Below are 57,671 nucleotides of genomic sequence, written 5' to 3'. Positions count from 1 at the left end.
GCGTATTCAGGCTTAAAGAAAAAGGCATGCCAGACGTGCATACAAGAGAAATCGGCGATCAATTAGTCAAGGTTGACGTGGAAATACCCAGAAATTTAAATCAGGAACAAAGAAAGGCAATGGAAGAATTCGCCCGCGTTTCACCGGAAGGCACCGGCAAAGACAGTTTTACAGATAGGATACGAAAGACTTTTAGATAGGAGTAATTAATGCCTACTTATGAATATGAATGCTTGTCTTGCGCGCATCGTTTTGAGGTTGTCCAGAAGATGACTGAAGCGCCACTCAAGTCTTGCCCTAAATGCAAGAAAAAACTGCGCCGGCTTATCGGAAGCGGTTCAGGGATTATTTTTAAAGGGTCAGGTTTTTATGCCACAGATTACAAAAAGAGCCCTTCCAAGGCGCCTGTCCCGGAAACCTGTCCAAAAAGTAAAGATGGATGCGCTTCTTGTAAGCATCACCAGTAAAATATATGGCAAAAATAAAACCCTTTAGCGCTTTAGTCTATAACCAGAATAAGGTAGCAGATTTATCTCGGGTTACTTGCCCTCCGTATGACGTTATTTCCCAGAAACAGCAGGAATTTTACCATAAACAAAGCCCCTATAATTTAATCCATTTGCTTTTAGGCAAGGATATCCCGGATGATGATAAATACGCGCGCGCGGGAAGGATGTTTCAGGATTGGATAAAGCAGGATATCCTGACCAAAGATGCCAAACCCGCAATATATTTTTATAGCCAGGAATATAATATTCTAGGAGAAAAGAAGACCCGTTTTGGTTTTATCTCGCTTTTAGAGTTAGAGGATAAATCATCCCCCGTATTCAAGCATGAATATACCCGTTGCGAGCCCAAAGAAGACCGCTTTAAATTACTTTCTAAGGTGCATGCCAATTTAAGCCCGATTTTTGCCATATTCCCCGACAAGAAACGAGTTATCCGCCAGGTGTTTTCGTCTTATATAAAGAATTTGCCGTGCTCTATGCAGGTTGTTGACCCTGACAGCGTTAAGCATAAGATCTGGAGAGTGGACGAACCGGAATTATTAAAGAGCATACAATCTAAGATGCAGGACGAAGAAATATTTATTGCCGACGGGCACCATCGTTATGAAGTGGCCTGCCTTTATCGGGAGCACATGCGCAAGAAATTGGGTTCTTTGGACGGGGCCGAAGGGTTTAATTACCTGATGACTTATTTTACTAATACCGACGCGCGGGGGTTAAGTATTCTTCCTATTCATCGCTTTGTCCATCTGCCATCGGGGTTTAACTTTGAGTCCTTTAAAGAGCTTTTAAGAGAAAATTTTGATGTAGAAGAGGTTAAGGATTCTGCGCGTTTTACCTTTCTTATGCAGAAGGCCGCTATGAACGAGCAGGTCATCGGCATGTATATAGACAAGAAATTCTGGCTGTTGAGATTGAAAAATATTAAGATTTTAGATAAGGTAATTGCGGATAAGCCCAAAGAATATAGAAGGCTGGGGGTATGCATATTTAATTACCTTGTTTTAAATAAGGCCTTAGGCATGGATATAGAGGATAAAAGTAAAATAATCTTTCATCACGATGCGCAGGAATTGATGCGCAAGCTTGATAAAGAGCCAGGGGGAATAGTTTTTATTTTAAACCCTGCGAAGATGGAAGAGATCATCAATGTTGCCTTAAGAGGCGAAAGGATGCCTTCAAAATCAACCTATTTTTATCCAAAAGTACTTTCAGGTTTGGTGATCAATAAGTTTTAGGGTTATGAGGTAAATATGGCGCTATTTGGAAAACCAAAGTACACAATTGTGCGAGTGAAGAAGAAAGAGATCCCTGAGGGTCTTTGGACCAAGTGCGAAGAGTGTTCCCAGCCGCTTTACAATAAGACCTTAGAAGAAAATCTTAAAGTCTGCCCCAAATGTAATTTTCATTTTGTTTTAGGCGCTTATGAAAGAGTGAATCTTTTAATCGATAAGCCCACCTTTGAGGAATACGATAAAGATATGCTATCATCTGACCCTTTGGATTTTAAGGGGCCAAAGACATACAAGGAAAAACTCAAGCAGGATCAGGATGCAACCGGATTAAAAGATGCTGCTGTCACAGGGGAAGGGCTTTTGGATAATAGGAAAGTTGTTATCGCGGCAACAGATTCGCGTTTTATTATGGGCTCAATGGGCTCTGTGGTGGGAGAGAAAATAACCCGGGCTATAGAAAGCGCGACCAAAAAGAAGCTTCCAGTTATTATCGTTTCTGGTTCAGGCGGCGGGGCGAGGATGTATGAGGGGATGTTCAGCCTCATGCAGATGGCAAAAACATCGGCTGCTCTTTCCTATCACCATAAAGCCAAATTATTGTTTATATCTGTTTTGACCAACCCTACTATGGCAGGAGTTATGGCTTCTTTTGCCGCCTTGGGGGATATTACGGTTGCTGAACCAAAGGCTTTGATCGGATTTACCGGCCCCAGGGTCATTGAGCAGACTATTCGCCAGAAACTTCCCCCAGGATTTCAACGTTCAGAATTTCTTTTAGAGCACGGCATGATTGATATGATTGTCAACCGTAAGGATATGAAACAGTCATTAAGCCGTCTGCTTGAATATTTTTGTTAATAATGAGGATGAAATGGCGCAGGTAAGCTTAAATAATATATCCAAAATCTATCCCAACGGCACCAGGGCCGTTGAGCGGATAAACTTAAGTATAGAGAATAAAGAGTTTATGATTATAGTGGGGCCTTCCGGCTGCGGCAAATCCACTACCTTAAGGATGATCGCCGGCCTGGAAGAAATAAGCGAAGGCAGTATTTATATCGGCGATAAAATGGTCAACGATGTGCCGGCAAAAGACCGGGATATCGCTATGGTTTTTCAGAATTACGCCCTTTATCCTCATATGACTGTTTTTGAGAATATGGCGTTTGGGCTGAAGTTAAGGCATTATCCCAAGCAGGAGATTATCCAGCGCGTAAATGATGCCGCGCAGATATTGGGCTTAAAACATCTTTTGGGCCGTAAGCCGCGCGAGCTTTCAGGCGGAGAGCGTCAACGTGTAGCTGTAGGCAGGGCGATTGTCAGAAAGCCGCTTGTTTTTCTTTTTGATGAACCCTTAAGCAACCTTGACGCGAAGCTTCGCGTTAATATGCGCACCGAAATACATAAATTGCATATTCGTTTACAGACTACGATTATTTACGTTACCCATGATCAGATTGAGGCCATGACTATGGGGGATAGGATCGCGGTTATGAAAGAAGGAGTGATCCAGCAGGTGGCTGATCCGATCACCATTTATGACCAGCCGAAAAATAAGTTCGTGGCAGGTTTTATCGGCTCCCCGCCAATGAATTTCATCAACGGAAAGATTATTAAGAAAGATGGAAAATTTTATTTTGACGAGGGGATTATTAAAGTCAAGATAGTGGAAGATATGTATAGTAGGATTATTGCTTACAGCGGAAAAGAGGTTGTGTTAGGAATAAGATCCGAAGATATCTATGACAAGCTTTTTGTTTCAGAGGCGCCTGCGGAGAATATTGTTAGGGTTACTTGTGAGGTAGTTGAGCCTATGGGCTCGGAAGTGTATTTGCACCTTAATACCGGAAAGCATACCTTTATCGCCCGGGTCGCCTCCCACAATCGGCCGCGGGTAAATCAGGACATAGATGTTGTTTTTGACATGAGCAAGGTGCATTTTTTTGCCAAAGACACCGAAGAGGCTATAGCCTAATCTTTTCTTGATTCTTTGCTAATCTTAGTGTTAAAATAAATCGTGCCCAAGAATAATAGCGCAGGTTTCTATAATTACCTTTTGCCGTTTGCCTATATCGGAATTCCGCTTGTTCTTTTCTCTCCGCTTAACAGCTCCTCTTTAAAAATCATATTTTTGTTTTACTTTATTATCGGCTTGATAGGCTATCTTTCCTTTATGGCCTACTTAAGCAATAAAGATAACTTTAAGCTTGCCATAAGCCGCAGCGAAGAAAAAATCAACCTTATTACCGCGCAAAACCGCCATTATCAGGCAATACGTTCTTCTCTAAAAGAAAAAATAGGCCGTTACAACCAGCTTAAAGAGATAGTGCAGGATATCAACCAGAGCCTGGATTTGGAAACCACTGCTAACTGTTTGACGGAAATCGCCTTTCATTTAATAGGAAATAGCAGGGGCAGCTGCATACTGTATCTTATAGATCAGAAGACGCAGAATCTGGCTATTTTCAAAACCAAGAAAGAAGACCGGCATCTGGTGATCAAGCAGAAACAGGGTGACATCTTTGATATTTGGGTATTAAGGCATATGACGCCTCTTTTGATTGGAGACGTTAAAAGTGATTTTCGTTTTGATGTTGAGGCGATAGAAAGCGAGAGGACAAGGGGTATATCTTCAGTTATCATCGCGCCGCTTATCGCCAATAACAGGTTTATAGGCGCGTTAAGGTTAGAAAGCTCCCAGCAGTCCTGTTTTTCACAAGATGATTTAAGATTTCTGGTTACTCTATCAGAGTTGGGGGCGGTAGCCTTAGAAAATAGCGAGTTGTTTGAGCATACTGAAGAGCTGGCTTTGCGTGATGGTTTAACGCAGCTTTACACCAAAGGGCATTTCTTGCAGTGTTTAAAAGAGGAATATGCCCGCTGTTTGGCTAAAAAACATGCCCTTTCGGTTATAATGCTTGATATAGATTATTTTAAGTCTTATAACGATAAATTTGGCCATACTGCCGGCGATATAGTTTTAAGAGAGCTGTCCAGATGCATTTTAGGGGTCTTAAAGGGCCATGACGCAGTGGCAAGCCGTTTTGGCGGAGAAGAGTTTTGTATTTTTATCCCTACTATGTCAAAACCGGAAGTTAAGCAGATAGCTGAGAAAATGCGCAAAGAAGTTGAGCAGATACAGATTGAGCTGCGCCGCAAAAAAACCAGTGTTACTGTTTCAATAGGGGCTGCGTGTTTTCCTGATGACGCTTCTAACGAAGAAGAGTTGATGTTGAAGGCGGACATGATGCTGTATAAGGCCAAAGATAAAGGCAGAAACAGGGTGGTTTGTTTATGAAAATAGCCGTACTTATATCGCTTATTTTATATTGTTTTTTCTATTTGAGGTTTTGGTTCAGGGAAAGATTATTCAAATTTTCTCTAAGCTCTAAGCAGATGCAGCAGCATTATCATGATCTATACGCTCAAAATAAAGAGCTTGAAGCGCAGGTCGCCTTGATAGAGAGGGATGCCTCTGATACCATGGAACTTTATACCATCACCAAAGAAATCAGTAAATATCTTGATGAGGATAAGCTTTTTATGGTCTTTCGCGAAGAGATTGAGCGCCACATAGATTTTCAGGACTGCAGGTTTGTCCGGCAGACGGCTAATCTAAAAGATGTCCTGGGGTATGAAGTTATCCCTTTTATCCTGCAAAAAGGCTCGCCTGCCGCAGGATATTTGCTGATCAAGGGTTTGTCTGAAAAAGACCGCGAGAAGTTTGATATATTAACGCATCAGTTCATGCTTGTTTTAAAACGCGCGTTTTTATACCTTAAGGTGCAGGAGTTGTCTATTGTTGATAGCCTAACCGGTATTTTTAACCGGCGTTATTATCTGGAAAGGTTTGCTCAAGAGTTGGAACGTTCATTAAGGTTTGGTTTGACATTCGCAATACTGATGATCGATGTGGACCACTTCAAGAATTGCAATGACCGTTACGGGCATTTGGTTGGGGATCAGATATTGCGGCATATCTGCAATTCCATAAAGGAGAACAGCCGTCAGGTTGATCTTTTGGGCCGTTTTGGCGGAGAGGAATTTATCCTGCTTCTTCCCCAAACCAAGATGGAAGAAGCCATCTTTGTGGCTGAACGTATAAGGCAGGCAATTGAACAGGGCATGGTTAAGGCCTATGATGAGACGCTAAAAGCCACCATAAGCATTGGTTTGTCTTTCTTCCCGGATCACGGCCGGACGCAGGAGGAACTAATTGATAAGGCGGATCAGGCGCTTTACAAAGCCAAACAGTCTGGGCGTAACCGAATATATGTTTGTCAGGGTTAATCAGCTATCAGCTATCAGTCATCAGCTAAAAGAAAAATAATAAATACTAAACAGGGTATTTCCTTATTGTATTTTTGTTTTTGCTGAAAGCTGAAGGCTGATGGCTGAAAGCTGATATATTGCTTGAAAAGCCCGCTGCTTTAGTATAGAATACTTTTCATTATCGCCATATATATACCGGAGGGACAAATTGAAGATCTTTATTGATACAGCTAACATTGAGGAAATAAAGCAGGCGCAAGAGCTGGGAGTTATTGACGGGGTTACTACTAATCCTACTCTTGTTGCCCGGGAGAATCGTCCGGCAATGCAGATTCTAAAAGAAATATGCGCCTGTGTTTCCGGGCCGGTAAGCGCTGAAGTTGTTGGCCTGACTACTGAAGAAATGCTCAAAGAAGCGCGCGTGCTGGCTAAGATCGCCCCGAACATCGTGGTAAAAATACCTCTTATCAAAGACGGCTTAAAGGCGGTCAAGATCTTGTCCGCAGAATCTATTAAGACCAATGTTACTTTATGTTTCTCTCCATCGCAGGCGCTTTTAACCGCTAAATGCAACGCTACCTATATATCGCCTTTTATCGGCAGGCTTGATGATATAAGTTTGGAAGGCATGGATCTGATCCGCGACATAAAACAGATTTATTCCAATTATGGGTTTAAAACGCAGATTATCGTTGCCTCAGTGCGCAATCCCATGCATGTGGTAAACGCCGCCAAAGAAGGGGCGGATATCGCAACTATCCCTTTTGCGGTAATTGAACAGTTGATCAAGCATCCGCTTACTGATATTGGAGTCAAACGTTTTCTGGAAGATTATAAAAAAATCCCCAAAAGTTAAACTCGTGAATAAAAAATATCTATTTCGCGCTTTCTTTATAAACTTATATTTTATAACTGCTTTTATTGGTTTTTCTTTCGCGCAAGAAGACATCCTGCCCTTGAAGCCTTCCGGAGTTAATATCAACGCCGATACCGTAGAATATTCTACTGACAATAGAAATGTTTTGGCCGTTGGCAATGTTAGGATTGTTTATAAAGGGACAAAGCTGTTTTGCCAGAAAATAAGCGTGGATACTCAAACCCGTGATGCTGTTGCCGAGGGTAAAGTGCGCTTAGAAGACGCGCAAGGTGTCATAGAAGCGCAAAAGATGACTTATAATCTTGATAGCGGCATCGGGGTTATCTATGATGCTGATTTTCGCGCCAATCCTTATTTTGGCAGGAGCCAGAAGATCAACCGCTTAAGCAGTGTCCAGATGCGCGCTTTGCGCACGTATCTGACTACCTGTAATTTTGACCATCCGCATTACCGTATCGCGGCAAAGAAAATGGATTTTCTTGTAGGTGAACGGGTTGAGACCAAGGATAATCTGTTTTTTTTCGGGCAAAAGGCGCAAATACCGATTTTATATCTGCCCAGTTTAACCCAGAGTTTAAAGGACCCGCTTATGCATGTGCAGGTCTCGCCGGGGATCAGGAAAAATTGGGGAGCTTATTTGTTGACCGCGTGGCGGCATGACTTAACTGCTAATGTTACGGGAAATCTTCTTTTGGATTACCGCCAGAAACTGGGGGTTGCCCCGGGGTACCTGGTTAATTTTGATTCTTTGGATTTTGGCAAGGGCGATTTTAAAGTTTACTATACGCATGAACGCGATAATTCAAATAGCATATCCGCAGCAGATTCTAATTCTTCCCATGAATTCGAGCGTTACCTTATACGTTACCGGCATAAGTGGGATATCACTGACCGCACAAGTATGTTCGCGCAGTATTTCAAAGAAAAAGATACGAAGCGTAAATTATACGGCGATAAGTATGATTTTCTGAAAGACTATTTTTACCGTGAATATGAAAAAGACGCGCAGCCGTCTACTTATTTTTCCCTGCGCCATGTGATGGATAATTCTTCACTGGATTTATTAGTGCAAAAAAGAATAAACGGCTGGTATTCAGATTTGGAAAAGCTGCCGGAGTTAAAATACACTAAAGTGAATACTCCCATATTCGCGGATAGCCCTGTATATTTTGAAAACTTAAGTTCCCTTGCTAACTATAACAAAAAAGTCCCTGATGCTAGCGTAACAGGCGGTTTCGCTTATTTGGATATGGCCAGATTTGATACCTACAACCAGATATCCGTTCCTTTTAGATTTTCCATTTTTAAGCTTGCCCCTTTTGTGGGCGAGCGGATTACCTATTATGATAAGGATGTTAATGGCTCTTCGGTTTCTCCGCGCTCTATATTTTATACCGGAACAGATATGAGCACTAAATTCTACCGGCTTTTTAACGTTAAGACTAATTTTTTGAAATTAGATATCAACGGTTTAAGGCATATTATTTCTCCCACAGTTTCTTATAATTTTAATTTTAAGCCTACTGTTAGCCAAAGCCGCCTTAAGCAGATAGATGAAATAGACGCCCTGAAGTTGAACAACAGCGCTTCTTTGGAGCTGTCTAATAAGCTGCAGACCAAGCGCGCCGGCAAAAGCGTGGATATAGCCGATTTGCGGGTAAGAAATACCTATACTTTCAGGTCTTCTAGCAATAAAGAAGGCGGGACATTGGGCGATTTTCTATTTGATCTGGATCTCTTGCCTTATTCTTGGGTTTCATTAAGCAATGAAACCACCCTGGCACGGGACCAGCATAAGCTTACCGATATAAACACAGATTTAAGTTTTAATTTTGCCCCGGAGCGAAGCATTGGAATCGGCCAGAGGTACCATAGAAAAGACAGCAAGGATTTAACTTTTAGCACGCAATGGAGGCTTACTCCTAAATGGAAATTCAGTGTTTATGAGCGTTTTGAATTCAGCAATACCGCCGCCACCGGCAGAGGATTGCGGGAGCAGGAGTATTCTATTATCAGGGATTTACATTGCTGGGAGACAGAGCTTATTTATAATACAACAAAAGGCAACGGCCAAAGTATCTGGATTGCTTTTAGGCTTAAGGCTTTTCCGGAAATGCAGTTTAATCTTGACCAGAGTTATCACCAGCCCAAAACAGGTTCCCAGTCATTAAACAATTAATTCGCTAGAGAAGGCAAGGTATGAATATAACAATTATTGGTTCAGGCTATGTAGGGTTAGTTACCGGAGCGTGTTTCGCGGAATTAGGCAATTGTGTGATTTGCGCGGATAATAACGCGCATAAGATAGCTTTGCTTAAAAAGGGCAAGATTCCTATTTATGAGCCGGGGTTAGAAGAGCTTATTTTGGCCAATGCGCGTAAAAAACGTTTAGTATTTACCTCTAACATAAAAGACGCGGTTAGGCGCTCCGAAGTTATATTTCTTGCGGTAGGCACGCCTTCTTTAGAAAATGGCGAAGCGGACCTAACCGGCATTGAAGATGTGGCCAGAAATATCGCGCGCAATATGGATGGTTATAAATTAGTAGTTGAAAAGTCAACTGTCCCTGTGGAAACTGGGCAGTGGGTAAAACACACTATTCAAACTTATGTTCGCAAAAAGATAAAATTTGACGTAGCTTCTAACCCGGAGTTTCTAAAAGAGGGGCAGGCGATCCATGATTTTATGCATCCGGATAGGATCGTTATCGGCGTAGAATCAAAGAAAGCGGAAAACATTTTATCTGGCCTTTATAAGCCGTTAAACGCCCCGATCGTAGTTACGGATATAAAGTCCGCGGAATTGATAAAGCACGCTTCCAATTCATTTTTAGCTGCCAAGATTTCTTTTATTAATGCTATTTCGCGTATCTGCGATAAAGTAGGCGCAGATGTTACTGAAGTTGCTTTAGGCATGGGCCTTGATAAAAGAATCGGCCAGGCATTTCTTAACGCCGGTATCGGCTACGGTGGGTCATGTTTTCCTAAGGACCTTGACGCTTTTTTAAGGATATCGGAAAAGCTGGGATATGATTTTGCTCTTTTAAGAGAGGTAAAGAATATCAATATAACTCAAAAAGATTTCTTTTTGGATAAAATAAAGCAGAAACTATGGATTGTCAAAGATAAAAATATCGGGGTTTTAGGCTTATCATTTAAACCGAATACTGATGACATCCGTAATTCTCCGGCAGTAGATATTATTAAGATGCTTCTTTTGGAAGGGGCCAAGATCAAAGTATATGATCCGTGCGTGGGAAGAAAACATTTGAGTAAACAATTAAAAGGCGTGGTTTTTGTTGATGATATTTATTCTGTAGCCAAGGCAAGCGACTGCCTGATCTTAGCTACTGAATGGCCGGAATTTAAAGAGCTTGATTTCAAGAGAATAAGAAAAATAATGAAAAGGCCGCTTATTGTGGATGGGCGCAATATCTATGATCCCCAGATAATCAAGCAGAATGGGTTTTCATATATAGGCATAGGAAGAGGAAAGCATGTTTGATTCATTTTCCAAGAGATTAAGTTTAAAAGAAGCGAAAATCGCGGTGGTGGGGCTTGGTTATGTGGGGCTTCCTTTGGCAATTGAATTTGCCAAGAATGGATTTTTTGTTTCTGGCGTTGAGCTTGATAAGGACCGCTTAGCCGGGATCAAAGAAAAAAGGTCCTATATTACGGATGTTACCACAGAGGAATTAAAAAGCGTCATAGGCACCGGGCGTTTTCATGGTTATGATAATTTCTCCGCAGTTAAGGATGCGGATGTAATACTTATCTGTGTCCCAACGCCCTTAAAAAATAAATATACCCCGGATATTTCTTATATCAAAAGCGCGGTTGGCCAGATTTCAAAGAATATTAAGAAGGGGGCTTTAGTTATTCTGGAAAGTACCACTTATCCCGGGACAACGCAAGAGGTGATTTTGCCTATTTTTAATAAGCAGGCTCTTGTGCATGATAGGGATTTCTTCCTTTGTTTTTCTCCTGAAAGAATAGACCCGGGTAACATTAAATACCCGCTTCCCAAGATCCCTAAGGTCATAGGCGGCTTAAGCGATACCGCAACTAAAATGGGCCAGCTTGTTTACTCCAATATTATTGAGCAGGTTGTTCCGGTTTCTTCCGCGCGCGTGGCAGAGACCGTAAAGCTTTTAGAAAATACTTTTCGCCTGATCAATATCGGCTTAATTGATGAAATCGCCATGATGGCGCATAAGATGAAGATGGATATCTGGGAGATTGTGGAGGCGGCGTCCACCAAGCCTTTTGGATTTATGCCTTTTTATCCGGGGCCGGGGGTGGGCGGACATTGTATTGGGAAGGATCCGTTATATTTGTATTGGAAAGCTAAGCACCACGGTTTTAGCTCGCGGTTCATTAAATTAGCGTCGGATGTAACCTCTAATATGCCTGATTATGTGGTTAGCCGCGCGGGGCATAGTTTAAAGGTTAAAGGTGTTAATATTGGGAAGGCGAATATTTTAGTTGTAGGCGTTACTTATAAAAAAGATATAAAGGACCTGCGTAAGTCTCCGTCCTTGGATATTATAGATAGCCTTAAGAAACATAAAGCCAAAGTTTCTTATTATGATCCCCTGATCCCGTATTTAAAAGTCAATAATATTGACCTTAAGTCTATAGAATTAACCAAGAGTAATTTATCTAGTTTTGATTGCGTTATCATTGGCACTGATCATTCCAATGTTGATTATAAATTCTTGCTGGAAAACAGCCGTTTTATTTTTGACGCGCGAAATGTGTATAAGGGCGTGAAGAGTGATAAGGTAGAGAGGCTATAGAAAGTAAAAAGTCAAAAGTAAAAAGGCAAAAGTAAAAATTACAAGGTAAAAGTAGGAAATAACCAATAACCAAATGTTAAATAACCAAATAATAACCAAAAACCAAACACCAAAAACCAAACTTGTTTGGTAAATTGGTAATTGATTATTGGGATTTGTTTGGTGTTTGAGATTTGGTGTTTGGTTATTTGATAATAAAAGGATATTTTCTAAATGTTTTTTAATAAGAAAGTACTGGTTACTGGTGGCGCCGGGTTTATCGGCTCGCACATTGTTGATGCGCTTGTAAAAAATAATTGCCAAGTGCGGGTTTTGGATAATTTCTCAAGCGGCAAGCTTGATAATTTGTCCGGGGTATCCGGTAAAGTTAAGATAATAAAAGGCGATATTTGCGATAGAGATACCTGCCGCAAGGCTGTTTCAGGGGTAGATGTGGTTTTTCATCAGGCGGCTTTGAGAAGCGTGCCTAAGTCCATGAAGAATCCTGATGTGTATAATAAGGTAAATATAGGCGGGATTCTTAATATGTTAGAGGCTTCACGGGAAAACAACGTGAAAGCGTTTGTTTTTGCCTCTTCAAGCTCTGTGTATGGCGATGTCAGCAAGTTTCCAGAGAAGGAATCTTTTTTCCCCGGGCCTATTTCGCCTTATGCATTAAGTAAGCTTGCAGGGGAATATTATTGCAAGATTTTTAGTTTGCATTATGGGGTGCCGGCGGTATCTTTACGCTATTTTAATGTTTTTGGGCCCCGGCAGTCGCTTGATGATGAATACGCGGTAGTAGTGCCAAAATTCATTGACTGTCTTTTGCGTGATAACGCTATGCCAATTTATGGCACCGGCAGGCAATCGCGGGATTTTACTTTTGTGGCCAATGCGGTCCAAGCTAATTTATTGGCCGCAAGTTGCGCCTTAAAGGGGAAAGTTAAATCCGGAGTTTTTAATGTGGCAGGGGGCAGGGATTATTCTGTTTTAGAGTTAGCCAGTATTCTTAATAAAATACTTGGCAAAAAGATAAAACCTGTATTTTTGCCCAAACGCCAAGGCGATGTTTTTCGCACTAAAGCAGATTTGACATTGAGCAAGAAGTTACTGGGTTTTAAGCCGCAAGTCAATTTCACGGAGGGGTTAAAAATAACGGTAGAATATTTTCAGCTATCAGCCGTCAGCCTTCAGCCGTCAGCTAAAAACAAAGACAATAATAAAAATGGAAATACAAAAGTTTAAAAAGCTACAAGTATGGTCTAAGGCAATGGATTTTATTGAACGGGTGTATTTAAAAACCAGTAAATTCCCGCAATCAGAATGTTATGGTTTGACTTCTCAAGTTAGAAGAGCGGCCGTGTCAATAGCGCTTAATATAGCTGAAGGCAGTGGTTCAGGTTCTGATTTAGAGTTTAAAAGGTTTCTTAATATTGCTTTACGTTCTTCTTATGAGAAGTTCACAATGCGATGAGCTTTCGGCAATGCTTTATGGTTTCATAAAGAGATTAAAGCTTTGCTGAAAGCTGATAGCTGAAAGCTGATAGCTGAAAATGCGTTATTCTAAAGTTCTTGTTACTGGCGGAGCGGGGTTTATCGGCTCGCATTTATGCGACCGTTTGCTTAAAGACGGTTGGCAGGTTATTTGTATGGATAATTTAATTACCGGTTCCTTGGATAATATAGAGGGGATTATCAAAAATAAACATTTTTGTTTTGTAAAACATGATGTTAGTAAGTACATATCTATAAAGGAAAAGGTGGATTTTGTCCTGCATTTTGCTTCTTGCGCATCTCCCGATGATTATCTAAAACACCCCATACAGACCTTAAAGGCCGGAGCTTTAGGCACGCATAATGCTTTAGGCGTGGCGATGAAAAACAAAGCCGGATTCTTATTGGCATCTACTTCTGAAGTTTACGGGGATCCATTAGTCCATCCTCAACCGGAAAGTTACTGGGGAAATGTAAATAGCGTGGGCATCCGCGGATGCTATGATGAGGCAAAACGTTTTGCCGAAGCAATGACTATGGCTTACCACAGAACGCACAAAGTAGATACAAGGATAATTCGTATTTTCAATACCTACGGCGAATTTATGAGAATTAATGATGGCAGGGTGGTCCCGAATTTTATTTATCAGGCGTTGAATAATAAACCTTTGACTGTGTATGGAAAGGGCGCGCAAACCCGCAGTTTCTGTTATGTTTCGGATTTGGTGGATGGGATTGTCCGCCTAATGGGGAAAAAGTTCCATGACCCGGTTAATTTAGGCAATCCCGGAGAGTTTACTATTATGGAATTGGCGGATTTGGTCCTTAAGATTACCAATTCTAAAAGCAAGATTATCTATAAGCCGCTTCCCCAAGATGACCCCAAACAAAGAAAACCCGATATCTCCCGCGCCAGGCGCCTGCTTGGTTGGCAGCCAAAAATCAAACTCCAAGAAGGCTTGGAAACAACCATCCACTGGTTTCAGTCTAATCCCTGATTTTATCTATTATTTCTTGCGCTGGCATGTGTCCCGGAGCAAGCTCAAGCGCTTTAAGGCAGCATTCTTTAGCTTTTTTAGTATTGCCTTCTTGGTAATAAAGCCTGCCCATATCCGCATATATTACTGCGTATTCAGGCTTTATTGCAATAAACTTTTCGTAAGCAGCAATTGCCTTATCCGGTATTCCTAATTTGTCATATGCTTGTCCCAGATTGTAATAAGCAAAAGTTAAATAGGGATTATAGTTTATGGCAATTTCTAGGGCGTTTATAGCTTCTTTGTATTGTTTATTTTCGATTAATGCCGCCGCCATATTGTTGTAGGCTTCGTTATATTTAGGATCAATAGCTATGGCTTTTTGGTAGGCAGCAATAGCTGCATTTATATCGCCTGTCTTATACAATACAAGGCCTAAGCCGTTATAGGCTTGTTTATAATTAGGTAAAATCTTTATTGCAGTATCCAATTCTAATATTGCTTCATTTGTTTTTCCATATAGAAAATATTGTTCGGCAAGATTTAGATGTGCCCTGGGGCTATTGGGTACTTTGGAAACAGTATCTATCCACAAATTTAAATCATTTTTCCAAACGATATTTCTTTCCCATGTTAAGCGGCCCATACTTATTATCCAGCAGTAAAACAAACAGGTTACCAGAGGCCTCTTTGGAAAATAAGAGAAAACAACTGCCATTAGGATGCAAAATCCAAGTGATGGGATATAGAGGAAACGCTCTGCAAAGATATTTCCCTGGGGGAAAATATTACTTACCGGCAGGATGGTTAATGCAAACCATGCGATGGCAAATGATAACAGCGCCTGTTTCTTACGCAAAAAAATAATTACGAATATGCAAAGTAAAATAATAAGCATTCCCGAGATAACATAGATATTCCAAATAGAGTTATTGGCTTTAAATAAATAATCTGCAGTCATGTTGTATGGGATAAAAAGAAGCCCTATGTAACGGGCGATAATCGCAGGTACAGTAAGAAATCTCCAATAGGGGGTATTCCCGGGGATAAAATTTGAAGACACTAGATTCCCATCGTTTGGTTTTATGCCAAAAAGATGAACGCGAAACATTAAATATGCTGCGAGTATCAAGAAGAAGATAAAATACGCTACAATGTTTTGTTTTTTGTTGTTTTCTTTCGGGATAAAAACATCCTTTATGAGAATAAGAAACGGTGTTATCACAGCCATTTCTTTGGTTAATAGCCCGGCAACAAAAGAAACAGCTCCAGTCACAAGTAATATTTTACGGCTGTTTCTTTGGTATAGAATATAACAGAGGAAAGTAAGAAGCATGAAAATAAAAGTCTGCAGGTCCACAATTGCAGCTATAAAAGAAACAGATTCTGTGTGAATTGGATGGACAGCAAAAATAAGGCTTGCGGTAAAAGATATTATTTCGTCGGATGTTAACAAAAGTAAGATTTTGAAAATTAACAAGGTTATTAGGCAATGTAAAAGGATGTTGATTAGGTGGTACCCAAAGGGATTTTTGCCCCAGAGAACGTATTGACTCATAAGATTGGCGGCAAAAAGCGGCCGGTAGTAAGCGGTGTCTAGTTTGTTAATGCCTACGTGCCAAAAATCATGCGTAAAGAAATCTTTTAAGTATTTAAAAGATTGCATGTATGGGTTTTGCACAAGTTGTACTTCGTCATCCCAGACAAAGTTGGCATTTAAAGTGTTTAGATATGGTAAAACAGCGCAGAGTATAATAATAAATATTAATGCTTTTTTTCGCATAAAATAATCCTTGCTAAGGTAATAATCCAGATTATTAAGAATAGAGCAGAAATAGATATTCCGATTCTAAAAGACAATGGTTTATATGTAAAAATGACCGTATGTTCTCCTTTTGGGAGGAAAACCGCGCGCAAAATGTAATCTACTGGGAATACTTTAGCGGGAATACCGTTTACTTGAGCTTGCCAGTTTGGGTTATAGTTGTCGCATAAAACAAGAATTCCCGGTTCATGGAGGCTTGCCTTTATAATGATTTTATCCGCATCGTAAGAAACAATTTCTGGAAGCGTTTCAGGGGAGAGGCTTTCCTTTAGCGTATTCATTTCGGGAATAGTTTTTTCTATGATCACCGTTTCTCTAAAATTAAACCCGGTAGTATTAAGCGCGTTTAAGATCTCTTCTGTAGTATCTTTGACAATTGCTTTATGCGCGATAAATGCCTTAGGTAGTTTATAATTTGTCTCAAATATGTTTAACGGACCCGATGAGTAAGTTTTAGTCAATCCTTTTAAATCCGGTTTAGAGCTTATGATGTATTTAAGGTTGACAAGAGCAAAAAGAGGTGGAAACTTTTGGATATTGTCTAGAGCAAGAGGTGAATCTAAATCCTGATTTTGAGTAAAATTAATAAAGCGGTTATAGTGCTTGGGAAGAAGAGTGTAATATCCCCCCATGCTGGGTATATTGCTAAGCATGCCGGAATTAAGATTTATTCCGTCTAGAACTAATATCCGGTTCTGTCCGGTATTCTTCTTTAAGAAATTAAACGCTTCTTGTGGAGCGCGTAAATCTCGGTAAGAGAAAACTTTGTAATATTTAGAGGAAAAAGCTAACAGATCAACAAGAATAAGAATACTAAAAAGGGTTTTTGTAAAGTATCTTGGTACGCTTTTGCGTAAGAGAAGAATTATCGCACTCAACGATAGTATACTTAATATAACGCTTCGGGTTAGACTTTCCTGAAAAATGTCTCTGCCCCAGATAAAATTGAAAAAGCAGTGGATGTTATCGCTAAAGGCGCTGGAGAGTTTCTCGTAAGTATTTAATATTCTCCACATCTCATGCCATGATGTGTATTTTAAACTTATGACAAGGAAAAAAGAAATAATCGCAACCATGGCGATAAAGATAATATAAAGCTTAGTTTTTACTTTGTGTACCGAATCTTCAGGTGTCTCAAGAAGTTTTTTACATCCAATGGATGCTAAAGTGGATAATGAGAACGCGGTTAAACAAAGGAATCTTCCTTGTGAGCGGAATATGTTTACACCTAAAAGGTATTTAAATATCTTGGAGTAAAAAGGCAAATACGGCCCCATGGCTAATATCAGGGATACAATAGAGATAATACCCATAATTCGGGCATGCCTATCTTTATTAGCAAAGGCAAAGAAAGTAAGAAAAAGAGGAAGCATACCTATATATATAGAGCTTTCCCATGGATTCCATTTGCCCCAGTATATTTCTTGGGGCCAGCCAAAGAACCCCGGAGAAAACAGGCCGGCGATATTCTCTGGAGGCATACTGAAAGAAAAATTCCACAAGTTGTTATCTATTCGCAGGGAGTCAGTTGATTGCTCTTTAAGAAGAAATATTTTAAAAGCAGCAATTCCTATTCCAAACGCAAGTGGTATGAGAAATACTCTTAAGAGCGCATTAAGTTTTCCGGACGTTTTTTCTTTAATAAGCAGGTTGATTGTGTAGATAAAAATTCCAAAAGCGGTTATAAAGCTAAATTGTATATGTCCTCCAATAATACTTATTGCCCATACCAATGTCAACAGTAAATAATAAATAGCTTTTCTATTTGTGATTGATTTCTCGGTTAATAAAAATAAACAGGGTAACCATGCTAAATTGATAAGTACTGATAAGTGGCCAGCAAAGATGCGGGTAATGAAAATAGAGGAAAGTGAGAAAATAAGCGCCCCAATAAAAGCAGAGAAGTCTTCCTTTGTGATTTTCTTAAGGAAGAAAAACATAAATAAGGCCCCAAGAAATAAATGGGCCATTATTAACAGGTTTATGGCTGTGGGGATATTTAAAAAAAGATGTACTATATTAAGTGGGTAGAAGGCGCAGTCTACAGCAGCTGGGATGCCAGAAAATAAATAGGGGTTCCATTGCGTGATAATGCCTTTTAAGAGGTAGCTAAATTGCAGGCTGCGTAAGGGGATCTCTAATTCAGCTACATCATGATTAGCTATGCCAATAACAAAATCAGGTTTCCCAGAGAGAATAACGGCAAAAGGTGCAATTGTAATTATGAAAATACTTAGCAGATAAAAGAGAGTTGCTCGGTTTTTCATTCCGGTTAGTTTAGCATATCGCGATAAATATGTAAACCTATTTCAGATTATTGCGTATAAAGTAGACGCTCTTGACAGGTTTATTTATAAATGTAATAATAACTACATATTAAAAAGGAGGGATAGTGAGATTTCGCGGTTTTACCTTAGTAGAGATTATGGTTGTGGTTGCTATCATTGCCTTATTAGCTACGATTTCCATACCTTCTTTATTAAGGACCAGGCTTATGGCTAATGAATCTAAGGCTATTTCTGGTTTAAGATCAATCGCTACGGGTGCGGAATCCTACAGAGCAGCGCAGGTTTCTCCTTCATATCCTGCGGCATTGACTGATTTAATAGGAAGCGTTCCTCCCTTTGTTACCGGTTTTACAAGCGCTACTAAATCCGGTTATGTTTTTGATGTTGCTTGTGGGAGTGATCCGGTAAATACATTTAGCGCTACTGCTAGACCGGATGCCTATGGGATAACCGGCATCAGGTATTTTTGTATTGATCATACCGGAATTATGAGAGGCGCTACCGCTAGCGTTTTTACAGCTGGGACAACTTGCACAAATACTGCTAAGCAATTAGGCCAGTAAGGAACATTAAAAGATTTCTTTGAAAATGGCCTTTTTTTGTGCTATATTTTAAATAAGAGGTTTAGCATCCTTATTGAAAAGGGCAAACTAACAGTAATGTTAGGGCGCAAAGCGACAGCTCCGATGTCCACAGTCGGAGGGCTGCGTTGCCAAAAAAGTGCTTAAATATTTAAATAATTTTGCGCCCTAAAATCAAGTGTTTAGGGCGTTTTTATTTATCCCGACGCCCTAGCCGAATTAGGTGAATGTTAGGGGTCGGGATTCCGCCATAAGATTTGAATAGGAAGGGCTTCATATTTTTTACTTGACAAAAAGAAAGGGGGTGAGATAATTATTTTAAGGTGGACAACGGGCGCTAAGGGTAATTGGCTCTTAAGGTTACAATAAGAGAAATCATTATAGTAAAGAATAGTAACCGGAAAGAGGGGATTACCTTCCAAAGAGCGCGAAACAAAAAGGTTGTTAATTATACCTTAGGAAGGGGGATTTCACATGAACAGAAAAGGTTTTACGCTTGTGGAAATCATGATTGTTGTCGCTATCATAGCCTTATTGGCAACAATCGCTATACCGGGTTTGTTAAGAACTAGGTTAACTGCTAATGAATCAAACGCTATTGCTGGTTTAAGGGCAGTGGCGACAGCCGCAGAGACCTATCGTACAGCACAGGTTTCTCCTGTATATCCGCCAAACCTTGCTGCTTTGACAGGGGCAAACCCAGCTTTTATTACTGGTTTTGTCGGCACAACTAAGAACGGATATGTGTATGCTGTTACAGCAGGAACGGATGCTATCAATACTTTTACTGCGACTGCTGATCCGAGTACTCCGGGTACAACTGGTAACAGGTATTTCTGTATTGATCACACCGGGATTATGAGAGGTTCTACTGCTGGTGCTGTGGCTACGACTGGAGATGTATGTTCCACCGCTGCTGCACAGGTAGGGCAATAGCAATTAGTTTGTTCAGGTAATACGAAATAGGCGAAGATACATAAAGTGTCTTCGCCTTATTTCTAAGAAAGGTATAATGGTGGATAATAAGAAAGCGCAAAGTTTAGTGGCAATAATGATAGTTGTGGCAGTAATTGCTCTTTTCTTGCGTATTTTTATCGGGCAGTTTTTGGAGTCGATGCTGACTCAGAATGAATCAGAGGCTTTATCATCTTTAAAATTAGTGTCCGCGGCGCTGGAGAATTATGCCAAAGACCATTTAGGCGCCTATCCAGAGTCTTTGGATATGCTTTTAAAGGCACAACCGCCATATTTAGATAAAGATTATTCGGCGCAGGGCGCGCTTAGGGGGTATCTGTTGGAATGCCCGCGCACAGATCCTACAGGCTATAGTTGTGTTAGTGCTCCGGCACGCTGTAATTTTACCGGTAGAAAAAAATACGCAGTTACTACGGCAGGAGTTTTTAGTCAGGAAAATTGTTTTAAGGCTGGGAAATAAAGAGGGCGTATGCGCTTGAAGAATAAAAATGGATTTACTTTAATTGAGACTATGCTAAGCGGATTTTTGCTGGCCTTTGTTTTAAGCGGCATGCTTTTACTTTATGTCAATTTTATGACTTTGGGGGATTTAATCCGGCAGATCACTTTGGCAAGTAACGCTGCTCAAGCCCAGTTGGAAAGCTTAAAGAATATGGATTTTAATAATGTTGTTACTGACACGGATGGTTTTAGTGTTGCGGGTTTTCCAGCTGGTACCGCGCGTGGAGCCGTAGAGGTTGTTGCCACAGAATACGCGGATTTAAAAGAAGTAAGAATTACCGTATCTTTTGTTTCAAAGGGCGGAAGAATCATTGGAGAAGATACTAATCTTGACGGACAGTGGCAGTCCAGCGAAGATACTAATGGCAACGGGTTTTTAGATTCTCCGGTTGAGATAATTACTTTTGTGTCCAGGTAGCACAAGGAGAGAAATGAACAAGAAGAGTTTTACTTTGGTTGAGTTAGTGATTTCTTTAGCGGTATTTCTGGTTTTATTTACTGCGGTTCTTGCGTTGTTGACGAATTCCAATAATAGTTGGAAACGCCAGCAGGGGAATTTAACTTCTCAAGCTCAAGCGCGCAAACTCACCAATGAGGTTGGCCGTATTTTACGCCAAGCTAACGCTCAATGGCTGATAGGGGGCGTTACTTATTCTGCTGTAATTAGCGATTCTAACCAAAGGATTGATTTTTACGCCCCTGTTTTTAATGGTTCAGGCGCAATAACCCAGTTGAATAAAATTACTTTTAAGCTTGACCCCACGGATACTACCAGGTTGTTAAAAAAGGAAGGCAGTAACCCTGCGGTAATCGTGGCTAATGGCGTTTCCAGCATAAGTTTTAACGGCGGCTGCGCAAATTGCACTTCATATACTTGTACTACGGTTGATGTAACTTGTCCTGTGGTAAAGTTAAGCGTAACTACTCATAACCAGAATGATTTTTCTTTAGATTCCGAAGTTACTTTACGCAATCGCAATTCTAATCTTGATTCAAGTGTAAGCGTATCTGAACCTCCAGCGGGAGAGTTTTAGAAAGTGAGGGGTGGCTGATGAATAACAATAGAGGAATGGTTTTAGCTGTTTCTTTGATGGTTATGGCGGTGCTTCTTATTGTCGTAGGAGCTTATTTTAGCGGTGTTTTTACTGAGAAACGCTCCGCGGACAGGAATTTATATACTATTCAGGCGTTAAGCCTTGCCGAGGCTGGAGCAAATCATGCCGTAAGCGAATTGCGCCGGCGCATCCGAATTGATATAAACTCCCGCATAGCAAAAGTTACTACTTCGTCAACCTTTAGCGCTTATGCCACAAACCCTTTAGGGGTTTTATCCGCTTTCGCCTATCCTAATGCCGGGACGCCTTTCTCGGTGAATTCCGGGGTTGCGACTTTAACTATCGCGAATTCTTCTTTGGACGGCATTATTCAAGGAAATTATTCCGCGGTTATTTCAGTCCAGGCTAATGGCGCGCCTACTATTAACGCTACTCTGGATATATTTGAATTTCCTTATAAATATTCTGTTATTTCGCAAGGCAATATTACAAATACTAATCCGTCAGTTACCAGGCAGGTTATGCTTTCGGAAGGAGAATTTAAGATAACCATCCGCCGCGATAACTTCGCTAAATTCGCGCTTTTTACTTCGCATCACTCTACTCCTTCAGGCACAACTGTCTGGTTTACCGCGGATACAAATTTCAACGGGCCTGTTTCTACTAATGACCGTTTTAGTTTTGCCAATGATCCCAGCGCTACCTTCTCGGAATTAGTTACCCAACACCAGACTAAGGCGCAGTTTTATAATCTGGGAAACCCCGTATCAAAAGACGCGGATTATAATTCGGTTATGGTTGCCGGCGTGGATGTCATGCGGGATAAGCCTATTTTTAATGCAGGATTTACGCGGGGATTCGGGATAATTAATCTATCGCCTTCAATTACTCAAACCCAACTTAAGACTCAAGCCTTAGGCGGAATGCCTGATAATACTAACGGGATATTTGTCCCCAATAACGGCACAGCGGTTACCGGAGGAATTTATGTGCGGGGCAACCAGGGGCAAAGCAATGACAATCCTACAATTGTTATGTCGGTTGGAGCGGCCGGCCCGGTTTATACTATTACCCGTTCCGGCACCACTAAGGTAATTACTTTGAATTATACGGCCAATACCACAACCGTTGTTGACGGCAGTAATACTAAAGTTTATACCGGAATACCCGATGGGGTAAGCCATGAGGGCGTGCTCATCTATGTGAATGATGATATCGCCAGCCTTGCCGGGGTAGTAGAGGGCAATACCAAGGTTACTGTTTCAAGCGAGCGTGACATCAACATTACCAATAATATTACTTACCAGAATTATAATACTACTCCTACTTTAAATGCTACCGGGTATAACAATGTTTTAGGGATACTTTCCTGGGGAGGGGATGTGATTATCGCCAAGACTGCGCCTAATAATTTAGTGATGCACGGGGTAGTCATGGCGCATAATGGGATATTTACGGTTGATGATTATAATAAGGGCTCTCCCCGCGGCAATGTTACCTTATTAGGCGGCACAATTACGGATTTCTATGGGGCATTCGGCACCTTTAGCCAGGGTTCAGGCCAGTTGACTGGCTATGGCAGGAATTTTATCTATGACGCGCGCATGTTGAACGGCACAACCCCGCCCTATTTTCCGTATATGACCAATTTCGCGGTTTTTGATGATGGGAAATTGGATAGCCGGTTAACATGGCACGACATGGGGATTTAAAAGTAAAAAGTCAAAAGTCAAAATTAAAGAATACGCTAGAAAATTGTTGTAGCAAATCCTTTAAAATATAGTATAATATTATATCAAATACTTTAGGAGGAAGTTTGAAGAAGCAGATTATAATATTTGCGGCTGGAATTGTGGTTATATATTTAGTAACGGTAGCGATAATAGGTTGGTTTAATCAAGGCCCCCAGAAATCCTCCCCAGTTTCTAATAAAAATGTAACTGTTATTGAGCAAACGCAAAATAGTGTCCCTGCCAATAGGCAGCGGATTATCTATAAAGATAAAAAGAAAGATGCGGATTCCCAGGCCGTTGTTCAAGAACCTCCTGTTATGGGGCCGCTGGTTAATTAAGCACCTAATTCTTTATGGCAGAACTTAATGTCTTGGATTTAAAAAAAATTTTTATCAAGCCCCGAATATCTATTGGTTTGGACTCGGGAACCAGTTTCGTTAAGCTGGTAAAGTTTTCTTTCAAGAATAATCTGTTAGAGCTATGCGGTTTTGATAATGTTCCCGTAAGAGCAGACCCACAGGAAACCCTAAAACCCATTTTTCATTTTTTTAATGATACAAAATTCGTTAATCTTTCTCTTTGCGGCTCATCTACTACGGTGCGCTATGTAACCCTGCCCAAAATGACCGAAGATGAATTGCGTAAATCCATAAAATTTGAAGCCCAGAAGTATATACCGTTTCCGGCGCAAGAGGTAAATCTTGACGCGGCGATACTGAAAAATGATACTGCCAATAACAATATGTTTGTGGCGGTGGCGGCTTCCAAGAAAGATTATACAAGCCAGCGCGTAAAATTAGCCACCGAGAATAATTTAATCCCAAGCTTTATGGACCACGATGCTTTGGCCGTAGTAAACGCTTTTATTTTTAATGAGGTTAAAGCAGAAAAAAGCAATCTTCCTAAGACTGTGGCCCTTTTAAACATCGGGGCGTCTTATTCTACCTTAAGCATACTAGAGGAAGGTGTTCCTGTATTAAGCCGTGATATCTCCATTGCCGGGAATAATTTTACCCATAGGATCGCAGAAAATCTTTCGCTTGATTTTTCATCTGCTGAAAAAATAAAAGTTTCCCCGCCGGATGATAAGATAGAGCAGATAAAACTTGCCGTTGAGCCTGTTTTGGCTAGCCTGGCCACGGAAATCAGGGTTTCTTTTGATTACTATGAGAGCCAAAGCGCGTTAAATGTTGAAAAAATATTCTTAAGCGGCGGCACCGCTTTATTAGAGGGGTTGCCGCAATCGTTATCGGGCTTGTTGGATATTGAGATATCAGGCTGGGATCCTTTAAAGCGGATACTTATTGCCGACGGTTTAGATGCAAAAAAGTTAAAATCTTTGTCTGGCCAATTGGCTGTGGCAGTAGGCTTGGCATTGCGCGGATAAAAATATGATAGAAATTGATTTGCTTCCGGAAGAATTAAAGCTTAATAGAAAGAAAAGCCTGCTTAATATCCAGTCTTTTCTGTATATAATCCCGCTTATCATCGGGATACTTATTTTTGTGCACGTTATTTTCTTTTGCGTGCAGATTTTTATAAGCGGGAATTTATTCACCCTGCAGAATAAATGGAAGATGCTGGAAAAAGACAGGAAATCTTATGAAGACTTCAAGAAAGAATTTGATTCAAAAAATATGGATACAAATGCGCTTCAGGCGGTAGCCGGTAAATACTCGCTTTGGGCGGGAAAGCTTGACCGTCTGGGGTTAAGTTTGCCATCCGGGGTATGGTTTACGGATATATCTGTTTCGCAAGATACATTTATCCTTAAGGCTTCGGTTGTTTCTCTGGACAAGGATGAAGTTTCTCTTATCAATGAATTTTTAACAAAGATCAAAGAGGACGCCGATTTTATGAGCGCTTTTACGAATATTGAGCTTGGCGCTATGCAGCGCAGGCAAATATCCAGTTATGATATCGTGGATTTTACGATTTCAGGGAAACTTAAATGACATATAAGGATATAACGGAGAAATATTTTAATCGCATAAATTCTGATATGCAGAAATTGGCGCTTATCGGGATTATTTGCCTTGTGATATTGGTTGTTGATTATCAATTTCTTCTTTCCGCGCAGTTTAGGTCAATCGCGGATGCAAAGAATAAGATAAGTCAGGCTAAATCCGACATTGTGAAGCTGGAGGCGGACATAAGACTTATGCAGGAGTTTAAGAAAAAAGCTCAAACTCCCCAGAAAACACAAAGATTGATCACTGAAGAAGACGTACCAGCTGTTTTAAAAGATATTTCAGACGTGGCGAATAAATATCAGCTTCGGGTTATGCAGATACGCACTTCCCGGGAAGCTTATAATCCAAAGAGTAAAAGCACTATTTTAGGGGTAATGATAAGCCTGGATATTTTTGGCTCGTATTATAATTTTATGCGTTTTCTCTCGGACATGGAGAGCAAGGATATCTTTTTAAGGCTCAATGATATATCAATCCAGTCAGTAGAGGCAACGCCATTGATCCAAAACATTAAACTTAGCTTTAAGACATATATAAAGATTTAGGACTATGAGAAAACACATCGGTTTATATTTTTGTTTGTTTTGTTTTTTGGCTTTTTATTCTGTAGCTGTGTTAGCCGAAGAACAAAAACAGAACGCGATTCCTGCAGAGCAAAAACCGAATACGCCTCCTGTTAAAGATAGGCGTAATCCCTTTATTCCGCTTGTGACAAAGGACGGGAAATTCGTTAATTTAGAGCAAAACGGCAGCAGGAAGCAACAGGATATTTTTGTCCTTGAGGGGATAAGCTACGACCCCAGAGGAGTTTCTTACGCTCTGATCGGAGGGGCGGTTGTGCAAATCGGCGATTTTGTTGAAGATTATCAGGTTTTAAAAATAGAGCAGGATAAAATTGTCCTAATCAAAGACGGGCAAACCACGGAAATTATCTATAAGAAGGGGGAAGAATGAAAAAGTTTAAATTGTGCAAAGCAAGTTCTTTGTCGCGGGCAGCCATGGCTTTTTTCTTGGCAGCTTCTTACCCGTTTGGGTTTTCGTTTGCCCAAAGCAACCCTCCTTTGCAAGTGGAATCTATCGAAAAGAAGGCGTTGGATACCTCGGAACTTGTGACGTTGGATTTTACCGACGCGGATATCAATAATGTGCTTAAGATAATCGCTTTAAAAGCCGGCACAAATATTGTTTCTACTCCTGATGTTATCGGAAATATCAGCATTAGGCTGGTGGATGTGCCGTGGGAAAAAGCCTTGGATGTAATCTTAAAGACTTATGGTTATGCCTATCAAAGGCAGGGCAATATAATTCTGGTTACAAAATTGGAAAATATTTCTAAGATTCAGGCTGATGAGCCATTAAGGACCGAGGTCTTTAATTTAAAATACCTTGATGCCCAAGACGCGCAGAAGGTGCTTATCCCGATGTTGTCTCCCAGGGGCAGGATCTCAATTTTTTATACCAAAGGATCTAAGGGGTGGCAATTCGGCTCATTTAAAATTGGCCGTGAAACAGTTGGCGGCGAAGGCCTAAAGCGTGAGGGCGAGGCAGGGACAAGCCAGGAAACTATCGCGGTTGAGCGTAACGCTGCCGGAGGGATTATCCCGACTAAAGTTGACCTGCCGCAGTCTATCAAATCAAAAACACTTGTTATTACAGATACCTCTAGTTCGGTTGATAATATCAGGGAATTCTTGGCCAAGATTGACAATAAGCCAAAACAGGTTTTGATTGAGGCCAAGATTATGGAAGTGCAAAAAGACAAACTTAAAGATTTAGGGCTTGACTGGGGCACGGGCACCACCGGCGCTAGTTCTGCTTCTCCGGGAGAGGTAGATGTAAATGCTAAAAATTCTATGACTATTGCCGGAAGAAGTTCCGCGGCGACCCTTACTCCCAGTATCTTTTCTCCGTCTACAACAATTTCCAGTCTTAGCAATCCTTATTCCGCGGGGCTTGATGTTATTTTTAAGAAGTTAACCGGAACAGAGTTTCAACTTATCGTGCATGCCTTAGAAGATGATGCCGCCACCAATACTTTGTCTAGCCCCCGGATTATGACACTGGATAATCAGGAGGCCTCTATTTTGGTAGGGTATCATACGCCTATCTTAAGTTCCACCGTAACTGCCGGGACATCAGGCGAGGGCGCAACCCAAACCCAGACCTTGGATTATTATCAGGAAATTGGCATCAGGCTTAATGTAGTCCCGCAGGTGGGGGATGCTGGGTATATAAATATGCTTATACATCCCAGTATCACTTCTTCTTCCAGTAATGTCTCTGCTACTTCTATTTCCGGTAATTGGCAGAGTACAGTTAATTATCCCGTTATCGATGTTCGGGAAGCGCAGACTCAGATTATGGTTAAGAACGGAGAAACTGTAGTAATAGGCGGGCTTCTCAAGGATGTTAAGTCCAAAGAAACCATAGGGGTTCCTTTTTTAAACAAGCTTCCCTTTATAGGAAAGCTATTCCAGAGAGAAACCAATGATACCGGAAAAGTGGACCTCTTGATTTTTATTACCGCGCGCGTAATTGATGATGCGGACTATCCGGCGGAAAAGATTGCCCAGCTCCAGGATGAATTATGGAACGGGAAAAAAGAACAACAGCAGGAAGAAATGCAGAAGGCGCTACGGCAGGCAGCGCGAAAAGAAAAAGTTTTAAATAAGAAAAAGGCAGTAAATCAATAAACCTAATTTATGTTTAAGATAAATTTTATATTTGCCAAGAAAGGGGTGCTTAAATATATTTCGCATTTGGATCTTATGCGCCTGTTCGCTAGGGGTTTGCGTCGAACGGGGCTACTTTTAAAAATGACAGAGGGGTATAGCCCGCATATAAAGCTAAGTTTAAAGAGGGCTTTGAAATTAGGCTTAGAAAGTGAAAACGAAGAAGCAACTGTTATGCTGCGTCAGGTTGTTTCCCCGGAAGATTTTTGTTCTCTTCTTCAAAAGGCCTTGCCTGAAGGAATTGTCATTAAATCCGCCGCGAATAGTTTTTAGGCCAAGAATAAATTATGCCAAAAGAAATATTGATTAATGTTGAGCCAAGAGAAAAAAGAGTAGCTATTGTTGCTGACGGCCAGCTTGAAGAATATTATATGGAGCGGCCCGGCGATAAGACTATCGTGGGCAATATTTATAAAGGGGTTATTGACGCGGTTGTGCCGGCAGTGGGGGCGGCCTTTGTGGATATTGGTTTACCTAAAAAAGGATTCTTGTACCTTTCTGAAATAAACGAGGCCTTTGAATTCTCCGATAACAATTCTTTTAAACAGCAAAAACAGATCAAGAAGGGGCAGGAAGTCTTAGTGCAGGTGGTTAAAGAGTCGTTTGGCACTAAGGGCCCGCGGTTATCCTGCCATATCGGCATTGCCGGCAGATACATAGTTCTTATGCCTGGCCAAGGGCAGATCGGCATTTCAAGAAGAATTGAAGATGATAAGGAGCGCCGCAGGCTCAAAGACATCCTGCAGGAGCAGAAGTTACCCAAAGATGTCGGTTTTATTGTGCGCACCGCCGCGGTTGGCAAATCCAAGCAGGAATTAGCCCGCGACGCGCAGTTTCTTTTAAAGCTTTGGTCCAGGATTGAGAAAATTATTAATTCTCAAAAAGCCCCGTCTTTAGTTTACGAGGAGTATGATCTGGTTTTTCGGGCCATCAGGGATTCGTTCACTGATGATGTCTCTTCGCTTATTGTGGATTCTAAGCCGGAATTCTTCAGGATAATCCGCTTTATGAAGACTTTCATGAGCTATCTTATCCGCAAGGTCCATCTGTATAAAAATCAGGATTTATTCGGAGAAAAAGATGTAGAGCGGCAGATCAACCGCATATTTGAATCCAGGGTTTACCTTAAATCTAAGGCCTATCTTATTATTGAGCCCACAGAGGGCTTGGTAGTTATTGATGTTAATTCCGGCGGGTTTACAAAGAATATCGGCCAGGAAGAGACTGCCTTTAGGGTTAATTGCGACGCGGCCGTGGAAGTTGCCAGGCAGCTGCGTTTAAGGGATTTAGGAGGCATTATTGTCATTGATTTCATTGATATGGAAAAGGAAGACCACAGAAGAAAAGTGCTTGTGGCTTTAAAAAACGCTTTAAGCGGTGACCGCGCTAAATATGATATTTTAGGGATATCTAAATTCGGGGTGGTGGAAATGACCCGCGAGAGGGTGCATAATACCGCTCAAGCTTTGTCTTTTCAGGCCTGCCCTTACTGTAAAGGCAGGGGCAAGATTAAATCCGCTCCAACCACCTCTATCTACGCCTTAAAAGAGCTTAGGCGTTATCTTGCTAATACAAAAGATGTCAAAGAAGTGGATTTGGCGCTTAACCCGGAGGTTACCAACGAGCTTTTAAAGAATCGTGAAGACGTGCGTTTCTTAGAAAAGAAGTTCCATGTTAAGATTAACCTTGTTTCTAATCCCTCCTTGCACTTAGAAGATACCAAGATTTCCTCTTGACCCGAAGCCCGCTATAATATATAATATCTTGTTTCAATATCTAATCTCGAGGGGTATTTGTAACTTCATTTAACCTTATTTAACTTAAATAAAGGAGAGTACGCAAATGTATGCTGTTATTGAAGTTGGCTCAAAACAATACTTGGTGAAAAAAGGCGATACCCTTGAAGTGGAAAGGCAGGGGGTTGCTTCAGGTCAGGTTTATAGCTTAGACAAGGTCCTTTTATTGTCAAACGAGGATAAAATTGAGGTTGGGACTCCTTATGTCAAAGGGGCAACGGTTAAAGCGAAAGTTTTAAAAGAGGTCAAAACCGACAAGGCGATATCTTTTAAATACCGCCGCAGAAAATCTTCGCATTGGAAAAAAGCTCATCGTCAGAAGCTGTCTCTTATTGAAGTAGAAGAGATCAAAGCGTAAGAAAAGACGATGTTTGTTGATAGCGTTAAAATTCAGGTTAAAGCCGGTGACGGCGGAAGAGGCTGTAATAGTATCTACCGCGATAAATACACCCGCGAAGGGGTTCCCGACGGAGGCGGCGGCGGTAATGGCGCGGACATAATTATCCGCACCGATAGAAACCTGCAGACCCTGCTTGATTTTAAATATAAAAGGCAATTTATAGGGGCCCATGGCCAGCATGGCTCTGGAAATGACAAGAGGGGCAGGGATGCCGCGCCGGTAATTATCCGTGTGCCTGTTGGCACAGTGGTTAAGGATGCTAATACAGGCTTGGTTTTGCGCGATTTAAGCCTGCCAAACCAGGATTTAATTGTTGCCAAAGGCGGCAAAGGCGGTTTAGGCAATCATCACAGGCATGAAGCCAGCCCCGGAGAAATAACTCAAAGCCGGGAACTGACTTTAGAATTAAAGTTAATCGCTGATGTAGGCCTGGTAGGTTTTCCCAACGCCGGTAAATCTACTCTTATTTGCGCTATTTCCCGGGCAAATTCCAAGATCGGGGCGTATCACTTCACAACTAAGTCGCCTGTTTTAGGGGTGGTTAATTTTAAGGATAAAAATTTTATTGTTGCGGATATTCCGGGTTTGATCCAGGGCTCTTCAGAGGGCAGGGGCCTGGGAGACCAATTCTTAAGGCATGTAGAGCGCACCCGGATATTGGTGCATATAATAGATATGTCAGGCGTTGAGGGCCGCGATCCGTTAGACGATTATAAGATTATAAACGCGGAATTAAAAAGCTATAACAAGCAGTTAGGTAAAAAACCGCAGATTGTTGTTGCCAACAAAATGGATTTGCCATCTTCGCGTGAGAATTTAGCGTCTTTTAAAAAGAAGCTGAAGAAGAAAGTTTATCCTATTTCAGCTTTACAAAAAGATGGCCTGGAGGAGTTTCTTGAAGCAATCTCAAAGCAATTATAAGCGCATTGTAGTAAAAATCGGCTCAAGCCTTATGTATTCTAAGGATAATAAGCTTGATGTTGCGCGGATCCATGCTGTCTCGCGTCAAGTAGCTGAGCTTTTAAAAGATAAAAAAGAAGTTATTATTGTTTCTTCTGGAGCTATTGCCATGGGTATGGGAGTGCTAAAGCTTGATAGCCGTCCAAGACAGTTGCATATTTTACAAGCCTGCGCTGCCATAGGTCAGAATAAGCTGATGAATTTTTATAGCCAGTATTTCAAGAAATACTCGCTTGTTTGCGCGCAGGTGCTTCTTACCTGGGATGATGTTAGCCAGCGTGAACGTTATCTGAATGCCAAGAATACCCTTTTAAGCTTGCTAAAATTAGGGGTTGTGCCGGTTATTAATGAAAATGACACTGTGGCAACCGATGAAATTAAATTTGGCGATAATGACCGCTTATCCAGCTTGGTCGCCGGATTAGTCGGGGCAGACCTGTTAGTCATTCTTTCTGACGTGGACGGCTTGTTAGATAAAGATAAAAAGACGGTAGTTGGTTTAGTAGAAGAAATTACGCCTTCTGTGCGCGCGTTGGCTTGTCCTACGAATAAATCCCGCTGTGTTGGAGGTATGGTCACTAAGCTTGATGCGGCGGGTATCTGCGTGGATTCAGGGATACCGTGTGTTATCACTAACGGCAGGAAGAATGATTCTATTTTGAATGCCTTAAAAGCCCAAGGGACATTCTTCGCGCCTAAAAAAGATTTTTTTGCCGCAAGAAAACATTGGCTTGCCTTTAGCGCCAAGCCGCAAGGAAAGATTATTGTTGATGACGGGGCAAAACAGGCGCTTTTAAATAATAAAAGCCTTCTTGCGGTAGGTGTTTTATCTTGCGCGGGAGATTTCAAGCCGGATGATATTGTTTCTATCATGGACAGCGCAGGCGGACAACTTGCGAAAGGGAAGACATCTGTTTCTTCAATTGATTTATGCCAGGTAAAGGGCAAGCGTTTTAACCGTGAAGTGGTCCATCGGGATAATCTGGTTATTACCCAAGGGGAAAAATGAGTTTGCATAAAAAGATCGAGCAAATGCTAAAACTTTCGCGCCAGGCCTCAAGCAAGCTTGGGGTTTTAAGCTCGGAAGAAAAGAATAGTGTGCTCAAAGATATGGCGGATTGCCTTAGGCAGGATACGAATTTAATTTTATCTGCTAACGCCAAAGATATGTCTATGGCGATTAAAAAGAAAATGCCGGCATCTTTGGTTGACCGTTTGACTTTAAATGAAAAAAGAATAGCCCAGATGGTTGATTCCTTAGAAGCCCTGATAAAATTAGATGACCCGGTGGGCCAGGTATTAAAGACAGAAAATAGGCCCAATGGTTTGAAGATAGAAAAGGTGCGTGTCCCAATCGGGGTTATTTTTATCATTTATGAATCCCGCCCTAATGTTACTTCTGATTGCGCGGGGCTTTGTTTTAAATCCGGCAACGCGGTTATTTTGCGCGGCGGCAGCGAATCCTTTTGTTCTAACGCGGCGATTCTTAAAAGCCTGAAACGCGCATTGGAAAAACACAATTTGCCGGCCTCCTGCGTTAATATGGTTGATACTACGGATAGAAGGGCAGTGGACATTCTTCTTAAAGCGGCCGGGCAGATTGATTTAGTGATCCCGCGCGGAGGAGAAAGCCTGATCAAAAAAGTAGTAGAGACTTCGCGTATTCCGGTTATTAAGCATTATAAGGGCATCTGTCATGTCTATGTTGATGAAGAGGCAGATTTGAATATGGCAGAGAGTATTTGTTTTAACGCCAAGGTCCAGCGCCCGGGAGTTTGCAATGCCATGGAGACGATGCTTGTGCATCGCGATGCGGCGGCAAGGTTTATCCCGGGGATGGCTAAAAGATTAATTGACGCCGGCGTCCAGATCCGCGGATGCGCGCTAACCCGCAGGATCGCGCGTAACCTTAAGGTTAAATCAGCAACAGATAAAGATTACCATACGGAATACCTGGGGCTTATTTTGTCAGTAAAAGTAGTGGATAGCCTTTATGATGCCATACAGCATATCAATCATTATGGTTCCGGGCATTCGGATGCGATAATCACCGATAATTACAATAATTCTGAAGTTTTCTTGAAAGAAGTTGATTCTGCCTGCGTATATGTTAATGCCTCTACGCGTTTTACCGACGGTTATCAATTTGGCATGGGCGCGGAAATTGGCATTTCTACCGATAAGATACACGCCCGCGGCCCCATGGCCCTGGAAGAATTGACTTCCTATAAGTACCAGGTTTATGGCAACGGACAAATAAGAAATTAAAAATTAAGAAATCAAAATTAAAAATTCAGAATAAAAGCATTAAAAACAAGAGAATATAGTAGTTAGAAGTAAACCAGCTTTTTGCGTGTTATTAAATTGATTAACTCCTTTGAGTTTAGTGTTTTTTAATTTGAGGTTCTTTTTTCTGATTTTTTGTTTTTAATTTTGCATTTTTCATTTTAAACTTTCAATTTCTATTATGCGTATAGGTATCTTAGGCGGGACTTTTAACCCGGTGCATTTGGGCCATTTAATTTTAGCGGAAGAGGCGCGCGAGAAGCTTGGGCTTGATAAGATTATATTTGTCCCGGCGTATTTGCCGGCGCATAAGAAAAAGAAAGGCATTGTCTCAGCTTTCCATAGGTATCAAATGCTTAAGCTGGCGATAAAAGGGAATAAGCATTTTTCTGTGTCGGATTTTGAGATCAAGAAAAAAGGTATTTCTTATACCATTGATACAATAAGGCATTTTATGGCAAGCTGCAGCTCGGATAGGTTTTATTTTATTACCGGATCGGATCTTTTAAAATACCTGGATGAGTGGAAAGACCTGTCAGATATTATCCGGATGGTTAAGTTTGTGGTTGCTACCCGTCCCGGGTATCCTTTAGAGAAGATACCGGATTATATAAGGACTGTGCCGATAAGATCAGTTGATATTTCAGCTTTTGAAGTAAGGGATTGCATCCGTAAGGGAAAATCTTTCCGTTATCTTGTCCCGGAACAGGTTTTTGATTATATTAAGGCCAATAAAATATATTCATGAGAAAAATTAAAATAGCCCCCTCAATACTATCGGCGGATTTCAGCCGCTTAGCTGATGAATTAAAAAAGGTTGAAGCTGCCGGAGCGGATCTGGTCCATGTAGATATTATGGACGGCCATTTTGTCCCTAATATTACCATTGGCCCGCAAGTCGTAAAGTCATTGCGAAAAGTGACTAAATTGCCGCTTGATGTGCATTTGATGATTGAGCGGCCAGTGTTTTTCTTAAAATCTTTTATGGAAGCCGGCAGTGATATGATTACCGTGCATATTGAGACGGTATCTGCTTCGGGGATAAAAAAGATAAGCCGTATTTTAAGGGCAAATAATATTAAATGCGGGGTTTCTCTTAATCCGGCAACGCCCTTAAAGAGGATCAAGCCGATTTTAGGTTTTGTGGACTCTGTGCTGGTGATGTCGGTAAATCCGGGTTTTGGCGGGCAGGCTTTTATCGCGCAGGCAGTTCCTAAGATCGCCGCCTTGCGCGAAATCTTTGATCAGGACATTGCTGTTGACGGGGGCATAAACGAACAGACCGCGAAACTTGTTATACAGGCAGGAGCGAATATCTTAGCCGCAGGTTCATATATTTTTAATGCCGCTGATACAAAACAGGCTATAGAAAGGATAAGAAATGCAGGATAATAATACTCCTATTAAGTTCGGCACCGATGGATGGAGGGCGATAATCGCCAAGGATTACACTTTTGAGAATTTAAAGAAGCTCTCACAGGCAGTCTGTGATTATTTAGGCTCGCCCAGAAAAATAGCTATCGGATACGATACCCGTTTTATGTCCGCTGAATTTGCCAGATGTTGCGCGCAGGTTTTTGTCGCAAACGGCATGGAAGTGCTGCTTTCTGACCGCCCTATTCCTACTCCAACTTTAAGTTTTACTGTAAAAACCCGAAAGTTTGATTTGGGGATAATGATCACTGCTTCGCACAACCCGTATTCCTATAATGGATTTAAAATTAAAAACGCTAAAGGCGGGGCCGCAGATGTTGAAGTTACCAAAGAAGTGGAATCTTTTATCGGCAGGAATCCGGTTAAAGAGGACCCAAATTTATTTGATAAGATTAAAGTAGAGGATTTGACCAGGGCTTATATTAAATTCTTGCGAGGTTATATTGATCTTAAGAAGATCAAGAATAAAAAATTTAAGGTTTTGGTTGATGCTATGCATGGTTCGGGTGACAGCCTTATAGGAGAGGTTCTCAAAGGCTCTAAGATAAAGTTAGAATTTTTAAGAAATACCATTAACCCCTCATTTGGCGGAAGCCGCCCTGAACCGGTTGAGGAAAATTTATCGGCTTTAAAAGAGGCGGTTAAAAAGGGCAAGTTTGATTTGGGTATTGCCTTGGATGGCGACGCCGATAGGATAGCCTGTGTCGCCCCGGGCGGGGTATTTATTCATCCCCAGAAAATATTAGGGCTTCTGACCCTGCATCTTAATCAGGATAGAAAAATGTCCGGAGGCATGGTTAAGACCGTCTGCGGTACGATGATGATGGATAATATCGCCAAATTCTTAGGGATAAAAATTTATGAAACTCCCGTGGGATTTAAATATATATCGCATCTTATGGAAACGCAGGATATAGTCGCCGGCGGCGAAGAGGCAGGCGGTATGGGGGTAAAAAATTACATCCCGGAACGCGACGGGACTATGGCGGGGTTGTTATTGCTTGAGATGATGGTTTATAGAAACAAAAATATACTTAAAATATTGAATGATATGGAGAAGCAGTTCGGAAAGTATTTTTATGTAAGAGATGATTTGCATCTTGAGAAACGCGTGCATCCGGCAAAGGAAAGCCTGCCCAAAGAGCTTTTAGGCAAAAAGGTCATTTCCGTAAATGACAGCGACGGAGTTAAGCTTATCTGCGAGGATCAAAGCTGGTTGATGTTCAGGGGCTCTGGCACAGAGCCGATTATGCGGCTTTACGCGGAGGCAAAGGATCTATCCCGGGCGAAAAAACTTCTTTCTTTAGGCAGGGACATTATAAGTGGCCTCTAATATAAGGCAATATTTTATTGATCTTTTCTATCATTTTTGCGCCTTCTTGTGTTTTGTCTTCCTGAAATTATGTTTTGGCTTGAAGATTTACGGCAGAGAGAATATTCCTAAAACTGGCCCGGTGATCTTGGCTTGTAATCATAGAAGCTATCTTGACCCTTTGATTTTAGGCGTGGGCGCCGGCAAGAAGGTTTATTTTTTAGCGCGCGATACCTTATTTGAGAATAAAATATTTGCTTTGATCCTGCGCGCTCTGGAGGTCCAGCCTCTGGAGCGTAATTCCGCGGATATCAAGGCGTTAAAAAGCGCCTTGCGCATATTAAGCCAAAAGAAAACTTTAGGCCTTTTTCCGGAAGCAACCCGTCAGGCAGAGGGAACTTTTGGAAAGGCTTTAGGGGGAGTAGGTTTTATAGCTAGTAAATCCAATGCTAAAGTAATTCCGGCATATATAGAAGGATCAGGCAGTGCTTGGGCCAAAGGGGCTAAGATGGATTTTAATAGAAAAGTAAGCATACATTTCGGTAAGCAAATTCATATAGAAAGGGGGATGCCTTACGAGCAGATCGCAAGTTTGCTTATGGAACATATAAGGCATCTTTCATGCATAAAATAAGAAGTGAGTCCTTCCTGTATTTCTCAGTAGCAGCAAATTCTGTAAAATCTTTTGGCAAAGGAGGTGTTTCGTCTTTGCTTTAAAGGGTTAACTATAAAACACAAAAAAAAGATATTTTAAAAGGAGTTTTAAAATGGCAGAACAGCGCAAATTAAGCGAAATGGAAGAGTTGTACAATCAAAGCATAAAAATAGTAAAAGAGGGCGAGATTGTTAAAGGCAAGATAATTTCTTTTACCCAAAAAGAAGCGGTTGTGGATATCGGTTTTAAATCTGAAGGGATCCTCCCGATAATTGAATTTAACCATAGTGAATTAAGCGTCGGAGCGGAGCTTGATTTCTTAGTTGAGTCAATTGAGGATGATAAGGGAGTATTGGTGCTTTCCCGCCAAAAGGCAATGCGCATACATGGATGGGACAAGGTAATCAAACATTCACAGGAAGGCGACTTGGTAGATGGCCGGCCGGTTAAGAAAGTCAAAGGCGGTTTTATTGTGGATGTCACCGGCATAGAAGGCTTCTTGCCGGCATCTTTGTCTGCTTTTAAAGGCATGGCAGATAAGGATATTTTGGGCGAGACCTTTAAGTTTAAGATCGTAAAGATCAACAATTTAAGAAGAAGCCTGATTGTTTCACGCAAGGAAGCAATGCAGAAAGAAAGAGAAGAGGCGAAAGAGAAGCTTTGGACAGGCCTAAAAATTGGCAGTATCTACGCCGGCACAGTAAAGGCGATTACTGATTTTGGCGCCTTTATTGATTTGGGAGGAGTAGACGGGCTTTTGCATATAACTGATATGTCGTGGTCAAAGATAAGCCATCCTTCTGAAGTGGTCGCGTTAGGCGATAAGATAGAAGTTATGGTGCTTAATATGGATAAAGAATCTTCCAAGGTGTCTTTAGGCTTGAAACAGCGCCTGCCTGACCCCTGGTCGGATATCGAGAATAAATATACCGTAGGCGCCAAGGTTAAAGGAAAAGTGGTGAACATTCTTCCTTATGGAGTATTCTTGGAGCTTGAAAAGGGCATAGAAGGCCTGGTGCATATCTCTGAATTGTCATGGACTAAGAGAGTGAATAATCCTTCGGAATTATTCGCTATTGGAGACATGGTTGAGGCGCAGGTAATTAGCCTTGATAAAGATTCCCGCAGGATATCTTTGAGCACAAAACAGCTTGAACAAAATCCCTGGCTTGACGCGGATACCAAATATCCGGTAGGCTCAAAGGTAAGCGGAAAAATAAGGGGCTTTACCGAATACGGAGCTTTTGTGGAGCTGGATGGCAATCTTGAAGGGATGATCCATATTTCTGATATGTCTTGGACCAAAAGAATTGCTCACCCCCAAGACGTGTTTAAGAAGGCTCAAAAAGTTGACGTGGTGATTATTTCTGTGGACAGCCAGAACAGAAGGATCTCCTTAGGCATAAAACAGCTTCAGGAAAATCCCTGGAGCCAGATAGCCAGCAAATACCCGTTGGATACTGTTTTAGAGGCTGAAGTGGTAAGTGTCACTGATTTTGGGGTATTTGTAAAGATGGACGAGGATATTGAGGGGCTTGTTTATTCCAGTGAAATTGATAAGGAAAAAGCAGCCGCCTTGAAGCCTCAAGATAAGATTCAAGTCAAAGTAATTAAGGTTGATATTGAGCAGGGCAAGATCGGTTTATCAGCCAGCTTATAAAAAGAGGTTTGTTACGGGGGGATCCGATATGGACGTTAAAAAACAGATGGAAGTAATAAAACGCGGGGCGGTCAATATTATTTCCGAAGAGCAATTGGTAAAGAAAATAGAGCAGAGCATCAAGAACAAGAAGCCGCTTAATATAAAGGCGGGTTTTGACCCTACCGCCCCGGATATACATATTGGCCATACGGTATTATTGAGGAAATTGCGTCAATTTCAGGATTTAGGCCATGTTGTGTATTTTCTGATCGGAGATTTTACCGCGCGTATCGGAGACCCCACCGGAAGATCCGCTGTACGTAAGCAATTAACAAGCGATGAGGTTTTGGCTAATGCCGCCACTTACAAAAAGCAGGTGTCTAAGATCCTGGATATGGATAAGGCAAAGATTGTTTTTAACAGCCACTGGTTCGAAAAAATGCCGGTTGTGGATATTCTAAACCTGACTACTCATGCTACGGTATCACAAATGCTGGCCAGAGCTGATTTTAAGAAACGTATGGACAAGAAAGAGGATATAAGCTTATTGGAATTTATGTATCCTCTTCTGCAAGGTTATGATTCAGTGAAGTTAGAGGCGGATGTGGAATTAGGCGGCACAGACCAGATCTTTAATCTTTTGGTGGGCCGTGATATGCAGAATGATTTTTCCATGCCCCAGCAGGTAGTTATTACTATGCCGTTGTTAGAGGGCACCGACGGCGTGCAAAAGATGAGCAAGTCTTACGGAAACTATATCGGCATAAGCGAAAAGCCTTTTGATATGTTTGGTAAAATAATGTCTATTTCCGATGAATTGATGCTCAAGTATTACACGCTTCTAACTGATATTGATTTAGCAGAAGTAAAAAAGATGCATCCCAAAGAGGCAAAGCTAGTGCTTGCTCAAACTATTGTTGCGGATTATCATGGCAAGGATACAGCTTTGTCTTCAAAAGAGCAATTTCAGCGTGTGTTTTCCAATAAGGAAACACCCGATGACTTGTCAGTGTATATTATCTTGCCTGAAGGGGAGAATATTATAGAGATTTTAATGAAAAATAACCTTGCGTCAAGCCGCAACGAAGCGCGCCGGCTTATCGAGCAAGGAGCAGTTTCATTAAACGAAACAAAGATCCAGAAAGATGATGTTTTAATCAAGCAAGCTGGCGTATTAAAAGCCGGCAAGCGCAAATTTCTGCAACTTAAAATTAAGCCTTAATGACAGCTAAAATAAACCAAAGTGATGACTTCCTAAAAAACATCCTTGTTGTTTTCTTTGGCGCTACTTTGGTCAATATCTGCAATTTGCTCTTCCAGCTATTTATAGCCCATTCATTCACCCCTATTGATTTTGCTTCTTTTAACGCCCTTCTTTCTTTTGTGATGATACTTTCCGCCCCCTTAGCCAATCTCCAAGTTGTATCAGCTAAATTCTGCGCTAGTTATCGTTCTGGCAATGATCTTGCTAAATTAAGGTATTTCCTTCAGGAATTTATCAGGCGGACTACCTGGATGGGCATAATAAGTCTTGTATTATTTTACGTTTTTTCAGTTTTTATGCTGGATAAATTAAAAATAGATTCACCTTATTCTGCTTATCTTTTGGCGATATTATTTGCTTTGTCTTGGGTGGTCCCGGTTGTTTCTGGGGGAGTGCAGGGGATCGAGGCTTTTAAATGGCTAAGTTTTATATTAGCGGCAAGCCATATTTTAAAACTTGCCTGCGCGGTTTTTCTTATTAAAATAGGCCTGGGCATTCCGGGGGCTTTTATGGCTTTTTTGATTTCAAGCGCGGCAATTGTTATTTTATCTGTTATTCCATTGCGAAATATTATTTTCGCCCCCTATGTCCGGCAGGATGTGGATTTTAACAGGAAAATAACCTTTATTTTTCCGGTTATGGCGGCTTCTTTTGTGTATATGATGCTTATTAACGCGGATATGATACTTGTAAAATATTTCTTTTCCGCGCAAGAGTCCGGAATATACGCGGTCTACCAGATGGTGGGTAAGATCTTTTTATTTCTTCCCGCGGCTGTGGCAACGGTAATATTCCCTAAAACAAGCAGCTTAAGTTCCAAAAATATGCAAACCCATCATTTTCTAAGAAGGGGCCTGCTTTATGCCGGATTTTTAGTCTTATGCGCCGCCATTTTCTATAATCTATTCCCGGTATTTACTTTGAAAGTCCTAACCGGAAAGGCTATGCCGGAAGCGGTATTTTTGGGCAGGATGTTCAGCGTTTCTATGAGTTTCTTTACCTTATGCTCAATATTATTTTATTATTTTCTTTCCATAAGCGATTTTCGTTTCTTGAAGTATTTCTTCTTAGCAGCTGTTTTGCAACTGGCGCTTATATCTTTATTCCATACAGCTCTTTTTCAGGTCCAGCTTATCATGTGCGTTAATTCTTTTGCGCTTTTCTTGATCTTCATGTTCTTAGGCTTTAAAAAAGGCATTCCCAGATGAAGGATATAAAAGAAAAAATTTCCGTAATTATGCCGGCTTTTAATGAGGCCAGCCGCATTGCCTTAAGCATTGAAGAAACTTGCCGCACTATGCAGGATACCGGATGCCCTTGGGAGTTAATTGTTGTTGATGACGGCTCTGTTGATAATACCTTTGAACAGGCAAGCCTTGCCGCGCCTAAATATCCGGGCAAGGTGATTGTAAGGAAAAATCCCCGTAATATCGGAAAAGGAAGGGCGTTGAGGCAGGCGATCCGTCTTGTCAAGGGCGATTACACAGTTTTCCTGGATGCTGACCTGGATTTGCATCCGGCGCAGATAAACACCTTATTTGATATTATGCGCCTTGATAACGCAGATGTGGTAATTGGCTCAAAGATGCATCCTAATTCCAAAGTGGATTATCCCTGGCATAGGAAGCTTGTCAGCAGTGTTTATTATTCTTTGGTGAAAATGCTTTTTGGCCTTCCTTGCCGCGATACCCAGACGGGCCTGAAACTTTTCAAGACAGAAGTCTTGCGCCGCGTTTTCCCCAGATTACTAGTCAAGAAATTTGCTTTTGATATTGAATTACTGGTTAATATCCATCATTTAGGCTATAAGATCGCTGATGCTCCGATAGTGGTAAGCCCGCAGATAAAGTTTGGGGTAGTTAATCCCGAATCAATTTGGGTAACCCTGTGGGACACCTTAGCGGTTTTCTACAGGATGAAAATTCTTAAATACTATGACCGTATCCATTATTATCGCCGTAAAAACCTGGCAAAAGAATTTAGAAGAATGCGTCGTTAAGTGCGGGCAATTGGATTTCAAGGATTATGAAATCATTATCCTGCCTGACGAAAGCTTTGTTTTGCCTTTTGTTATGGTTAACGTCAAGATCATCCCCACCGGAAATACCAACCCGGCGAAGAAAAGAGATATTGGATTAAAACACGCTAAGGGCGAGATATTGGCTTTTCTTGACGATGACGCGTATCCGGCAAAAGATTGGCTTAAAAACGCTGTTCTTGATTTTAGTGATCCGAATGTTGCCGCGGTAGGGGGGCCGGCAGTTACTCCTGATTCAGATTCTTATCCTAAAAAAGCAAGCGGCCTGGTGTATTCTTCGCTTGCAGTAAGCGGAAAATATGTTTACCGCTATATTCCAGTTAAGAAAAAATTCTTTGTTGATGATTATCCAAGTTGTAATTTCCTGGTTAGAAAAGAAATCATGGAGGAATTAGGCGGTTTTGACACGGATTTCTGGCCGGGAGAGGATACAAAGCTTTGCCTGGATATCACTCAAAGATTAGGCAAGAAGATATTATATGATCCTGGGGCATTAGTCTATCACCATAGAAGGCCGCTTTTTACCGCGCATCTGCATCAGATATTAAGTTATGCAACGCACAGAGGTTATTTTGTCAAGCGTTACCCGGGAAATTCCTTAAGGCTTGCCTATTTTATCCCAAGCCTTTTTGTTGTTTTTCTTATTTTTGGCTCAGCGGTTTCACTTTTTTCCCATCAGTTTTTATTCATTTATCTTATCCCGGTATTAGTCTATTTACACATTGTCGCAGTGTTTAGTATTTTAGCTTCGAGAAGGTTAAATTTAATACTTATGGTTTTCTTAGGCATAATATCTACCCATATTTGTTACGGCATATATTTCATAAAAGGGCTTTTTTCATCTAGTTTAAGAGAAGCAAAATGAAGATAATTATTTCCTATCCGCCGTTACAGAACAAATGCGGTTTTCCCACATTGGGGCAAAACCGCCAGTTCCAGTATTTTAAAGAGCCGACTTTTATTTATCCGGTAGTTCCCGCGCAAGCGGCAACTTTGTTGCATAGAGCAGGGCACCAGGTTATCTGGAATGACAGCATTGCCTGCGGCTTGGATACAGGTTCTTATTTTACTTTCTTAGAGGCTGTTCAGCCGGATTTGATTCTTTTTGAGACTAAAACCCCTGTTATCAGGCAGCATTGGGAAATTATAAATCAGATCAAGGCTTTTCCGTGGAGAAAAACTGCGCCTAAGCTTGTATTATGCGGAGATCATGTGACAGCGCTTCCGGAAGAATCTTTTGAGAACTCAGGGGTAGATTTTGTTTTGACTGGCGGCGATTATGATTTTCTGCTTCTTAACCTATGTGATTGCCTCAAGAATCTTGATAAAACATCTCTTCAACCGGGGATATACTATCGCGAGAACGGCAGTATTTTAAATAGCGGCAAGTTTGAATTGGACCACGACCTGAACAGTTTGCCTTTTATAGACAGGGATTTGACGGATTACAAGCTTTATGCTTATAAAAACGGAAATTTTAAAGCTGTTCCCGGCACTTACATTATGTCCGGAAGGGATTGCTGGCATCATGAATGCACCTTTTGTTCGTGGCCTACTTTGTATCCAACCTTTCGCGCCAGAAGCGCAGATAACGTTATAGAAGAAATTGACCAGTTGGTGGAAAAATATCGTATCCGCGAGATAATGGATGATACCGGATGTTTCCCTGCAGGAGATTGGTTGGATGATTTTTGCCGCCTTGCAATAAACAGGCAATACCAAAGCCGCAAGATTTATTTAGATTGTAATATGCGTTTTGGCGCGCTTTCTTATAATGATTTTGTTATGATGAAAGACGCTGGGTTTCGCCTGCTTTTATTTGGCTTGGAATCCGCTAATCAGAATACCTTGGACAGGCTTAAGAAAAAGGTCAAGCTAGAGCAGGTTATAGAAGATTGCAAGAGCGCAACCCGCGCAGGCCTTTTCCCGCATATTACTATAATGTTTGGCTATCCCTGGGAAAGTTACCAGGACGCGCAAAAAACTTTAGACTTGGGCAAGTATCTGTTAAAGAAGGGCTACGCCCATACTATGCAGGCCACGATAGTTATTCCATATCCGGGCACAGAGCTTTTCCGCTGTTGCTGTGAAGAAAAGCTTTTGCATACCCTGGATTGGAATGATTATGATATGAAGCATCCTGTGATGAAAACCAATATTCCAGATAAGAAAATAGCGCAATTGGTCAGGGGGATGTATAATATATCTTTTGATTCCGAGTTCTTATTGCGTAAGCTTTCTTCGGTAAAGGATTTTGATGATTTCAGGTATTATTTAAGGGCAGCTCGAAAAATATTCGGCCACTTATTCGATTTCAGGAGGTAAAATGTTTTGGGATATTGTAGGCATTTCCGCGGCGGTTTTGACAAGCGCGGCTTTTTTGCCGCAGATTGTAAAAGTAGTGCGCACTCAATCAAGCCGCGACTTAAGCCTTATCACGCTTTTGGAATTTATGGCCGGGGTTTTTTTGTGGTTGCTGTATGGGCTGCATCTTAAAAATGCTATAATTATTTGCGCCAATGGTTTTACTTTGGTGTCGATCTTTATTATAATCGCGTTGTATTTTAAATACAGGATAAAGCAATAGAGGAGGAAAAAGTGGCGGTAGTGGTTATTACGGGTTCATGCGGTTTGATTGGCTCAGAGGCGGTAGAGTTTTTTTCTAAGTTGAAGTTTGATGTGGTGGGGATTGATAATAATATGCGCAAATATTTCTTTGGCGCTGACGGGAGCATTCTTTGGAATAAAAAGAGGCTGGAAAAGTCCTGCAAGGGGTATACGCATTATTCTGTGGATATACGCGATCAAAAAGCGATAGATAAAATCTTTAAGAAATACGCCAAGGGTATCGCCCTTGTTGTGCATGCGGCGGCCCAGCCGTCCCATGATTGGGCAGCGCGCGAACCAGAGGTTGATTTCACGGTTAATGCCAACGGGACGTTGGTTATGCTTGAGGCGTCCCGCGTTTTTTGCCCAAAGGCGGTATTTATTTTTACTTCTACCAATAAAGTATATGGCGACCGTCCGAATAGCCTAGAATTAATTGAATTACCTACGCGCTATGAGCTGCCTAAGAATCATAAATATTATAACGGGATAGATGAGTCAATGAGTATAGACAACTGTCTGCATAGCTTGTTTGGCGCATCAAAAGTATCTGCTGATGTTTTGGTCCAGGAATATGGCAGGTATTTTGGCATGCGCACGGCTGTTTTCCGCGGCGGATGTTTGACCGGGCCCGCGCATTCCGGAGCCCAATTGCATGGATTTTTATCCTATTTGGTGCGCTGTAATATTACCGGAAGAAGTTATACTATTTTTGGTTATAAGGGCAAACAGGTCAGGGATAATATCCATTCTTATGATCTGGTCAATGCCTTTTATCATTTTTTTAAAGACCCGCGGCAGGGGGAAGTGTATAATATAGGAGGCAGCAGATTTGCCAATGTTTCGGTCCTGGAGGCAATTGATATTTGCCAGGAAACAACCGGTAATAAGATGAAGTATGAATATGTCCCGCGTAACCGCATTGGGGATCATATTTGGTGGATAAGCGATGTCTCTAAGTTTAAATCGCATTATCCTAAGTGGGAGTATAAGTATAATATAGAAGATACTATTCGTCAGATATATGATAAGCAGAAAGAAATATTGGATTAAAAAAATAGTTTTCAGCTATCAGCCATCAGCCTTCAGCTGTCAGCTAAAACAAAGACAACAATAAAGATGGAAATACAGAAATTTAAAAAGCTACAAGTATGGTCTAAGGCAATGGATTTTATTGAACAGGTGTATTTAAAAACCAGTAAATTTCCAGAATCAGAATGTTATGGTTTGACTTCTCAAATAAGAAGAGCGTCTGTGTCAATAGCGCTTAATATAGCTGAAGGTAGCGGTTCAGGTTCTGATTTAGAATTTAAAAGATTTCTTAATATAGCTTTGCGTTCTTCTTATGAAGTATTCACAATGCGATGAGCTTTCGGCAATGCTTTATGGTTTCATAAAGAGATTAAAGCTTTGCTGAAAGCTGATAGCTGAAAGCTGATAGCTGAAAATGCGCTATTCGACTATTTTAATAACAGGCGGATCCGGATTTATTGGAAGCAGCCTTGCTTTGCGCCTTAAAGATAAATATCCTAAAGTAAAGATCATTGCTTTGGATAATTTTAAGAGGCGGGGAAGCGAAATAAATGTTCCGATACTTAAATCGCATGGCGTTGAGTTTATGCATGGGGATATCCGCTGTCCGGAGGATTTAGCCTTAAAAGATAAAATCGGACTTCTAATTGAATGTTCTGCCGAGCCTTCGGTATTGGCGGGTTTTGGGGATAATCCAAAATATATCATTAATACCAATCTTGTTGGGACAGTTAATTGCTTAGAGCTTGCGCGAAGAGATAAAGCGGATATAATTTTTCTCTCCACAAGCCGGGTTTACCCTTATGAGGCAATTAACGCGCTTAAGGCCAAAGAATCTGACAGCCGCTTTGAATGGCTGGCAGGACAAAAGGCGCGAGGGTTTTCTTCGCAAGGTATAGATATTGATTTTCCGCTTGATGGCGCGAAAACCTTATATGGCGCGACAAAACTTTCTTCGGAACTTATTTTGACTGAATATATTAAGATGTATGGCATAAGAGGAGTAATTAACCGTTGCGGAGTTGTTGCTGGGCCGGGACAGTTTGGTAAAGCGGATCAGGGCGTAGTGACATTTTGGATGCTGGCGCATTATTTTAAGCGTAATTTAAATTATATCGGTTTTGGCGGTCAGGGTAAACAGGTGCGCGATATTTTGCATGTGGATGATTTGTTTGGCCTTATTGATTTAGAGATGCGTAATTTCAACAAAGTAAATGGTAAAATATATAATGCCGGCGGCGGTAAAAACTGTTCGGTGTCTTTGCGTGAATTAACTTCTGCTTGCGCCAGGATCACAGAGAATAAAGTCAATATCGGCTCTATATTAAAAGACCGCCCGGGAGATATTAAAATATACCTTACGGATAATTCCCGCGTAGAAGCTGATTTAGGCTGGAGAGCGGTTAAAAATCTTGCGCAGATATTTGAAGATACATTTTCCTGGATACGCGAAAACCAGCGCGAGCTAAAAAGGATAATTTAATTTAGGAATATTAACAATTTAATAAAAATGCGTTCAAGTAAAATTAGGAATGGTGCCCTAAAAGTATCACAAGGCATTAGTTATCTTCTTGATGACCCTGTGCAGGTATATTTAGAATTTATGGCATATTTAAGAAAATCAACTATGACAAAAAATCGTCCATTCCGTAAAATTAAGGGTAATAATTTTAGATTATAAAGGAGAATTTTATGAAAGGGATTATTTTGGCAGGCGGAAAGGCAACGCGGTTATACCCGGTTACCCGCGCGGTATGTAAACAGCTTTTACCGGTTTATGATAAGCCTATGGTTTATTATCCTTTATCGGTATTAATGCTTGCTGGGGTACGCGATATTCTTCTTATCTCTACCCGTGAAGATGTTCCAAGGTTTCGTGATCTTCTTGGCGATGGAAGCAAATTAGGGATCAATATTTCTTACGCTGTCCAGGATAAGCCCCGGGGCGTAGCGCATTCCTTGATCATGGGTGAGGATTTTATCGGCAAAGACAGTGTGTGCCTTATTTTAGGGGATAATGTTTTTTATGGGGATAAGCTGGGGGATTGTTTAAGAAGTTTCAGCCGCCTTAAAAAGGGTGCCGGCATATTCGGCTATTATGTTAAAGATCCGCGCCAGTATGGAGTTATAGAATTCAATAACAGAAACAAAGTTCTTTCTATCACAGAGAAGCCTCTTAAGCCAAAATCAAATTACGCGATTACCGGGCTTTATTTCTTTGATAGCCGCGCGGCAGGCTTTGCCAAGAGCCTTAAGCCATCCAAAAGAGGCGAGCTTGAAATCACGGACGTGATTAAGAAGTATCTTAAGGAAGGCACATTAAGCTTACAGCTTCTGGGCCGGGGGTATGCCTGGCTTGATACGGGAACTTGCAATTCATTAATAGACGCCTCAATGTTTATAAGGACCATAGAGGAGAGGCAGGGGCTGAAGGTCGGCTGTATTGAAGAAATCGCCTATCGCATGGGTTTTATTAATAAAAAGTCTTTACTTGCTTTAGCGGATGAGGTTAATACTGGTTATGGAGAATATTTGTTAAAAATATCAGATGAAGAAAAATAAAATTCTTATTCTCGGAAATGGTTTTATCGGCAAACGCCTGCAAGAATCTTTTAAGTGTGCGCTTTCTAAAGCAAGAATCAACAGCTTTTATGACGCAGAGCGCGAAATAAATAAATACAAGCCGTCGATTATTATCAATTGTATCGGTAGTACAGGAAGGCGGAATGTGGATGACTGCGAATTAGATAAAGATGCCACGTTGTTCGCCAATACTTTTGTGCCGATAATGTTAGCTGAGGCATGCTTGAGAAACGGCATTAAGTTAGTTCATGTTAGCAGTGGCTGTATATATCACTTTGATTATAATAAAGGCCGCCCTATAAGGGAAAATAATATCCCTGATTTCTTTGGGCTTTTTTATAGTCGTAGTAAAATCTACACGGAAAGAGCATTGAATGTCTTGGCTGATAAATGCGCAGTTTTAATTGTAAGGATTAGAATCCCATTGGATAATAGGTTGCATCCAAGGAATATACTTTCAAAATTAATTACTTACAAGGAAATTATTGATATTCCAAATTCTATTACCTATATTCCTGATTTTATCGCGGCATTAAGGCATTTAATTAGGATTAATGCTTCCGGTATTTATAACGTCGTAAACAAAGGCGGCTTAAGATATCCACGGCTTTTAAATATCTATAAAGGGCATAAACCGGATTTTAAGTATAAAATTATTAATTATAGGAAATTAAAATTAGTGCGGACTAATTTAATTTTAAGCACGGCGAAATTGGAGAAAACTGGTTTTAAAACAAGGCACATAAATGAGGTTCTAAAAGAATGCGTAGAGCAATGCATAAGTTGTTAGTTACCGGTGGCGCGGGGTTTATTGGAAGTGAATTTGTGCGCCAGGCTGTAAAAAGATCCTATAAAGTCATTGTTGTGGATAAACTGACCTATGCCGGAGATTTGGAAAGATTAAATGAGGTAAAAGGTAAATTTAAATTCTATAAAGTTGATATTTGTAATAAGAATAAAATAGGCCAGGTAATCAAAAGAGAAAAACCGCAGGTTATTATCAACTTTGCGGCTGAAACGCACGTAGATAGAAGTATTGTTTCAAGCGATCCGTTTATCCAAACTAACATAAAAGGGACAAAAACACTTTTAGATTTAGCGCGTGAATATAAAATAGAAAGATTTATTCATATATCAACAGATGAAGTGTATGGGGATATAGAAAAAGGTAAATTCCGTGAAGATTTTCCGCTTAAACCCAACAGTCCTTATGCCGCTTCAAAAGCCGCAGCGGATTTGTTGATCAAGGCTTATGTCAGGACGTATAATCTGCCGGCGATTATAGTGCGGCCGTCTAATAATTACGGCCCCTGGCAGTATCCGGAAAAACTTATTCCTTTGGTAAGTTTAAGGGCGCTGAATAACCAAAAGGTTCCGGTATATGCTCGCGGGCAAAATATCAGGGAATGGCTTTATGTTTCTGACTGCGCCAAAGCGATAATGCTTATTCTTGAAAATGGCAAGCTTGGAGAAGTCTATAACTTAGGAAGCGCGCAAGAGAAAAAGAATATTGATGTGGTTAAAAGCATTTTGCGCATACTTAATAAGCCTGAATCTTTAATAGAATTCGTCGCAGATCGTCCCGGCCATGACTTTAGATACAGCCTTGATTTTGCTAAAATTCGTAAACAAACAGGCTGGTGTGCGCAAATAGGGTTTCAGGACGGGATATCCAAAACCGTTAATTGGATATTAGATAATCCGAAATGGATGAAGAAACATATTGGCAAGAAGCTGTCCATCAAGTTTAAATAAAACTATGCTAGAATATCGCAATAAAAATATTTTAATTACCGGGGGGCTTGGTTTTATCGGGAGTAATTTGGCTATTGCTTTGATTAAGGCCAAAGCCAAAGTTACTATCATTGATAATAAACAGCCAAAACTTGGGGCAAACATTTTTAATATTTATCCGGTTAAGAATAAAATCAAGATAGTTATTGCCGATATTCGTTCCTCCAGCGCTATGAATAATTTGGCCAAAGGAAAAGATTATATATTTCATTTAGCCGGACAGGTTAGTCATGTGGATAGTATAAAAAATCCCATAAAGGATTTACGCATTAATGCCGAAGGCACCCTAGTGGTTCTTGAAGCCTGCCGTAAATATAACCGTGGCGCAAGAATTATTTTTTCGGGAACCCGCGGGCAATACGGTTCAAGCGTAAGATTACCTGTTGATGAGGACCATCCCATGAATCCCAAAGGCGTGTATGCCATAACTAATCTCTGCGCGGAGAAACTAGTGATGGTTTATGATGAAATCCATAAGATAAAGTCTATTGCTTTACGTATTACTAATACCTATGGGCCTCGTCATCAAATGATGCATGACGAGTATGGGGTATTGAATTGGTTTATCCGCAAGGCGATTGATGACCAGGAGGTTCCTGTTTTCGGCAATGGCCTGATTTTGCGTGATTTTCTTTATGTTGAAGATCTAGTGGAGGCATTATTGGAATGCGGGTTATGCGATAGGGCCTATGGCAATATTTTTAATGTGGGTAGTGGCAGGCCGACAAATTTTGTGGAGCTTGCCAAGATTATTATTAGGATCACCGGAAACGGAAAATTCAAGTTTACGGTTTTCAGCAAGGAGAGAAAACAGATCGAGCCAGGCGATTATTATGCGGATATTTCAAAGATTAAAAATGTTGTTGGCTGGAAACCGCGTGTAGAACTTGAACAGGGCATAAAAGACACAGTAGACTACTATCGGAAATATAAAATACACTATTGGAGAAAATGATAAACGTTTTAATTACTGGCGCAGGAACAATTACGGCAAATAATGTAATTAAGGCTTTACGGGAAGACCGGAATATTAAAATTGTATCAACCGATATAAATCAAAGAAGATTTGTTAGTGGTGCATATTTTAGCGATGAATTCTATCAGGTTCCGTTTGGTGTTGATAAGAGGTTTATCCCCAAATTGCTTGGCATAGTAAAGAAAGAAAAAATAGATGTTGTCATTCCAATTATTGATGAGGAGTTTATTCCGATTGTTGGGAATATCATAAAGTTTGAGAATCAGGGAGCGAAAGTACTTATTTCAAATTTAAATACCATTGAGATTTGCACAGATAAATATAGGACGTTCTTATTCTTTAAACAGAATCATATTCTTACCGCACCAACATTTCTCCCTAGTCAGATATCTTTAATCAAAAATTCTGATTTTCCGGTTATTGTTAAACCAAGAAGTGGACGAGCAAGCATTGGAATAGTGAAGGCATATGATAAACAGGGTTTAGCTTCTATATTAAACCATAATAATAATGTTGTAATACAGAAGTTCATTAAAGGTGAGGAATTTACTATTGATGTCTTGGCGGATTTGAATTATGCAGTAAAGACGGCAATCCCGCGGAGGCGTGTTGAAGTAAAATCCGGAGTTTCGTATAAAGGAGTCACTGTAAACGATCAGTGCTTAATCAAACAAGCCGTATCTATTACAGAAAAGTTAAGAATTTTTGGGCCAGCTAACCTTCAGGCTATTAAAACTAAAGACAAATACTATTTTATTGAAGTAAATCCTAGATTTTCTGGTGGGCTTGCTTTAAGTGTTGCTGCAGGGGTAAATATTCCATTGTTAGCAGTTGATGCAGTGTTAGGGAAAAAGATTGTTTCGTCGTTTAAGTTTAAAGCAGGGCTTAATATGATTCGCTATGTTAATGAGAAATTCTTCCCAGATAGATAATAATGAATAATCGCAAGAATATTAAAATATCTGTTTCCATACCCGTATACAATTCTTCTAAATATCTAGAATTATGTCTAAAAACAATATTTGATCAAGATTATCCTCCTGATCTTATAGAAGTTTTAGTGGTTGATGGTGGCTCGTGTGATAACACTTTGGATATAGCGCGTAAATATAAAACAATAATTCTCAATAATTCTAAACGCCTTGGTGAATATGGAATGCGGATTGCTATAGAAAATGCAACTGGAGATTTAGTAGTTATATTTGCCGCTGATAATGGTCTGGTTGGAAAGAATTGGTTAAAAGACGTTGCCGAGGGTTTTTCTAAATATCCGGATCTGTCATGTGTATGGGGGAAGATGGTAGCTGCTAAACAAGACCCTATGATTATGAGATATTATGAGCTGATCCAAAGCGAGCCTTTGGCACAGTTTTTAAACCGCAATTTAGACGCTTATCTAAAGAAGGCTTCTGTTGAGATAATAAACGCCCGAAACTATAAGATTTTTGATGTCGATCCCTGCAGGCCTCTTTGTTGGGGTGCCAATGGCATTGTTTACCGCTTAAAAGACGTAAAACATCTTTTTTTAGGCGAAAAATATATAGGAGATAATGAGGTTTTTCAGCGTATGGTGGAAAGCGGTAAGAATAAGGTCGCCTATTCTTATGATTTAAATATTTATCATCACACTGTAGATTCAATTTGGCATTGGGTTAAGAAGTGGAAGCGTAATTATACTCAGATTTTTCTTGAAACTCGCCACGAAAGAAGAATTGATTGGTTTTATTGCGGTAATTTCCGGCTAAAGATGTTTTTCTGGCTTATTTATAGTTTAGTTCCTGTATTTTCTTTTGTTCATTCGCTTTATCTTATGATTCGAGATAGAAATATTTACTGGTTGTTCCATCCCTTAATGTGTTTTTTGCAGACTGTTACGTATCTATTTTGGACATTTGCTTTGCCTAAAGGCAGAAGGTCTTTATTTGAACACATATTTAAAACTAATATTTATGAGGTGACCAATGTCTAATTTTAGCCAGGATCTAACTCGCTTTATGGAATGCAATAAATTGTCCAATAAATTCATTAATAGGTTGGGAGCGGTATTTTGTTTTTTAAGTCTTCAGATTATTTTAAGCTATAGAATACGATGTTGGTTGGCAAGGCATGGGTTAGGTATCTTTGAGATTATTATGATGAAAATAGAAGAAATCATATGCGGGTCTTCTGTATTGCGTTACTATGGAGTTAAAATTGGCCCAGGGTTATATATGCCGCATCCATTTGGTATTGTTATCGGCGGTGCCACGATTGGTAAGAATTTTACCATTGCTCAGCATTGTACCATTGGCGGTAGGCATCCGGTTGGTGCGTATGGGGTGACGCCCGTTGCTTGGGATTCTAAGGAGCGCATAAATATTGGAGACTGGGTCTTTATGGGCGCAGGAAGCTGTATTTTGGGACCAGCTAACATAGGGGATAATGTGATTATTGCAGCTAACAGCGTTGTTGTTGGCGATCTTCCTTCTAATATCATGGTAGCAGGATCTCCAGCTAAGATAATAAAGCATTTAGAACCGATCTCAAATAAAGAGGTTTAAGTAATGCAAGACTCGCCTTTAGTAAGTATTATAATTGTTAATTATAACGGCAGGAAGTATCTGGAGAATTGTTTTAATTCCTTGCGCAAGATGAATTATAAGAATTTTGAGGTAATTCTTGTTGATAACGGATCTGAGGATGATAGTGTGGATTTTGTAAAAAACCGTTATCATGAAGTTATTGTTTTGCCCATAGGAGATAACCTTGGATTAGCATGCGCAAGCAATAGAGGCGCACAGGCTTCTAAGGGCAGTTACCTTTTCTTTCTAAATAACGACACGATTGTAGATCAGAACATAATTAATGCATTAGTAGAAAAAGCCGAATCCGATCCTAAAATTGGAGTTTGTGCATGCGATGTTTTTACCTATGATGGCAAGGATAAAATTGGCATGGGTCTTTCTTGTGATAGATTTGGGTATCCATGCGGTAATTTAGGGCCACTTTTTTATCCTGATGCAGCGATCTTCATTCGAAGGAGTGTTTTTGATGAAATCTCAGGTTTTGATGATAAACTTTTTCTTTACGGAGAAGACCGAGATCTGTGTTGGAGGGTATTACTACAAGGATATCGTATTGAGCCGGTAAAAGAAGCTTTTTTTCGCCATGATTCTGCTTGCACAATGATAGGAATGGTTAAATATAAGAGTAATATTTGGAAGAGGTATCTGGGTGAACGCAATTTAATAAGATCTATGTTAAAGAATTATTCTACGAGTTGGCTTTTTTTTATGTTATTTCAATATTTTATATTAAGCATGGCAGAATTAGGCTTATTGTTGGCTAGAGGTGAGTTTAAAGTAGTCAGGCAGGCTTATATCAAGGCTTATGCATGGAATATAAAGAATTTTCCAAATACTTGGGATGAACATAAAAGAATTCAAAGGATTCGTAAGGTTTCTGATTGGTTTATGCGCAAACAAATGGCTCGGCAGATTGGTAAGGTTCAAGTTTTGAAATGGATGGGGATTCCGGAATTTGAAGCTAAAGTCTATAAGGTTTGAATATGAAATTATTAGCTTTGATGCGAAAGTACGATAGCAATTTTTGGTTTATTTTCCTTGTCTATTCCGCTTTACGCCTTTTCTTGCCGTTCCAGGCCTATTGGATTTGGGGGGATGAGGCTAAATATCTGGCTTGCGCCAGAAGTTTTCCTTTTAATAGAATGTTTAATCATTCTTTCTACGACTATCATCCCGTATTCTATCCTTATATGATCAGGTTTTTTAATATTTTCTTTAATGATCACATTGCGGCAATTGCTGTATCATTTTTCTCAAGCGTAATCTTGTTCTTTGTGATCTACCATCTTTTTATGTTGTTTGGCTTAAAAAAATCATCAGTGTATATGGCCTTGGTCTACTTGGCTTTTAATAATATTCTCATGTTTTATTCTAAGTTGATTTTTAGATATGAGCTATTTGTGTGTCTGTTTTTCTTAAGTTTTTACATGTATGTTAAAGGTTTAACTACTGCCAAATATCGGTTTCTTCTTTTATCGGCGATTTTTGGGGGATTGACCTTTATGACTTCGGATATAATGCCGTTTACATTGTTGCCTGTTTTGCTGGGAGCTTTTTTTATCTTCAGGTTTAATCCCCGCGATAAATTATCAGTGCAGATCAATAAACTTGTTCCCATATTCCTAATTGTTGCAATTTATTGCTCTTGTGTCATTTTGCCAAAGTACATTATCTATACGACCCATACCTATTACGCTGGAGGGTTGGAGGGAAGAATAGAGAGGGTATGTGAGTTTGGGTTAAAACAACTTTTAAATCCAATATATTTCCCAAATAGTAATGCGGTATGGGGCGATATGGTGTTTCGGGTTAACTTTAATTTTTCACACATTGCAGAAAAGTTGTTTCAGCTAGTAGAGTTGCATAAGTATCGCGGGATATTCTTTAGATGGACATTGTTGATCCTGATGGTCATACCGGTTTTTTTATTGCTTTCAAGATTCTTGTTCCCCTTCGGTAACCCTTTAAGGGTTAGGTTGAAGATTCTAAAAGAGCATAGGGTAGATGTATATCTATTTATTATTGTTCTTGGAATTGTTTACCCCGTTATTTATGAAGGAACTAATCCTAGGTACTCCATCGCTGCGATTCCTTTTATGGCATATTTTCTTGTTAGGGGTATTGAAATTATATTTTCATTAAAGCAGCTGAAGTTAGTAGCCAATCGCAGGCTTTTAAAATATATTGCGCTAATTACAATTTTCGCTTTAGCTGCTTTCACATTAAAGCGAAGTCATAATTTTATCTTTACTTTAGGCAGGGTAGAGGCATGCGACAAGGCAGGAGAATTTTTAAATAAACTTCCTAAGGATGGAGTATTGGCAGAAGGCCTTTTATCAGACGCCCTGGTTTATAATTGCAATAAGCGAGTTGTTACTTTGCCCCGTTCGTCAGTATCCGGAGCTGCTATCGAACAAACGGATCTTTCAATTAAGATTTTCGATTTACACTATATATTGCTTAGTGAATTTTGGAAGATAGAATCACTTGCTTATCCGGCTATTCATTATATAAGAGGTAATCCGGATAAATTCAGGTTAATAGGCACTGTATATGAAAATTATGATAAAGGCGTTTCTTCAAATGCAATTAGGCGTTCAGATTTTTTTTATATTTATGAAGTTCAGGAAAGTTTCTTTAGCGGCAAATAACTTTTAACTGTTAATGGCAAATTTTATTCCTTTAAAGAATTATTTATTTTATTGTTTTGACAAAATACTTATTATGTATAAACTTACGTGGCCATTTCTTGATGTTGGTTGTGGTGTAGGTGATCTGTCAGCTTATTTATCATTGAAGGGTTGGAATGGAAAGGCTATTGATATATCCGAAGCCGCCATCAATAAAGCTAAAATTAACTTGGCGTTATGTCCGCAGGTATTAGTGGAGAAGAGGAGCCTGTTTAGCGAAGAGCAGTATTACAATACAATATTTGCATGGGATGTTGTTGAGCATATTTCAGATGACCAAGCTTTCTTAAAAAAAATTTCATCACTTTTGTTGCCTGGAGGATATGCCTGTTTTTGTGTGCCAAGTAACCCTAAAGAATGGAGATGGGACGATGACTTCTACGGCCACATGCGCAGATATACTACAGAAGATTTGAATAAGAAATTAATAAATGTAGGGTTGACGCCGATTATTTCTTGGGATGTCACATATCCTGTTTTTTGGAGTATGCGCAGGTTCTATACTTTTTTTAAGAAACCGCCTAAGGATATTGCCCCAAATAAAGCTGTTCGAACAGAAAATAGCACTTTAAACAATGCTTGGGATCTTCCTCTGGCTTCTAGGATCCTAAACCGGCAATATTTGTTTTGGAAAATATTGTATAATATGCAATTTAATTGTTGTAGACAATCAATTGATCTGGGGCATGAAATGTTGGTCCTTGCGCAGAAAAACACAGGAGGCAGGAATGCCAACAACTAAAAATTCTAAGGTTGTAATTGTTATGCCGGCTTACAATGCCGAAAAAACTCTGCTTGCTACTTACAATGCTATACCGCCTCATAGCTATGACGAAATTGTGCTGGTTGATGATGCATCAAAGGATTTAACCTGCGAGTTGGCCCAGAGTTTACACGTACATCTTATAAAACATCCGGTTAATAAAGGCTATGGTGCTAATCAAAAAACATGTTATCGAAAGGCATTAGATTTGGGTGCAGATATTATTATTATGCTTCATCCCGATAATCAGTATGACCCCCGGCTGATACCTAATATCGCTTTACCAATTAAAGAAGGACAGGCTGATGTTGTTTTAGCTTCTCGATTTATTCGTGATCCTTACGATGGAGGTCCGCTAAAAGGGGGGATGCCGTTTTATAAAATTATCGCAAACCGTATTTTAACTTGGTTTCAGAATATGTGCATGGGTACATACTTCAATGAATTTCATACTGGTTATAGAGCCTTTTCCCGGGAAGCTCTTGAATCTGTTAAATGGTGGCTTAACTCGGATGATTTTGTTTTTGATAATGAAATTATAGCTCAGATGGTGGTGAAAAGGCTCATTTTCAAAGAGATTCCGGTAGTTACGAAATATTTTAAAGAGGCCAGCTCGATAAATTTTGCGCGATCAGTAAAATATGGGCTTGGGGTATTAAAAACTAGCATAAAGTATGTATTGCATACAAGGAATATCCGCAGATATGAGCAATTCCAGTGATTTTCTTTTAGATATACGCCCGCAGTGTAAACATGAAAGATCGCGAGTTTTATATCGCATTAATGATTATTCTGTAGTCGAATGTGAAGATTGTGGATTTAGAAAAACACATCCTATCCCAGCATTTAATAGCATAGAGGAGATTTATAATAAGAGGTTCTATTTTGGCGATCAGTCTAGGAGATTCCGGACTATTCCAGAAATGATAGTTAGGTTTTTTAGATTCTTCAGAGCGTTCAAGATTTTTATATTCTATAGGCCAAAACGCATTCTTGATGTTGGGTGCGGGCGTGGATTAATGTTGTTTTATCTAAAGAAATATTTTAAGGCTACTTTTGTTCTTGGAA

Annotated in this window: 60 protein-coding genes and 1 riboswitch (2 of these 61 cut by a window edge); of the genes, 58 read left to right on the top strand and 2 right to left on the bottom strand. The window is 40.4% G+C overall.

From position 1 onward, the window contains the following. The 14 genes from dnaJ to MUF05_03540 form a co-directional block, all read left to right on the top strand. Positions 1–200: the 3' end of a molecular chaperone DnaJ gene (gene dnaJ / locus MUF05_03605; protein MCU0666164.1), read on the top strand. 955 nt of this gene lie to the left of the window's left edge; 200 of the gene's 1,155 nt are visible here — the last part of the coding sequence; its start codon lies beyond the left edge, outside the window; its stop codon occupies positions 198–200. 9 nt (positions 201–209) lie between these two features. After that, entirely contained in the window at positions 210–467 is a 258-nt protein-coding gene (locus MUF05_03600) for a zinc ribbon domain-containing protein (protein MCU0666163.1), read from the top strand. 5 nt (positions 468–472) lie between these two features. Then, a complete protein-coding gene (locus MUF05_03595; GenBank protein MCU0666162.1) occupies positions 473–1,747 on the top strand; it encodes a DUF1015 domain-containing protein in 1,275 nt (424 codons plus the stop codon). 15 nt (positions 1,748–1,762) lie between these two features. Beyond that, positions 1,763–2,602, top strand: coding sequence for an acetyl-CoA carboxylase, carboxyltransferase subunit beta (gene accD / locus MUF05_03590; GenBank protein MCU0666161.1), 840 nt, complete (start codon positions 1,763–1,765; stop codon positions 2,600–2,602). 13 nt (positions 2,603–2,615) lie between these two features. Next, positions 2,616–3,719 (top strand): sn-glycerol-3-phosphate ABC transporter ATP-binding protein UgpC, encoded by a 1,104-nt coding sequence (gene ugpC / locus MUF05_03585; protein MCU0666160.1) that lies wholly within the window; start codon positions 2,616–2,618, stop codon positions 3,717–3,719. A gap of 42 nt (positions 3,720–3,761) precedes the next feature. Further along, positions 3,762–5,042: a sensor domain-containing diguanylate cyclase gene (locus tag MUF05_03580; GenBank protein ID MCU0666159.1), complete on the top strand. Its 1,281-nt coding sequence runs from the start codon at positions 3,762–3,764 to the stop codon at positions 5,040–5,042. Continuing rightward, complete coding sequence (locus MUF05_03575; GenBank protein MCU0666158.1) at positions 5,039–6,034, top strand: GGDEF domain-containing protein; 996 nt, start codon at positions 5,039–5,041, stop codon at positions 6,032–6,034. Before MUF05_03580 ends, MUF05_03575 begins: the two co-directional genes overlap by 4 nt. 190 nt (positions 6,035–6,224) lie before the next feature. Next, positions 6,225–6,872, top strand: a complete 648-nt coding sequence (gene fsa, locus MUF05_03570) for a fructose-6-phosphate aldolase (protein ID MCU0666157.1) — start codon at positions 6,225–6,227, stop codon at positions 6,870–6,872. Between the two features lie 4 nt (positions 6,873–6,876). Further along, complete coding sequence (gene lptD / locus MUF05_03565) at positions 6,877–9,072, top strand: LPS assembly protein LptD (GenBank protein MCU0666156.1); 2,196 nt, start codon at positions 6,877–6,879, stop codon at positions 9,070–9,072. A gap of 20 nt (positions 9,073–9,092) precedes the next feature. Further along, positions 9,093–10,397, top strand: a complete 1,305-nt coding sequence (locus tag MUF05_03560) for a UDP-glucose/GDP-mannose dehydrogenase family protein (protein ID MCU0666155.1) — start codon at positions 9,093–9,095, stop codon at positions 10,395–10,397. Then, entirely contained in the window at positions 10,390–11,691 is a 1,302-nt protein-coding gene (locus MUF05_03555) for a nucleotide sugar dehydrogenase (GenBank protein ID MCU0666154.1), read from the top strand. The genes MUF05_03560 and MUF05_03555 overlap by 8 nt, the downstream gene beginning before the upstream one ends. 213 nt (positions 11,692–11,904) lie before the next feature. Beyond that, a complete protein-coding gene (locus MUF05_03550; GenBank protein ID MCU0666153.1) occupies positions 11,905–12,918 on the top strand; it encodes an SDR family oxidoreductase in 1,014 nt (337 codons plus the stop codon). Positions 12,919–12,943: 25 nt separating this feature from the next. Then, positions 12,944–13,147, top strand: coding sequence for a four helix bundle protein (locus tag MUF05_03545; GenBank protein ID MCU0666152.1), 204 nt, complete (start codon positions 12,944–12,946; stop codon positions 13,145–13,147). A 79-nt stretch (positions 13,148–13,226) separates the two neighbouring features. Continuing rightward, positions 13,227–14,165 carry an SDR family oxidoreductase gene (locus tag MUF05_03540; protein ID MCU0666151.1) on the top strand — a complete coding sequence of 313 codons (939 nt, stop codon included), beginning with the start codon at positions 13,227–13,229 and terminating at the stop codon, positions 14,163–14,165. Here the strand turns inward: MUF05_03540 and MUF05_03535 are convergent. Beyond that, positions 14,155–15,003 (bottom strand): tetratricopeptide repeat protein, encoded by an 849-nt coding sequence (locus MUF05_03535; GenBank protein MCU0666150.1) that lies wholly within the window; start codon positions 15,001–15,003, stop codon positions 14,155–14,157. The two genes, MUF05_03540 and MUF05_03535, sit on opposite strands and share 11 nt — an antisense overlap. 905 nt (positions 15,004–15,908) lie before the next feature. Continuing rightward, positions 15,909–18,236 (bottom strand): YfhO family protein, encoded by a 2,328-nt coding sequence (locus MUF05_03530; protein ID MCU0666149.1) that lies wholly within the window; start codon positions 18,234–18,236, stop codon positions 15,909–15,911. A gap of 125 nt (positions 18,237–18,361) precedes the next feature. Between MUF05_03530 and MUF05_03525 the strand changes: the two genes are divergently transcribed. From MUF05_03525 to MUF05_03310, 44 genes are all read left to right on the top strand, one after another. Continuing rightward, the gene (locus MUF05_03525; protein MCU0666148.1) at positions 18,362–18,820 is read left to right on the top strand and encodes a prepilin-type N-terminal cleavage/methylation domain-containing protein; all 459 of its coding nucleotides are present in this window, start codon (positions 18,362–18,364) and stop codon (positions 18,818–18,820) included. Between the two features lie 71 nt (positions 18,821–18,891). Further along, a riboswitch (cyclic di-GMP riboswitch) is annotated at positions 18,892–18,974 on the top strand. A gap of 338 nt (positions 18,975–19,312) precedes the next feature. Then, entirely contained in the window at positions 19,313–19,774 is a 462-nt protein-coding gene (locus MUF05_03520; protein MCU0666147.1) for a prepilin-type N-terminal cleavage/methylation domain-containing protein, read from the top strand. Positions 19,775–19,850: 76 nt separating this feature from the next. Further along, a complete protein-coding gene (locus MUF05_03515; protein ID MCU0666146.1) occupies positions 19,851–20,273 on the top strand; it encodes a type II secretion system GspH family protein in 423 nt (140 codons plus the stop codon). A gap of 9 nt (positions 20,274–20,282) precedes the next feature. Continuing rightward, positions 20,283–20,732: a prepilin-type N-terminal cleavage/methylation domain-containing protein gene (locus MUF05_03510; protein MCU0666145.1), complete on the top strand. Its 450-nt coding sequence runs from the start codon at positions 20,283–20,285 to the stop codon at positions 20,730–20,732. A 13-nt stretch (positions 20,733–20,745) separates the two neighbouring features. Continuing rightward, positions 20,746–21,348, top strand: a complete 603-nt coding sequence (locus tag MUF05_03505; GenBank protein ID MCU0666144.1) for a type II secretion system GspH family protein — start codon at positions 20,746–20,748, stop codon at positions 21,346–21,348. Positions 21,349–21,365: 17 nt separating this feature from the next. Continuing rightward, the gene (locus MUF05_03500; GenBank protein MCU0666143.1) at positions 21,366–23,081 is read left to right on the top strand and encodes a DUF4900 domain-containing protein; all 1,716 of its coding nucleotides are present in this window, start codon (positions 21,366–21,368) and stop codon (positions 23,079–23,081) included. A gap of 104 nt (positions 23,082–23,185) precedes the next feature. Continuing rightward, positions 23,186–23,440 (top strand): hypothetical protein, encoded by a 255-nt coding sequence (locus MUF05_03495; protein ID MCU0666142.1) that lies wholly within the window; start codon positions 23,186–23,188, stop codon positions 23,438–23,440. A gap of 14 nt (positions 23,441–23,454) precedes the next feature. Further along, the gene (locus tag MUF05_03490) at positions 23,455–24,489 is read left to right on the top strand and encodes a pilus assembly protein PilM (protein ID MCU0666141.1); all 1,035 of its coding nucleotides are present in this window, start codon (positions 23,455–23,457) and stop codon (positions 24,487–24,489) included. A 4-nt stretch (positions 24,490–24,493) separates the two neighbouring features. Beyond that, positions 24,494–25,057, top strand: coding sequence for a PilN domain-containing protein (locus tag MUF05_03485; GenBank protein ID MCU0666140.1), 564 nt, complete (start codon positions 24,494–24,496; stop codon positions 25,055–25,057). Continuing rightward, positions 25,054–25,620, top strand: a complete 567-nt coding sequence (pilO, locus tag MUF05_03480; protein ID MCU0666139.1) for a type 4a pilus biogenesis protein PilO — start codon at positions 25,054–25,056, stop codon at positions 25,618–25,620. Before MUF05_03485 ends, pilO begins: the two co-directional genes overlap by 4 nt. 4 nt (positions 25,621–25,624) lie before the next feature. Beyond that, positions 25,625–26,029, top strand: a complete 405-nt coding sequence (locus MUF05_03475; protein ID MCU0666138.1) for a hypothetical protein — start codon at positions 25,625–25,627, stop codon at positions 26,027–26,029. Next, positions 26,026–27,768 carry a secretin and TonB N-terminal domain-containing protein gene (locus MUF05_03470; GenBank protein ID MCU0666137.1) on the top strand — a complete coding sequence of 581 codons (1,743 nt, stop codon included), beginning with the start codon at positions 26,026–26,028 and terminating at the stop codon, positions 27,766–27,768. The genes MUF05_03475 and MUF05_03470 overlap by 4 nt, the downstream gene beginning before the upstream one ends. A gap of 9 nt (positions 27,769–27,777) precedes the next feature. Beyond that, entirely contained in the window at positions 27,778–28,080 is a 303-nt protein-coding gene (locus tag MUF05_03465) for a TIGR03936 family radical SAM-associated protein (GenBank protein MCU0666136.1), read from the top strand. Positions 28,081–28,094: 14 nt separating this feature from the next. Beyond that, positions 28,095–29,543 (top strand): Rne/Rng family ribonuclease, encoded by a 1,449-nt coding sequence (locus MUF05_03460; GenBank protein MCU0666135.1) that lies wholly within the window; start codon positions 28,095–28,097, stop codon positions 29,541–29,543. 106 nt (positions 29,544–29,649) lie between these two features. Continuing rightward, positions 29,650–29,961 carry a 50S ribosomal protein L21 gene (gene rplU, locus MUF05_03455; GenBank protein ID MCU0666134.1) on the top strand — a complete coding sequence of 104 codons (312 nt, stop codon included), beginning with the start codon at positions 29,650–29,652 and terminating at the stop codon, positions 29,959–29,961. 9 nt (positions 29,962–29,970) lie between these two features. Further along, positions 29,971–30,924 carry a GTPase ObgE gene (gene obgE, locus MUF05_03450; protein MCU0666133.1) on the top strand — a complete coding sequence of 318 codons (954 nt, stop codon included), beginning with the start codon at positions 29,971–29,973 and terminating at the stop codon, positions 30,922–30,924. After that, on the top strand, positions 30,899–31,972 hold the full coding sequence (proB, locus tag MUF05_03445) for a glutamate 5-kinase (GenBank protein MCU0666132.1): 1,074 nt from the start codon (positions 30,899–30,901) through the stop codon (positions 31,970–31,972). The genes obgE and proB overlap by 26 nt, the downstream gene beginning before the upstream one ends. Further along, positions 31,969–33,231 carry a glutamate-5-semialdehyde dehydrogenase gene (locus MUF05_03440; GenBank protein MCU0666131.1) on the top strand — a complete coding sequence of 421 codons (1,263 nt, stop codon included), beginning with the start codon at positions 31,969–31,971 and terminating at the stop codon, positions 33,229–33,231. Before proB ends, MUF05_03440 begins: the two co-directional genes overlap by 4 nt. Before the next feature lie 199 nt (positions 33,232–33,430). Then, positions 33,431–33,997: a nicotinate-nucleotide adenylyltransferase gene (gene nadD, locus MUF05_03435; GenBank protein MCU0666130.1), complete on the top strand. Its 567-nt coding sequence runs from the start codon at positions 33,431–33,433 to the stop codon at positions 33,995–33,997. After that, a complete protein-coding gene (gene rpe, locus MUF05_03430; GenBank protein MCU0666129.1) occupies positions 33,994–34,641 on the top strand; it encodes a ribulose-phosphate 3-epimerase in 648 nt (215 codons plus the stop codon). Before nadD ends, rpe begins: the two co-directional genes overlap by 4 nt. Continuing rightward, on the top strand, positions 34,631–36,016 hold the full coding sequence (locus MUF05_03425; GenBank protein ID MCU0666128.1) for a phosphoglucomutase/phosphomannomutase family protein: 1,386 nt from the start codon (positions 34,631–34,633) through the stop codon (positions 36,014–36,016). Before rpe ends, MUF05_03425 begins: the two co-directional genes overlap by 11 nt. Beyond that, the gene (locus tag MUF05_03420; GenBank protein ID MCU0666127.1) at positions 36,006–36,629 is read left to right on the top strand and encodes a 1-acyl-sn-glycerol-3-phosphate acyltransferase; all 624 of its coding nucleotides are present in this window, start codon (positions 36,006–36,008) and stop codon (positions 36,627–36,629) included. Before MUF05_03425 ends, MUF05_03420 begins: the two co-directional genes overlap by 11 nt. 133 nt (positions 36,630–36,762) lie before the next feature. Next, the gene (locus MUF05_03415; GenBank protein ID MCU0666126.1) at positions 36,763–38,310 is read left to right on the top strand and encodes a 30S ribosomal protein S1; all 1,548 of its coding nucleotides are present in this window, start codon (positions 36,763–36,765) and stop codon (positions 38,308–38,310) included. Between the two features lie 28 nt (positions 38,311–38,338). Then, positions 38,339–39,514 carry a tyrosine--tRNA ligase gene (tyrS, locus tag MUF05_03410; GenBank protein MCU0666125.1) on the top strand — a complete coding sequence of 392 codons (1,176 nt, stop codon included), beginning with the start codon at positions 38,339–38,341 and terminating at the stop codon, positions 39,512–39,514. Next, on the top strand, positions 39,514–40,764 hold the full coding sequence (locus MUF05_03405) for a hypothetical protein (protein MCU0666124.1): 1,251 nt from the start codon (positions 39,514–39,516) through the stop codon (positions 40,762–40,764). Before tyrS ends, MUF05_03405 begins: the two co-directional genes overlap by 1 nt. Continuing rightward, complete coding sequence (locus tag MUF05_03400) at positions 40,761–41,555, top strand: glycosyltransferase (protein ID MCU0666123.1); 795 nt, start codon at positions 40,761–40,763, stop codon at positions 41,553–41,555. Before MUF05_03405 ends, MUF05_03400 begins: the two co-directional genes overlap by 4 nt. Continuing rightward, entirely contained in the window at positions 41,491–42,459 is a 969-nt protein-coding gene (locus MUF05_03395) for a glycosyltransferase (protein MCU0666122.1), read from the top strand. The genes MUF05_03400 and MUF05_03395 overlap by 65 nt, the downstream gene beginning before the upstream one ends. Beyond that, on the top strand, positions 42,456–43,919 hold the full coding sequence (locus MUF05_03390; GenBank protein ID MCU0666121.1) for a radical SAM protein: 1,464 nt from the start codon (positions 42,456–42,458) through the stop codon (positions 43,917–43,919). Before MUF05_03395 ends, MUF05_03390 begins: the two co-directional genes overlap by 4 nt. A gap of 1 nt (position 43,920) precedes the next feature. Beyond that, on the top strand, positions 43,921–44,181 hold the full coding sequence (locus MUF05_03385) for a SemiSWEET transporter (GenBank protein ID MCU0666120.1): 261 nt from the start codon (positions 43,921–43,923) through the stop codon (positions 44,179–44,181). A gap of 11 nt (positions 44,182–44,192) precedes the next feature. Then, positions 44,193–45,254, top strand: a complete 1,062-nt coding sequence (locus MUF05_03380; GenBank protein ID MCU0666119.1) for an NAD-dependent epimerase/dehydratase family protein — start codon at positions 44,193–44,195, stop codon at positions 45,252–45,254. A gap of 66 nt (positions 45,255–45,320) precedes the next feature. Beyond that, a complete protein-coding gene (locus tag MUF05_03375; GenBank protein ID MCU0666118.1) occupies positions 45,321–45,569 on the top strand; it encodes a four helix bundle protein in 249 nt (82 codons plus the stop codon). A gap of 79 nt (positions 45,570–45,648) precedes the next feature. Further along, positions 45,649–46,716, top strand: coding sequence for an NAD-dependent epimerase/dehydratase family protein (locus MUF05_03370; protein MCU0666117.1), 1,068 nt, complete (start codon positions 45,649–45,651; stop codon positions 46,714–46,716). A gap of 209 nt (positions 46,717–46,925) precedes the next feature. After that, positions 46,926–47,795 (top strand): glucose-1-phosphate thymidylyltransferase RfbA, encoded by an 870-nt coding sequence (rfbA, locus tag MUF05_03365; GenBank protein ID MCU0666116.1) that lies wholly within the window; start codon positions 46,926–46,928, stop codon positions 47,793–47,795. Beyond that, positions 47,782–48,606, top strand: a complete 825-nt coding sequence (locus MUF05_03360) for a sugar nucleotide-binding protein (GenBank protein ID MCU0666115.1) — start codon at positions 47,782–47,784, stop codon at positions 48,604–48,606. Before rfbA ends, MUF05_03360 begins: the two co-directional genes overlap by 14 nt. Continuing rightward, the gene (rfbB, locus tag MUF05_03355) at positions 48,591–49,571 is read left to right on the top strand and encodes a dTDP-glucose 4,6-dehydratase (GenBank protein ID MCU0666114.1); all 981 of its coding nucleotides are present in this window, start codon (positions 48,591–48,593) and stop codon (positions 49,569–49,571) included. Before MUF05_03360 ends, rfbB begins: the two co-directional genes overlap by 16 nt. Before the next feature lie 4 nt (positions 49,572–49,575). Next, positions 49,576–50,565, top strand: coding sequence for a GDP-mannose 4,6-dehydratase (locus MUF05_03350; protein ID MCU0666113.1), 990 nt, complete (start codon positions 49,576–49,578; stop codon positions 50,563–50,565). After that, complete coding sequence (locus MUF05_03345; GenBank protein MCU0666112.1) at positions 50,562–51,518, top strand: ATP-grasp domain-containing protein; 957 nt, start codon at positions 50,562–50,564, stop codon at positions 51,516–51,518. Before MUF05_03350 ends, MUF05_03345 begins: the two co-directional genes overlap by 4 nt. Positions 51,519–51,520: 2 nt before the next feature. Beyond that, positions 51,521–52,555 (top strand): glycosyltransferase, encoded by a 1,035-nt coding sequence (locus MUF05_03340; GenBank protein MCU0666111.1) that lies wholly within the window; start codon positions 51,521–51,523, stop codon positions 52,553–52,555. Between the two features lie 163 nt (positions 52,556–52,718). Further along, a complete protein-coding gene (locus MUF05_03335) occupies positions 52,719–53,126 on the top strand; it encodes a hypothetical protein (GenBank protein ID MCU0666110.1) in 408 nt (135 codons plus the stop codon). A 3-nt stretch (positions 53,127–53,129) separates the two neighbouring features. Continuing rightward, a complete protein-coding gene (locus tag MUF05_03330) occupies positions 53,130–54,131 on the top strand; it encodes a glycosyltransferase family 2 protein (protein ID MCU0666109.1) in 1,002 nt (333 codons plus the stop codon). 2 nt (positions 54,132–54,133) lie between these two features. Continuing rightward, complete coding sequence (locus MUF05_03325; protein MCU0666108.1) at positions 54,134–55,801, top strand: glycosyltransferase family 39 protein; 1,668 nt, start codon at positions 54,134–54,136, stop codon at positions 55,799–55,801. Positions 55,802–55,874: 73 nt separating this feature from the next. Then, the gene (locus MUF05_03320; protein ID MCU0666107.1) at positions 55,875–56,582 is read left to right on the top strand and encodes a class I SAM-dependent methyltransferase; all 708 of its coding nucleotides are present in this window, start codon (positions 55,875–55,877) and stop codon (positions 56,580–56,582) included. Further along, positions 56,569–57,324 (top strand): glycosyltransferase family 2 protein, encoded by a 756-nt coding sequence (locus tag MUF05_03315; protein ID MCU0666106.1) that lies wholly within the window; start codon positions 56,569–56,571, stop codon positions 57,322–57,324. Before MUF05_03320 ends, MUF05_03315 begins: the two co-directional genes overlap by 14 nt. Next, positions 57,308–57,671: the start of a class I SAM-dependent methyltransferase gene (locus tag MUF05_03310; protein MCU0666105.1), read on the top strand. 596 nt of this gene lie beyond the right edge of the window; 364 of the gene's 960 nt are visible here — the first part of the coding sequence; its start codon is at positions 57,308–57,310; the stop codon falls past the right edge of the window. The genes MUF05_03315 and MUF05_03310 overlap by 17 nt, the downstream gene beginning before the upstream one ends.

The organism is Candidatus Omnitrophota bacterium (assembly GCA_025453395.1).
Classification (GTDB): Bacteria; Omnitrophota; Gorgyraeia; order Gygaellales; family Profunditerraquicolaceae; genus JAlOQK01.
Note: the sequence above shows the minus strand (reverse complement) of the source record. Positions and strands in the feature narration are given on the sequence as shown.

Excerpts from the sequence above, each read along its gene's own strand:
- MUF05_03600 (MCU0666163.1), top strand. The coding sequence starts at position 210 with ATGCCTACTTATGAATATGAATGCTTGTCTTGCGCGCATCGTTTTGAG.
- MUF05_03595 (MCU0666162.1), top strand. The coding sequence starts at position 473 with ATGGCAAAAATAAAACCCTTTAGCGCTTTAGTCTATAACCAGAATAAG.
- accD (MCU0666161.1), top strand. The coding sequence starts at position 1,763 with ATGGCGCTATTTGGAAAACCAAAGTACACAATTGTGCGAGTGAAGAAG.
- ugpC (MCU0666160.1), top strand. The coding sequence starts at position 2,616 with ATGGCGCAGGTAAGCTTAAATAATATATCCAAAATCTATCCCAACGGC.
- MUF05_03575 (MCU0666158.1), top strand. The coding sequence starts at position 5,039 with ATGAAAATAGCCGTACTTATATCGCTTATTTTATATTGTTTTTTCTAT.
- MUF05_03560 (MCU0666155.1), top strand. The coding sequence starts at position 9,093 with ATGAATATAACAATTATTGGTTCAGGCTATGTAGGGTTAGTTACCGGA.
- MUF05_03555 (MCU0666154.1), top strand. The coding sequence starts at position 10,390 with ATGTTTGATTCATTTTCCAAGAGATTAAGTTTAAAAGAAGCGAAAATC.
- MUF05_03550 (MCU0666153.1), top strand. The coding sequence starts at position 11,905 with ATGTTTTTTAATAAGAAAGTACTGGTTACTGGTGGCGCCGGGTTTATC.
- MUF05_03545 (MCU0666152.1), top strand. The coding sequence starts at position 12,944 with ATGGATTTTATTGAACGGGTGTATTTAAAAACCAGTAAATTCCCGCAA.
- MUF05_03540 (MCU0666151.1), top strand. The coding sequence starts at position 13,227 with ATGCGTTATTCTAAAGTTCTTGTTACTGGCGGAGCGGGGTTTATCGGC.
- MUF05_03530 (MCU0666149.1), bottom strand. The coding sequence starts at position 18,236 with ATGAAAAACCGAGCAACTCTCTTTTATCTGCTAAGTATTTTCATAATT.
- MUF05_03520 (MCU0666147.1), top strand. The coding sequence starts at position 19,313 with ATGAACAGAAAAGGTTTTACGCTTGTGGAAATCATGATTGTTGTCGCT.
- MUF05_03515 (MCU0666146.1), top strand. The coding sequence starts at position 19,851 with ATGGTGGATAATAAGAAAGCGCAAAGTTTAGTGGCAATAATGATAGTT.
- MUF05_03510 (MCU0666145.1), top strand. The coding sequence starts at position 20,283 with ATGCGCTTGAAGAATAAAAATGGATTTACTTTAATTGAGACTATGCTA.
- MUF05_03505 (MCU0666144.1), top strand. The coding sequence starts at position 20,746 with ATGAACAAGAAGAGTTTTACTTTGGTTGAGTTAGTGATTTCTTTAGCG.
- MUF05_03500 (MCU0666143.1), top strand. The coding sequence starts at position 21,366 with ATGAATAACAATAGAGGAATGGTTTTAGCTGTTTCTTTGATGGTTATG.
- MUF05_03490 (MCU0666141.1), top strand. The coding sequence starts at position 23,455 with ATGGCAGAACTTAATGTCTTGGATTTAAAAAAAATTTTTATCAAGCCC.
- MUF05_03485 (MCU0666140.1), top strand. The coding sequence starts at position 24,494 with ATGATAGAAATTGATTTGCTTCCGGAAGAATTAAAGCTTAATAGAAAG.
- pilO (MCU0666139.1), top strand. The coding sequence starts at position 25,054 with ATGACATATAAGGATATAACGGAGAAATATTTTAATCGCATAAATTCT.
- MUF05_03475 (MCU0666138.1), top strand. The coding sequence starts at position 25,625 with ATGAGAAAACACATCGGTTTATATTTTTGTTTGTTTTGTTTTTTGGCT.
- MUF05_03470 (MCU0666137.1), top strand. The coding sequence starts at position 26,026 with ATGAAAAAGTTTAAATTGTGCAAAGCAAGTTCTTTGTCGCGGGCAGCC.
- MUF05_03465 (MCU0666136.1), top strand. The coding sequence starts at position 27,778 with ATGTTTAAGATAAATTTTATATTTGCCAAGAAAGGGGTGCTTAAATAT.
- MUF05_03460 (MCU0666135.1), top strand. The coding sequence starts at position 28,095 with ATGCCAAAAGAAATATTGATTAATGTTGAGCCAAGAGAAAAAAGAGTA.
- rplU (MCU0666134.1), top strand. The coding sequence starts at position 29,650 with ATGTATGCTGTTATTGAAGTTGGCTCAAAACAATACTTGGTGAAAAAA.
- obgE (MCU0666133.1), top strand. The coding sequence starts at position 29,971 with ATGTTTGTTGATAGCGTTAAAATTCAGGTTAAAGCCGGTGACGGCGGA.
- MUF05_03440 (MCU0666131.1), top strand. The coding sequence starts at position 31,969 with ATGAGTTTGCATAAAAAGATCGAGCAAATGCTAAAACTTTCGCGCCAG.
- nadD (MCU0666130.1), top strand. The coding sequence starts at position 33,431 with ATGCGTATAGGTATCTTAGGCGGGACTTTTAACCCGGTGCATTTGGGC.
- rpe (MCU0666129.1), top strand. The coding sequence starts at position 33,994 with ATGAGAAAAATTAAAATAGCCCCCTCAATACTATCGGCGGATTTCAGC.
- MUF05_03425 (MCU0666128.1), top strand. The coding sequence starts at position 34,631 with ATGCAGGATAATAATACTCCTATTAAGTTCGGCACCGATGGATGGAGG.
- MUF05_03415 (MCU0666126.1), top strand. The coding sequence starts at position 36,763 with ATGGCAGAACAGCGCAAATTAAGCGAAATGGAAGAGTTGTACAATCAA.
- tyrS (MCU0666125.1), top strand. The coding sequence starts at position 38,339 with ATGGACGTTAAAAAACAGATGGAAGTAATAAAACGCGGGGCGGTCAAT.
- MUF05_03405 (MCU0666124.1), top strand. The coding sequence starts at position 39,514 with ATGACAGCTAAAATAAACCAAAGTGATGACTTCCTAAAAAACATCCTT.
- MUF05_03400 (MCU0666123.1), top strand. The coding sequence starts at position 40,761 with ATGAAGGATATAAAAGAAAAAATTTCCGTAATTATGCCGGCTTTTAAT.
- MUF05_03395 (MCU0666122.1), top strand. The coding sequence starts at position 41,491 with ATGACCGTATCCATTATTATCGCCGTAAAAACCTGGCAAAAGAATTTA.
- MUF05_03390 (MCU0666121.1), top strand. The coding sequence starts at position 42,456 with ATGAAGATAATTATTTCCTATCCGCCGTTACAGAACAAATGCGGTTTT.
- MUF05_03385 (MCU0666120.1), top strand. The coding sequence starts at position 43,921 with ATGTTTTGGGATATTGTAGGCATTTCCGCGGCGGTTTTGACAAGCGCG.
- MUF05_03375 (MCU0666118.1), top strand. The coding sequence starts at position 45,321 with ATGGAAATACAGAAATTTAAAAAGCTACAAGTATGGTCTAAGGCAATG.
- MUF05_03370 (MCU0666117.1), top strand. The coding sequence starts at position 45,649 with ATGCGCTATTCGACTATTTTAATAACAGGCGGATCCGGATTTATTGGA.
- rfbA (MCU0666116.1), top strand. The coding sequence starts at position 46,926 with ATGAAAGGGATTATTTTGGCAGGCGGAAAGGCAACGCGGTTATACCCG.
- MUF05_03360 (MCU0666115.1), top strand. The coding sequence starts at position 47,782 with ATGAAGAAAAATAAAATTCTTATTCTCGGAAATGGTTTTATCGGCAAA.
- rfbB (MCU0666114.1), top strand. The coding sequence starts at position 48,591 with ATGCATAAGTTGTTAGTTACCGGTGGCGCGGGGTTTATTGGAAGTGAA.
- MUF05_03350 (MCU0666113.1), top strand. The coding sequence starts at position 49,576 with ATGCTAGAATATCGCAATAAAAATATTTTAATTACCGGGGGGCTTGGT.
- MUF05_03345 (MCU0666112.1), top strand. The coding sequence starts at position 50,562 with ATGATAAACGTTTTAATTACTGGCGCAGGAACAATTACGGCAAATAAT.
- MUF05_03340 (MCU0666111.1), top strand. The coding sequence starts at position 51,521 with ATGAATAATCGCAAGAATATTAAAATATCTGTTTCCATACCCGTATAC.
- MUF05_03335 (MCU0666110.1), top strand. The coding sequence starts at position 52,719 with ATGATGAAAATAGAAGAAATCATATGCGGGTCTTCTGTATTGCGTTAC.
- MUF05_03330 (MCU0666109.1), top strand. The coding sequence starts at position 53,130 with ATGCAAGACTCGCCTTTAGTAAGTATTATAATTGTTAATTATAACGGC.
- MUF05_03325 (MCU0666108.1), top strand. The coding sequence starts at position 54,134 with ATGAAATTATTAGCTTTGATGCGAAAGTACGATAGCAATTTTTGGTTT.
- MUF05_03320 (MCU0666107.1), top strand. The coding sequence starts at position 55,875 with ATGTATAAACTTACGTGGCCATTTCTTGATGTTGGTTGTGGTGTAGGT.
- MUF05_03315 (MCU0666106.1), top strand. The coding sequence starts at position 56,569 with ATGCCAACAACTAAAAATTCTAAGGTTGTAATTGTTATGCCGGCTTAC.